The 56416-nt window shown below is 55.0% G+C and carries 56 protein-coding genes, 1 pseudogene and 1 other annotated feature (1 of these 58 cut by a window edge); of the genes and pseudogenes, 25 read left to right on the top strand and 32 right to left on the bottom strand.

The window, feature by feature from the left end; all coding sequences use genetic code 11:
- On the top strand, nt 1–104 hold the 3' end of the coding sequence (locus ETG88_RS08960) for a LacI family DNA-binding transcriptional regulator (RefSeq protein WP_129035222.1). The gene continues 907 nt to the left of window position 1, outside the view; only the last 104 of its 1011 coding nucleotides appear in the window; its start codon lies off the left edge, out of view; the stop codon is at nt 102–104.
- Between the two features lie 35 nt (nt 105–139).
- On the opposite strand, the gene ETG88_RS08955 is transcribed toward ETG88_RS08960, so the two are convergent.
- The 15 genes from ETG88_RS08955 to pspA form a co-directional block, all read right to left on the bottom strand.
- Complete coding sequence (locus ETG88_RS08955; RefSeq protein ID WP_129035221.1) at nt 140–1054, bottom strand: OmpG family monomeric porin; 915 nt, start codon at nt 1052–1054, stop codon at nt 140–142.
- A 66-nt stretch (nt 1055–1120) separates the two neighbouring features.
- Nucleotides 1121–2203, bottom strand: a complete 1083-nt coding sequence (locus ETG88_RS08950; protein WP_129035220.1) for an ABC transporter ATP-binding protein — start codon at nt 2201–2203, stop codon at nt 1121–1123.
- Nucleotides 2184–2891, bottom strand: coding sequence for a beta-phosphoglucomutase (gene pgmB / locus ETG88_RS08945; RefSeq protein ID WP_129035219.1), 708 nt, complete (start codon nt 2889–2891; stop codon nt 2184–2186). Before pgmB ends, ETG88_RS08950 begins: the two co-directional genes overlap by 20 nt.
- Nucleotides 2884–5154, bottom strand: coding sequence for a glycoside hydrolase family 65 protein (locus ETG88_RS08940; RefSeq protein WP_129035218.1), 2271 nt, complete (start codon nt 5152–5154; stop codon nt 2884–2886). The genes pgmB and ETG88_RS08940 overlap by 8 nt, the downstream gene beginning before the upstream one ends.
- A complete protein-coding gene (gene ycjS / locus ETG88_RS08935; RefSeq protein WP_129035217.1) occupies nt 5148–6206 on the bottom strand; it encodes a D-glucoside 3-dehydrogenase in 1059 nt (352 codons plus the stop codon). Before ycjS ends, ETG88_RS08940 begins: the two co-directional genes overlap by 7 nt.
- Before the next feature lie 11 nt (nt 6207–6217).
- Entirely contained in the window at nt 6218–7006 is a 789-nt protein-coding gene (gene ycjR, locus ETG88_RS08930) for a 3-dehydro-D-guloside 4-epimerase (protein ID WP_129035216.1), read from the bottom strand.
- Between the two features lie 17 nt (nt 7007–7023).
- Entirely contained in the window at nt 7024–8076 is a 1053-nt protein-coding gene (gene ycjQ, locus ETG88_RS08925; RefSeq protein WP_129035215.1) for a D-guloside 3-dehydrogenase, read from the bottom strand.
- Between the two features lie 28 nt (nt 8077–8104).
- Complete coding sequence (locus ETG88_RS08920; RefSeq protein WP_129035214.1) at nt 8105–8947, bottom strand: carbohydrate ABC transporter permease; 843 nt, start codon at nt 8945–8947, stop codon at nt 8105–8107.
- The gene (locus ETG88_RS08915) at nt 8934–9815 is read right to left on the bottom strand and encodes a carbohydrate ABC transporter permease (RefSeq protein WP_102103833.1); all 882 of its coding nucleotides are present in this window, start codon (nt 9813–9815) and stop codon (nt 8934–8936) included. Before ETG88_RS08915 ends, ETG88_RS08920 begins: the two co-directional genes overlap by 14 nt.
- A gap of 21 nt (nt 9816–9836) precedes the next feature.
- Nucleotides 9837–11129, bottom strand: coding sequence for an ABC transporter substrate-binding protein (locus ETG88_RS08910; protein WP_129035213.1), 1293 nt, complete (start codon nt 11127–11129; stop codon nt 9837–9839).
- A gap of 13 nt (nt 11130–11142) precedes the next feature.
- Nucleotides 11143–12840: a sugar phosphorylase gene (locus ETG88_RS08905; protein ID WP_129035212.1), complete on the bottom strand. Its 1698-nt coding sequence runs from the start codon at nt 12838–12840 to the stop codon at nt 11143–11145.
- A 200-nt stretch (nt 12841–13040) separates the two neighbouring features.
- The gene (pspD, locus tag ETG88_RS08900; protein ID WP_100779994.1) at nt 13041–13262 is read right to left on the bottom strand and encodes a phage shock protein PspD; all 222 of its coding nucleotides are present in this window, start codon (nt 13260–13262) and stop codon (nt 13041–13043) included.
- Nucleotides 13263–13277: 15 nt separating this feature from the next.
- A complete protein-coding gene (pspC, locus tag ETG88_RS08895; protein WP_100779993.1) occupies nt 13278–13637 on the bottom strand; it encodes an envelope stress response membrane protein PspC in 360 nt (119 codons plus the stop codon).
- On the bottom strand, nt 13637–13861 hold the full coding sequence (gene pspB, locus ETG88_RS08890) for an envelope stress response membrane protein PspB (protein ID WP_100779992.1): 225 nt from the start codon (nt 13859–13861) through the stop codon (nt 13637–13639). The genes pspC and pspB overlap by 1 nt, the downstream gene beginning before the upstream one ends.
- A 54-nt stretch (nt 13862–13915) precedes the next feature.
- Nucleotides 13916–14584: a phage shock protein PspA gene (gene pspA / locus ETG88_RS08885; protein ID WP_107703462.1), complete on the bottom strand. Its 669-nt coding sequence runs from the start codon at nt 14582–14584 to the stop codon at nt 13916–13918.
- A gap of 151 nt (nt 14585–14735) precedes the next feature.
- Between pspA and pspF the strand changes: the two genes are divergently transcribed.
- The 10 genes and pseudogenes from pspF to pdeR all read left to right on the top strand — a co-directional run bounded on the left by pspF (nt 14736) and on the right by pdeR (nt 27507).
- A complete protein-coding gene (gene pspF / locus ETG88_RS08880; RefSeq protein ID WP_164971786.1) occupies nt 14736–15728 on the top strand; it encodes a phage shock protein operon transcriptional activator in 993 nt (330 codons plus the stop codon).
- Nucleotides 15729–15816: 88 nt separating this feature from the next.
- A complete protein-coding gene (gene sapA / locus ETG88_RS08875) occupies nt 15817–17457 on the top strand; it encodes an ABC transporter substrate-binding protein SapA (RefSeq protein WP_100779989.1) in 1641 nt (546 codons plus the stop codon).
- A complete protein-coding gene (gene sapB / locus ETG88_RS08870; RefSeq protein ID WP_129035211.1) occupies nt 17454–18419 on the top strand; it encodes a putrescine export ABC transporter permease SapB in 966 nt (321 codons plus the stop codon). Before sapA ends, sapB begins: the two co-directional genes overlap by 4 nt.
- Complete coding sequence (gene sapC, locus ETG88_RS08865) at nt 18406–19296, top strand: putrescine export ABC transporter permease SapC (RefSeq protein WP_100779987.1); 891 nt, start codon at nt 18406–18408, stop codon at nt 19294–19296. The genes sapB and sapC overlap by 14 nt, the downstream gene beginning before the upstream one ends.
- Complete coding sequence (sapD, locus tag ETG88_RS08860) at nt 19296–20288, top strand: peptide ABC transporter ATP-binding protein SapD (RefSeq protein WP_102103838.1); 993 nt, start codon at nt 19296–19298, stop codon at nt 20286–20288. Before sapC ends, sapD begins: the two co-directional genes overlap by 1 nt.
- Nucleotides 20289–21095, top strand: coding sequence for a putrescine export ABC transporter ATP-binding protein SapF (gene sapF, locus ETG88_RS08855; RefSeq protein WP_100779985.1), 807 nt, complete (start codon nt 20289–20291; stop codon nt 21093–21095).
- A 124-nt stretch (nt 21096–21219) separates the two neighbouring features.
- A complete protein-coding gene (fabI, locus tag ETG88_RS08850; RefSeq protein ID WP_100779984.1) occupies nt 21220–22008 on the top strand; it encodes an enoyl-ACP reductase FabI in 789 nt (262 codons plus the stop codon).
- Nucleotides 22009–22172: 164 nt separating this feature from the next.
- Nucleotides 22173–23174 carry a CMD domain-containing protein gene (locus ETG88_RS08845; RefSeq protein ID WP_129035210.1) on the top strand — a complete coding sequence of 334 codons (1002 nt, stop codon included), beginning with the start codon at nt 22173–22175 and terminating at the stop codon, nt 23172–23174.
- An 87-nt stretch (nt 23175–23261) separates the two neighbouring features.
- Nucleotides 23262–25195 (top strand): annotated as a pseudogene (locus ETG88_RS08840) (exoribonuclease II).
- Nucleotides 25196–25515: 320 nt separating this feature from the next.
- On the top strand, nt 25516–27507 hold the full coding sequence (pdeR, locus tag ETG88_RS08835; RefSeq protein ID WP_100779981.1) for a cyclic di-GMP phosphodiesterase: 1992 nt from the start codon (nt 25516–25518) through the stop codon (nt 27505–27507).
- Here the strand turns inward: pdeR and ETG88_RS08830 are convergent.
- Nucleotides 27504–28373 carry a crotonase/enoyl-CoA hydratase family protein gene (locus tag ETG88_RS08830; RefSeq protein ID WP_129035209.1) on the bottom strand — a complete coding sequence of 290 codons (870 nt, stop codon included), beginning with the start codon at nt 28371–28373 and terminating at the stop codon, nt 27504–27506. The two genes, pdeR and ETG88_RS08830, sit on opposite strands and share 4 nt — an antisense overlap.
- A 193-nt stretch (nt 28374–28566) precedes the next feature.
- Here ETG88_RS08830 and ETG88_RS08825 point away from each other — a divergent pair, with 193 nt between their 5' ends.
- The 3 genes from ETG88_RS08825 to osmB all read left to right on the top strand — a co-directional run bounded on the left by ETG88_RS08825 (nt 28567) and on the right by osmB (nt 30052).
- Nucleotides 28567–28749, top strand: coding sequence for a YciZ family protein (locus tag ETG88_RS08825; protein ID WP_129035208.1), 183 nt, complete (start codon nt 28567–28569; stop codon nt 28747–28749).
- 66 nt (nt 28750–28815) lie between these two features.
- The gene (gene yciT, locus ETG88_RS08820; RefSeq protein WP_129035207.1) at nt 28816–29568 is read left to right on the top strand and encodes a DNA-binding transcriptional regulator YciT; all 753 of its coding nucleotides are present in this window, start codon (nt 28816–28818) and stop codon (nt 29566–29568) included.
- Between the two features lie 265 nt (nt 29569–29833).
- The gene (osmB, locus tag ETG88_RS08815; protein ID WP_100780870.1) at nt 29834–30052 is read left to right on the top strand and encodes an osmotically-inducible lipoprotein OsmB; all 219 of its coding nucleotides are present in this window, start codon (nt 29834–29836) and stop codon (nt 30050–30052) included.
- Between the two features lie 101 nt (nt 30053–30153).
- Here the strand turns inward: osmB and yciH are convergent, their stop codons facing one another.
- From yciH to pgpB, 5 genes are all read right to left on the bottom strand, one after another.
- Nucleotides 30154–30480: a stress response translation initiation inhibitor YciH gene (yciH, locus tag ETG88_RS08810; protein WP_123427728.1), complete on the bottom strand. Its 327-nt coding sequence runs from the start codon at nt 30478–30480 to the stop codon at nt 30154–30156.
- Entirely contained in the window at nt 30480–31217 is a 738-nt protein-coding gene (gene pyrF / locus ETG88_RS08805) for an orotidine-5'-phosphate decarboxylase (RefSeq protein WP_129035206.1), read from the bottom strand. The genes yciH and pyrF overlap by 1 nt, the downstream gene beginning before the upstream one ends.
- A gap of 186 nt (nt 31218–31403) precedes the next feature.
- Nucleotides 31404–32573, bottom strand: a complete 1170-nt coding sequence (lapB, locus tag ETG88_RS08800; protein WP_100779975.1) for a lipopolysaccharide assembly protein LapB — start codon at nt 32571–32573, stop codon at nt 31404–31406.
- Nucleotides 32574–32579: 6 nt separating this feature from the next.
- Nucleotides 32580–32888: a LapA family protein gene (locus ETG88_RS08795; protein ID WP_100779974.1), complete on the bottom strand. Its 309-nt coding sequence runs from the start codon at nt 32886–32888 to the stop codon at nt 32580–32582.
- 148 nt (nt 32889–33036) lie between these two features.
- A complete protein-coding gene (gene pgpB / locus ETG88_RS08790; RefSeq protein WP_100779973.1) occupies nt 33037–33804 on the bottom strand; it encodes a phosphatidylglycerophosphatase B in 768 nt (255 codons plus the stop codon).
- A 195-nt stretch (nt 33805–33999) separates the two neighbouring features.
- On the opposite strand from pgpB, the gene ribA reads away from it, so the two are divergent.
- Entirely contained in the window at nt 34000–34590 is a 591-nt protein-coding gene (gene ribA / locus ETG88_RS08785) for a GTP cyclohydrolase II (RefSeq protein ID WP_100779972.1), read from the top strand.
- A 33-nt stretch (nt 34591–34623) separates the two neighbouring features.
- Here the strand turns inward: ribA and acnA are convergent, their stop codons facing one another.
- From acnA to topA, 6 genes are all read right to left on the bottom strand, one after another.
- Complete coding sequence (gene acnA, locus ETG88_RS08780) at nt 34624–37299, bottom strand: aconitate hydratase AcnA (RefSeq protein ID WP_129035205.1); 2676 nt, start codon at nt 37297–37299, stop codon at nt 34624–34626.
- Nucleotides 37300–37463: 164 nt separating this feature from the next.
- Entirely contained in the window at nt 37464–37562 is a 99-nt protein-coding gene (ymiC, locus tag ETG88_RS22430) for a small membrane protein YmiC (protein WP_331251887.1), read from the bottom strand.
- 133 nt (nt 37563–37695) lie between these two features.
- Nucleotides 37696–37866 carry a YciX family protein gene (locus ETG88_RS22285; RefSeq protein ID WP_487607307.1) on the bottom strand — a complete coding sequence of 57 codons (171 nt, stop codon included), beginning with the start codon at nt 37864–37866 and terminating at the stop codon, nt 37696–37698.
- Between the two features lie 2 nt (nt 37867–37868).
- Complete coding sequence (locus tag ETG88_RS08775; protein WP_213015984.1) at nt 37869–38009, bottom strand: YmiA family putative membrane protein; 141 nt, start codon at nt 38007–38009, stop codon at nt 37869–37871.
- 336 nt (nt 38010–38345) lie between these two features.
- Nucleotides 38346–39320 carry an HTH-type transcriptional regulator CysB gene (cysB, locus tag ETG88_RS08770; protein ID WP_095282217.1) on the bottom strand — a complete coding sequence of 325 codons (975 nt, stop codon included), beginning with the start codon at nt 39318–39320 and terminating at the stop codon, nt 38346–38348.
- Nucleotides 39321–39504: 184 nt separating this feature from the next.
- Nucleotides 39505–42102, bottom strand: a complete 2598-nt coding sequence (gene topA, locus ETG88_RS08765) for a type I DNA topoisomerase (protein WP_100779969.1) — start codon at nt 42100–42102, stop codon at nt 39505–39507.
- Between the two features lie 399 nt (nt 42103–42501).
- Here topA and ETG88_RS08760 point away from each other — a divergent pair, with 399 nt between their 5' ends.
- Nucleotides 42502–42753 (top strand): YciN family protein, encoded by a 252-nt coding sequence (locus ETG88_RS08760; protein WP_100779968.1) that lies wholly within the window; start codon nt 42502–42504, stop codon nt 42751–42753.
- A gap of 34 nt (nt 42754–42787) precedes the next feature.
- Here the strand turns inward: ETG88_RS08760 and sohB are convergent, their stop codons facing one another.
- The gene (sohB, locus tag ETG88_RS08755; RefSeq protein ID WP_129035204.1) at nt 42788–43831 is read right to left on the bottom strand and encodes a protease SohB; all 1044 of its coding nucleotides are present in this window, start codon (nt 43829–43831) and stop codon (nt 42788–42790) included.
- Between the two features lie 254 nt (nt 43832–44085).
- Between sohB and ETG88_RS08750 the strand changes: the two genes are divergently transcribed.
- Together ETG88_RS08750 and cobO are read left to right on the top strand one after the other, a co-directional pair.
- Nucleotides 44086–44847, top strand: a complete 762-nt coding sequence (locus ETG88_RS08750) for a YciK family oxidoreductase (RefSeq protein WP_129035203.1) — start codon at nt 44086–44088, stop codon at nt 44845–44847.
- Nucleotides 44844–45434: a cob(I)yrinic acid a,c-diamide adenosyltransferase gene (gene cobO / locus ETG88_RS08745; RefSeq protein WP_129035202.1), complete on the top strand. Its 591-nt coding sequence runs from the start codon at nt 44844–44846 to the stop codon at nt 45432–45434. Before ETG88_RS08750 ends, cobO begins: the two co-directional genes overlap by 4 nt.
- A 33-nt stretch (nt 45435–45467) precedes the next feature.
- On the opposite strand, the gene rluB is transcribed toward cobO, so the two are convergent.
- From rluB to rnm, 3 genes are all read right to left on the bottom strand, one after another.
- The gene (rluB, locus tag ETG88_RS08740; protein ID WP_100779964.1) at nt 45468–46343 is read right to left on the bottom strand and encodes a 23S rRNA pseudouridine(2605) synthase RluB; all 876 of its coding nucleotides are present in this window, start codon (nt 46341–46343) and stop codon (nt 45468–45470) included.
- A 99-nt stretch (nt 46344–46442) separates the two neighbouring features.
- Nucleotides 46443–47063 (bottom strand): L-threonylcarbamoyladenylate synthase, encoded by a 621-nt coding sequence (locus tag ETG88_RS08735; protein WP_095282224.1) that lies wholly within the window; start codon nt 47061–47063, stop codon nt 46443–46445.
- On the bottom strand, nt 47060–47944 hold the full coding sequence (gene rnm, locus ETG88_RS08730) for an RNase RNM (protein WP_129035201.1): 885 nt from the start codon (nt 47942–47944) through the stop codon (nt 47060–47062). The genes ETG88_RS08735 and rnm overlap by 4 nt, the downstream gene beginning before the upstream one ends.
- A 138-nt stretch (nt 47945–48082) precedes the next feature.
- Between rnm and trpL the strand changes: the two genes are divergently transcribed.
- From trpL to trpA, 6 genes are all read left to right on the top strand, one after another.
- Nucleotides 48083–48127: a trp operon leader peptide gene (gene trpL / locus ETG88_RS22575; RefSeq protein WP_107704263.1), complete on the top strand. Its 45-nt coding sequence runs from the start codon at nt 48083–48085 to the stop codon at nt 48125–48127.
- Nucleotides 48104–48198 (top strand) — a sequence feature (Trp leader region). It overlaps the preceding gene by 24 nt.
- A 25-nt stretch (nt 48199–48223) precedes the next feature.
- On the top strand, nt 48224–49786 hold the full coding sequence (locus ETG88_RS08720) for an anthranilate synthase component 1 (RefSeq protein ID WP_129035297.1): 1563 nt from the start codon (nt 48224–48226) through the stop codon (nt 49784–49786).
- Nucleotides 49786–51381, top strand: a complete 1596-nt coding sequence (gene trpD / locus ETG88_RS08715) for a bifunctional anthranilate synthase glutamate amidotransferase component TrpG/anthranilate phosphoribosyltransferase TrpD (RefSeq protein ID WP_100779962.1) — start codon at nt 49786–49788, stop codon at nt 51379–51381. The genes ETG88_RS08720 and trpD overlap by 1 nt, the downstream gene beginning before the upstream one ends.
- A gap of 3 nt (nt 51382–51384) precedes the next feature.
- Nucleotides 51385–52743 (top strand): bifunctional indole-3-glycerol-phosphate synthase TrpC/phosphoribosylanthranilate isomerase TrpF, encoded by a 1359-nt coding sequence (gene trpCF, locus ETG88_RS08710; RefSeq protein ID WP_129035298.1) that lies wholly within the window; start codon nt 51385–51387, stop codon nt 52741–52743.
- Between the two features lie 10 nt (nt 52744–52753).
- Nucleotides 52754–53947, top strand: a complete 1194-nt coding sequence (gene trpB, locus ETG88_RS08705) for a tryptophan synthase subunit beta (RefSeq protein ID WP_100779961.1) — start codon at nt 52754–52756, stop codon at nt 53945–53947.
- Complete coding sequence (gene trpA / locus ETG88_RS08700; RefSeq protein ID WP_129035200.1) at nt 53947–54756, top strand: tryptophan synthase subunit alpha; 810 nt, start codon at nt 53947–53949, stop codon at nt 54754–54756. Before trpB ends, trpA begins: the two co-directional genes overlap by 1 nt.
- Nucleotides 54757–54788: 32 nt before the next feature.
- Here the strand turns inward: trpA and ETG88_RS08695 are convergent, their stop codons facing one another.
- On the bottom strand, nt 54789–55241 hold the full coding sequence (locus ETG88_RS08695; RefSeq protein ID WP_129035199.1) for a MarR family winged helix-turn-helix transcriptional regulator: 453 nt from the start codon (nt 55239–55241) through the stop codon (nt 54789–54791).
- A 73-nt stretch (nt 55242–55314) separates the two neighbouring features.
- On the opposite strand from ETG88_RS08695, the gene ETG88_RS08690 reads away from it, so the two are divergent.
- A complete protein-coding gene (locus ETG88_RS08690; RefSeq protein WP_129035198.1) occupies nt 55315–56262 on the top strand; it encodes a quinone oxidoreductase family protein in 948 nt (315 codons plus the stop codon).
- Nucleotides 56263–56416: the final 154 nt, after the last annotated feature.

The raw sequence follows: 56416 nt of genomic DNA, 5'->3' as shown, positions 1-56416 counted from the left end.
GCGAAAAGAGTTGCGATGTCCTGTTCAAACGTATCGCCGGAAAAGAGGCTCCACGCCAGGTCATTGTTGACACGGCACTCTCTGAAACGCCCTCTCTTCGCTGAATCCAGGGGCGTCAAAGCCCCTGGCAGTCACCCCGTCAGAATGCGTAGTTCACGCCGACGCCCGCATAGTGGAAGCGGTCGTTTTTGCCTTCGTCGTGATTTTCCCATTCGTACGCGTATTCCAGCGTCATGGACAATCCATTCGTAAAATCGTACGCGTAGAGCATACCCAGGCGGTTAAAATCATGCCCTTCGCGGTCAGGATCGTCCTGCCAGTCCCAGTTCGACCAGCGATCCAGACCAATTCGGGTATACGGCGTCAGCGTGGTGTTCCCTAACGAAATCGGTAAATAAGCTCGAATTTCCTGCGTCGAGAATTCACCGTTATTCCGGCCGCCGTCCATATTAAACCCGCGCTCTAAATAGTAGTTCGCTTTAGCCGAAATGGTTTCGTTGATGGTCCAGGTAAATCCGGTTTCGGTTTCGACACGACTGTCGGAATAACCGGTTTTTTCAAGATCGTTGGCAAACTGATACATCGCAAACCAGCCGCTAAAACGCCAGTCATCGCTAAGTTTTAGATCCCAGTCCGGCTGAATTTTATAGCGCTGCATATTGGCGGTGCCGTCTTTCGCGCCGTGTTCATCTTTAAAATGGTAGCCATAATTGCGGAAGCCACCGGTCAAACCGAGGGTGAAATCGTCGCTGCCGATAATACGATAGCGCAGCTCAAATTCCGGGCGATCAAAATAGGTCCCGCGTGTCATGCTGCTGTAATCTACCGGACCTTCCTGATACATGGCCAGTGAAATAGTCCATGCGTCCCAGGTGGCATTAAACCAGACGGAAGGTTCATATAATCCATCTTTATCTTCGCCCTGTCCTTCGACGTTTTCAATCTCATACATAGCACCTATATTAAAGTGCCATTTTTCTTGATTGTCAGCCGCCTGGGCGCACGTTACCCCTGCGCATAATAAAAGCGCAGCACTTCTGTGTAGAGTACTCATTTGTATATTCCTTTATAAAATAACGACTAAAAAAGCCGGAAAGAAAATTCCCGGCAACGAAATCTTTTATCTCAGCGCTATTTCGCTATCAGCGTCGAAGAAGTGACATTTATCCATTTCAAACTGAATGGCCAGGTTATCCCCGGCACGGTAATCGTTGACCGCGCCGGCGCGCAGAACCAACTCATGTCCCCCCACTGTGGCGTAGAGCATAAACTCTGCTCCGGTGAGTTCGGCCACGCTGACTTTGGCTGTGATGTCCATGGGGATGCCTGATGACGTGAGAATGTCTTCGGGCCGGATGCCAAAGACCACCGCCTTGCGCTGATATCCCATCGCATTCAGCACAGCGAGTTTCGTCTCGGGGATCTCAAGACGCAGCGTTTCAGTGACGAAATAACGGCCATCAATTGCCCCGCGAATAAAATTCATGGCCGGTGATCCGATAAAACCAGCAACAAACATATTGGCCGGTTCGTTATAGACCTGCTTCGGTGCGCCCACCTGCTGAATATAACCGTCCTTGAGAATCACAATTCTCGTCGCCATGGTCATGGCTTCCGTTTGATCGTGAGTCACGTAAATCATGGTGGTGTTCAGTTTCTGGTGCAGCTTGCTGATCTCTGCACGCATCTGCACACGCAGCTTGGCATCGAGGTTGGACAAGGGTTCGTCCATCAGGAAGACTCCCGCCTCGCGCACAATCGCCCTTCCGAGTGCCACACGCTGGCGCTGGCCGCCGGATAACGCCCCCGGTTTTCGCTTCAGATAATCACGCAGCCCCAAAATTTGCGCCGCCCAGCTGACCCTTTCCTCAATGACCGCTGGCGCTATTTTTTGCATCTTCAGACCAAACGCCATGTTGTCGTAGACGGTCATATGCGGATACAGGGCGTAGTTCTGGAACACCATTGCGATATCGCGCGATTTGGCCGGAACATCGTTCATCCGCACCCCGTCGATAAACAGCTCACCCGCACTGATCTCTTCCAGCCCGGCAATCATGCGCAAAGTCGTCGATTTGCCACAGCCCGACGGACCGACAAAGACGATAAACTCTTTATCTTCGATTTCGAGGCTGAAATCCTTCACCACATGAACCTGGTTGTCGTAGATTTTTTGAATATGTTTAAGCGATAGCTGAGCCATTATGCCCCCTTAAGTGATGCCCGTTCTGGCCGCGCATGGCCTGCCAGAAATCGGATAAACGCGGCCAGGACAGTTCATACGTGGAAGAAAGTGTTAAACCTGCGCCGGATAACTCGCCGCCGATCCCAACCGACAGCATGCCTGCGGCATTGATCGCCTCAATACCCGCCTGCGCATCTTCAATCCCAATCGTCTGCTCCGGTGTGACGCCTAATCCTGCGCAGGCCGCCAGGAAAATGTCAGGATGCGGTTTCGAGAGCTGAATGCGCGACGCGTCGGCGCAAAAATCGAAAGCGCTGGCGATCCCCAGAGCCTGGAGGATCGTGGGCGCATTAAGGGAGACCGACGCCAGCCCGATGCGCACCTTGTTCGCGCGGATTTCCGTCAGCAACTGCGCAATACCCGGCAGAAGTGAATCGCGGGTTAACCCCTTAAGCGATTCGACGTACAGCGCATTTTTGGCCTGCGCCAGTTGCTCGCGCTCTTTCTGACTAAACGCCTCTTCCATTCCACCGTGGCGCAAAATACGGGCGAGTGAGTCCATCCGACTAATACCCTTCAGCCCGGCATTGAACGCCTCGTCAATCGGGATGCCTATCTCTGACGCCACGCTCTGCCAGGCCAGAAAGTGCAGATGCGCCGTGTCGGTAATCACCCCGTCTAAATCGAAAATCACCGCCTTAAACATTGTTGCCGCCCTCCGTGGTAGCGGTCCCAAATTCAGGTAAATCAACAGTGCGCGTTTCATTGGCTAAAAGGTGGTGTGTTTCTCCCCAAAGCGTCACTGCAATCGGTGCGCTGGAACGCAGCGTCACTGATGCGCCCTTAACCAGAATATCGAGGCGTGCAGCGCGCCACTGAAGAGAGAATTGCAGTCGCTGCCAGTGTGCCGGCAGTTGCGGCGTCAGATGCAGTTCGCCATCAATAATCTGCATCCCGGCAAAGCCCTGAACGACACCCGACCAGATTGCACCCGTTGCGGCAGCGTGGATCCCATCGTCGCAACTGTGAGGATCGTCCCCCAGATCAATCGCCGCACCCGCTCGCCAGAAGGCATAGGCGCGCGGGGTATCACCGCAGCGAGCAGCCACAATGCCGTGAATCGACTGACTCAATGAGGAGTCGTGGATCGTGCGCGGCTCGTAGAAGGCCAGATTCGCCGCACATTGTTTGCGGTCGAACTTATCTGGCAACAGATAGTTGAGCATCACCACGTCCGCCTGCTTGAGGATCTGCATTTCATTGACCTCCGCGCGGGAGTAGTCCAGCAGAATGGTTTGCTTACCGGCCTGCGCCTTGTAACGGCGTAGATCAATCGCAGGTTTCGCCATAAAGGTGTCATCCTGCGGGATAACCCCCTGCGCATCAGTGGAAGGCAGCCACAGACGCGCCAGGAATTTCTGCGCCGCTTCTGTAAACGCATCGTCCTGCCGATTAAAGTGTTCCATCAGCGCCAGGGCATCATGGACGTTTTGCCAGGCCATATAGTTGCTAAAGGCATTGTTGTTCACATGCTCGGTATACTCGTCCGGGCCGATAACGTCGTGGATCTCAAGCCGGCCATTCACGTCTGTGGCCCGGGAGATCCAGAACGACGCGGTTTCCATGAGCAGCGCCAGCCCCTCACTGCGCATGAAGTCGCTGTCGCGCGTCGCTTGCCAGTAGGCCACGACGGCCCAGGCGATATCGGCGACGATATGGTGCTCCGCCAGCGCCGACGCCACTTTTTGTCGCAGGCCGGTGCGAATATTGATGGCGGCGTATTCAGGGGTCTCCTCCTGGCCGCTGTCTGCGCTCTCCCACGGAAACAGCGCTCCCGCCCAGCCGTTGCGCTGTGCTTTCTCACGGGCTCCGGCAAGGTTCAGCCAGCGATAACGCAGCAAGCTGCGGGCCGTTTGCGGCCGCGTAAAGAGGTGGAACGGTAACAGGAAGATCTCAGTGTCCCAGAAAACGTGGCCTTTATAGCCTTCGCCGGTCAGCCCTTTCGCCGCGATACTGCAACGCTCGTTGTGCGCAGGCGTCATGGCCGTCAAATGCCAGACCGAGTAGTCAAGGGTGAGCTGATCCTGAGGATCGTCGGATTGCACGCTAACGCGGCTGGTTTGCCAGTGCGTGTCCCAGGCAAGTGCAGACTGTTCCAGCAATGCGTCGTAGCCCTGCTCCGCGCAGCGTTTTAGCTCGGCCAGGCCTTTTTGTGCAAAGGCAGACTGCTCAAGTTCTTTATCGTGGCGATGGGTTATCCAGACGATTTTCTCCAGCGTAACTTTCTGCCCCTCTTCTGCCTCCAGTGCATGGTGGCAGTTCAGACGCCGGTTTTTGGCGGTAAAACAGTTTTCACTCGGGGTATCCAGCTGACAGCTCGCGGAGATCACGACGTCAGTCGAGCGATCCTGAGTTTCATACACGCCTTGCATGAAATGCTGATCAAATACCTGAACAGAGGTTTCATCCAGATGCTGTCGACCGCTGTTGGTTTGCGTCGCGTCGATTCCAGTCGAGAAGCTGATGCGCGCAGCGCCGTCCAGGGGAGTGACGGAAAATTGCAGCGCCACCAATGGCAGCTGATCCAGTGAGACAAAGCGGCGGCTGTCGATGCGAAAGCGTTTTCCCCTGGTTGAACGCCAGACCAGGCTGCGGCGTAGCTCGCCGTTAGAGAACGCTAACTCACGCTCCCAGCAGAGAAGCTCACCTGCCAGTAGCGAAAAATGTTCGCCGTCCAGCTGCAGTTCAATCCCCAGCACATCGGGGAGGTTCACCAGTTCCTTCGTTTCGTTGCGCCCTGCGCGGTGGTAAACCCCTGCCAGATACATGCCGCGCGTTTGCTGCGTATAGTCCTCTTCATGACTGGCGCGAATGCCCATATAGCCATTGCCACAGGCCATGATCGACGCGTACTTGTTCAGACTGTGCGGGCTGAACGTGGGTTCTGAAAGACGAGAGAGGTTCAGCATAACTCTACGCTCTCCCGTGTTTCTGCCGATTCATAGAGCGCCGCCACGAGCTGCTGGATCACCAGCCCCTGCTCAGCATCGGCAATCATCACCGGCTCGCCCAGCACATGGCGCACAAATGCTTCCATGCTGCGTAAATGGCGCTGATCGTCCGCGTCGTCGCGGCTTAAAATCGTCTGTAACTCGCCCCCCACGTCGTCATAAATATGCGCCGGGAATAATGTCGCGCCCGCTTTTTCACCGCAAAATGAGACGTTCATGATCGATTTCTCGCGGATGTTAAGGGCAAACGATGTATCGAGACGTAAGATCCCCCCGTTGCAAAACTCAATAGTGCCAAACAGCGCATCTTCAACGGTATAGTCTTTGGGGTCCCATTCACCAAACTGCCCGCAATGCTTAGTGGTGCCCAGCTTTTGAAAACTGTGTGCTGTCACGCGTTTCACCGCCGGGAACCCCAACACGTACATCGCCACATCGAGCATATGGATGCCAATATCAATCAATGGCCCACCGCCTTGTAGCGACTTATTGGTAAAAGCACCCCAGCCGGGAACACCGCAACGACGTAACGCCTGCGCGCTGGTGACATAAATCTCGCCAAAGGTGCCGTTCTGAACCGCTTCACGCAGCAGCTGCGCATCCAGCGCGAAACGATGGTGAAAATCGTAGGCCAACACTTTTCCAGCATGCCGAGCCGCCAGACGCATCTCGTCTGCCTGTGCAGGTGTCATCGCGGGTGGCTTTTCGCACATCACGTGGCAACCCGCCACCAGCGCCGCCATCACATGTTCATAGTGAAAACGATTCGGCGAGCAAACGCTCACGATGTCAGGCTTTGCCTCCTGCAACATCAACCTCGCGTCCTGATACACACCTGCGATAGCGTGGCGCTCAGCAAATGCCTGCGCCTGATCCAGGCGGCTGTCCATGACAGCCACCATCTGCAGATCGCTGCGCGTGGCGTAATACGAGGCATGCACTTTGTCTGCAACCTGCCCGGCGCCAAGGATGGCGACGCGCAGAGGCAAAGGTGTAGAAGCACTCATCACGCTCGTCATCCTCAGCAGCCACGTAAATAGTTGAGCGAAGCCTGATAGGCTTTGGCCGGGTCCTCCGCGCGCACGCGGCACTCATATACAACGTAGCCTTGATAATCATCGGCGCGGAGCTGGTCAAACAGCGCAGCAAAATCGAGCGTGCCGCTGCCAGGCTGATAACGGTGATTGTCGGCGATATGAACATGCCCGAGCCTGTCACGATTTTCGTGAAGTGCGCCGGTCAGCGAATCCTCTTCGATATTCATATGGTAGAAATCGCCGATAATCTGCACGTGCTTGAGCGCATTTTCTTCGATATAGCGACGCGCATCCGCCAGCGTGTTGATCATGTGATCCTGATAGCGGTTCAGCGGCTCAAGATAAACGAGGGTTCCGGTACGCGCCGCTACGTCATCTAACCAGCGCAAGGACGCACTGACCGCTTTGCGATCGCCCGCCAGACTGCGCGGCGAGGTCATCGGCGGCAGTCGGAAGGTAAACATCCCCCAGGCTGCAGGCACGATAATGCCCTTTCCACCCACGTCGCTCAGCGCTTCAAGAATACGTTCGATTTGCTGCAAACCATTCAGACGGCGCTCTTCGATAAAATCACCGATCCAGCCGTCGTAGCCGCCACAGGCGGTGGTTACTGGCAGCCCGGTGGCTTTTATGGCGTCTTTCACTTCCGCCAGATTATCAACCAAAAGCTTGCCGTCGATTTCATAGCCATCAAAACCCATTGCCTTGATGTACTGGAATTTTTCAAGAATATCGGTCGGGAAAAAGGCCTGATTTTGTGTTGCAATTTTCATCTTTTGTTCTCGCTTGCTTAAAAAGTCACGCCCATTTTGATGCTCAGTTCCGGATGCTTATCGACATACGTCATATAGCTTTCCGCACTGGTTTCGAAGCTCACGATCGGATCGATCAGATCGTCGCAGTTGAGGTAGCCATTCATCAGCAGCTCCCAGCAGGTTTCTTCGATGCGTTTACGGCTCCAGCGCGGGTAGTCCGGGTTCGGCTCGCTGCAGGCGCGTGAAAAGACGATCTTCGCGTTATTGAAATGCGCTTCGCGGCCCAGGTTGAATCCTTCGGCAAAGGGTTTCGCGAATGCGACATAAGAGAGGGTTCCGCCGTAAGCCAGTCCGCGCAGTGCGGATTGCAGCGCATCGGCGAAGCCGCTGGTTTCGATAATGATGTCGGCCCCCTGCTTTCCAGTGAGCTGTTTAATCTCCAGCCCAACGTCATTGCCGATCGGGTTGATGCAGAAATCCGCGCCGTGACGACGGGCGATGTCGCAGCGGTGTTCGATAGGGTCAACGCCAATGACTATGGACGCACCCGCTTTTTTTGCCAGCTGGATAGCGATCTGACCGATGGCACCTAACCCCACTACCACCACAAAATCTCCGACGCGAACGTTAGCATCACGTACCCCGCTCATGGCGAACTGTGCCGGGTCATAGCAGACGGCGTTTTTCCAGGATGCGCCTTGCGGCATTTTACGCAGCTTGTAGTTGTTGACGGCATTGACGATTACCGTCTCCTGAAGCGGCCCGTAGCAGCATACGGAATCCCCGATCTGGTAATCCGTGACCTCTGAGCCGCATTCGATGATGTCCCCGACGATCATATTGCCCAGCTGGAATTTGCCGAACTCAATACCGCGCGCAGCACCTTCAGCACGCGGTGTAAAGAGTTGCCACTCAGCATTGAACTCTTCGTCAATAAACGGGCTTGCCCCCTGGAAATCGACCACTTCTGTTCCGTGCTTTGGCGCGCCGTAACGGGCGCGGATCTTGACTTCATTTGCCGCCACAGGGCGATCTTCGTACTGGACCAGCGCGGCTACGCGCGGCGCTGTCGCAACTAATTTTTTCATGACTACTCCTTGTTAAAAACAGGCCGCCTCAGCCTTTTACGCCACCGGCGGTCAAACCACTTTTAATGAAACGTTCAGAAAGCGCATACATCACAACCACCGGCAATGCCGTCACCAGCGACGCGGCCATCATCCGGCCCCAGATATAGTCCGGTGTACTGAAGAGCGTGTTCAGCCCGACCGGCAATGTGAAGTTGCTGGCGCTTGAGAGGAAAATCGATGCAAACAGGTAGTCGTTCCAGGCCACCATGAAGCAATAGACAAACACCGAGACCAGGCCGGAGATGGCAAGCGGGACGGTGATACGGAAGATAATTTGCAGACGGTTTAGCCCGTCCATCATCGCCGCTTCTTCAATTTCGTCCGGTATGGTGTCGAAATAGCTTCTGAGCATGAAAACAGCCGTCGGTAGCGTCTGAGTCACCATCGTGATGATCAGCGCCAGTTCGGTGTCGTAAATGCCGAGCGCGGTAATAATTTTGAACAGCGGCACCACCAGTAAAATCCCGGAGAACATATAGACGCTATAGAAGCTGGCATTGATAGTGGCCCGCCCTTTAAAGCGAAGTTTCGACAGCGCGTAGGCCCCGAGCGTCCCGAGGAATACCGCAATAATCGACGAACTCAGGGAGACCAGCAAACTGTTCCTGAAATAGTTCACAAACGGGAAAATCAGCGGGTTAAAGATGTCGATGTAGTGCTGCAACGTCCATGCCTGCGGCAGGATCGTCGGATGCAGAGAAATCGCCTCTTTCGCACTTTTGAACGAGGTCATGAGCATCACGAAGAACGGAAACAGCGTGATGAGCAGAAACAGCGCCAGTCCGACGTAAAAACCGACACGACTGAGGGTGCGTTTACTTGTTGCCATTGAGGTTTACCCTTTTTCTGGTCAGCAGGATGACGGCGAAAATAATCACAAACAGCACCACTGAGATGGCGGCCGCTTTCCCCAGATCGTTAAAAGCAAACGCCGTTTTGTAGAGATAGACGCCGAGAATATCGACCTTAGTGGTGAGCAGATAAACGTCCGCGAACATGTAGAACATCCAGATGGTCCGCAGTGTCAGCACGGTTGCCAGCACCGGCATGATCGCGGGAAGAGTCACGATCCGAAAACGCTGCCAGCCGTTCGCACCATCCATCTCTGCCGCCTCGTACAGTGATTTATCGATGGTCTGCAAAATCGCCAAAAACGAGATAAATGCGTACGGGAAGTAGCGCCAGATGGCGAACAACACCACCAGCACAAAGCTGCTGCCGGGGTTGTCAAACCACAGCGGTGCCTGGTCGTACAGGTGCAGCACATCGACGCCCAGATAGTTCACGATGCCGTAGCCGTTGTTGAACATGTATTTCCATGCAAACACCAGCGAGATGGACGGTGTGACGTACGAGAGGATCACCAGTGAACGCGCCGTTTTACGCAGGCGAAACTCGCGATTGAAGAAAATCGCCACGGCCAGACCCAGGCCAGTGCTGCCAAGCACCACCAGCGCCGTATACCAGAAGGTCATCCACAATGAGTGCCAGAACGCGGAATCCCCCAGAATCCGGATATAATTATCCAGACCGACAAAGGTGGCGCTGATACGTGGATTCAGCGGCAGGCGTAAAAAACTGATTTCGATATTCGAAATCATCGGCCAGGCTACCAGGCCCCCCAGCAATATCAGGCTGGGGGCCAACAGCAGCATGGCGAAAGGCAGATCGGAACGGCCAGTAAACAACCTCTTCATAATTCCCTTCGCGGTGCGCCCCTATCGTTGTGAAATCAGATCGGCCAGACGCTTCTGGCTATCGTTTAACGTGGTGGAGAGATCTTTCTTCCCGACCGTCACGTCATGCACCATCGAACTGATCACACCCGAACCGGTGACGTCGCCCATACGCGTAAAGTTTTTGTCGCCGACAGCACCAAAGACCTGCACGTTGGGGAACTGGGCTATCAACTCATACGGAAGCTGACCAAACGCCTGTATGACGTTGTTGTTTTTCCACGACGCGGTATCCACCACCCGTTTGTTGACCGGCAGCGCCGCACCCGGCGACATCATCACCCAGTCGGCTGCGTTTTGAGCCTGCTCCATCCAGGTGACAAAGGTTTCTGCCGCTTTGGTTTCTTCCTCGGTTTGCCCGTTGGTGATGGTTAGTGATGTCACCATGCCGTAAACCGCCGAGGATTTTTCCGTCGGCACAACAAACCCGAGATCGGCCGGATTGCCATCTTTAAATACCGCAGGAAGGATATAGGTGGAGTAGATCGCCATTGGCGCGGAGCCGTTCATAAAGGCGTCTTTAATTTCCATCACATCGTTGGAGCCCGGCATGGTGGTAGCCGCCAGATCGCGATAGAACGCCAGCGCTTTCGCCATCTCCGGCGTATTGATGACCACATCCCCTTTCGCATCGAAGACGTTCGCACCACCCGACAGCGCAAACTGAGAGAATGCCTGTTCGGTCATGACACTTTCCGCCGTCGGTAAGGCGATACCGTACTGTTTTTTCTCGGGGTGATTCAGGGACTGACTGGCTTTGAGCAGTTGCTCCCAGGTCGCAGGCTCCTGAATCCCCGCAGCGGCCAGCACCGATTTGTGGTACCAGACGCCGGAAAGCCACGCGCTAACCGGAACACCTGTCCACGCCTTACCGTCTTCCGTGCGCACCACGCGCAGAATGCCGTCGTAGAACGTGTTTTCACCGACAGCGCCAATCGCGGCGCTGATGGCATCGCGGTCGAGCAGCTGTTCTTTGTCCATCACTTTGGCGTAGTCGTGACTGACTTCAATTACCTCAGGCAAAGCGCCTGTACGGGCCAATGTAATCACCTTGGTGTTATAGGCATCCTCTTCCACCGGAACCTGTTTTACCTTGATGGACGGGTTGTCTTTCTCGAAGCGTTCAATAAGTTGAGTGATTACCGCCTGGCGCTCCTGCTCCACCGACGAGTGCATGAATTCAATGGCGACTACTTTATTGTTGTCATCCCGACAGCCTGACAACAGGGCGCACGAAACCAGTGCTGATAACAGCACAATTTTAGGCATCTTCATTTTTATCGTCCTTTTAGATTTCTTTAATCCACATAACCTGCCACGGATTAAGGGTTACAGAATCTCCGTTAACAGGCGTTCCCGTAAGTAATTCCACCCCAGAGTGAATTCCCGAGGAAATAATTTGCGCATGTTCATTAAAGTTAAACAGCGCCGCGATCCGCTCACCATTATCTGCGACACGAATGATTCTAAGAACATGCTGATTCGGTGCGTCATAAAATGCTGTGCTGTCAGGATGAAATGCTTTTTGCTGACGGCGCAGTGAAAGCATATTTTTTAATGCAGTATAAATTTTGTATCTAAGACTACTATGACATTCCAGCTCGTTATCAATTTCACCCTCGTGATATTTCCGCCGATTTATCGCCCGGTTATACCCCAGCCGCTCAACGTTATCATAATCGTTACGAGAGCCAATGATGCTTTGAATATAAATTGCGGGCACGCCTGGAAAACTTAATAACACGGCATGAGCCAGAAGAAATCGGGCAATACGTTCGTCATCTGTACTGTCTTGCCGACTTAATGCATCCAGGTAAGTCACATTAATTTCATAAGGGCTGCGGCTGCCGTCCGGATTATTTTTCCAGTTTACCAGCGCGCCTTCATGCTGGAGTTTTTCGACCAGTGCCAGAATATCGCTCTCAGGAATAATCCCGCGCACCGGGTTCAGGCCGATACCGTCGTGGGAGGCGAGGAAGTTAAACCAGGTGGTCTCCGATGAAGGCAGCGTCAGTTGCTGCGCCCACTGGCAAAGGGCCTCTACGTTTTGGCTATGCACGCTGTGAAGCACCAGCGGCGGCAGTGAAAACTGATAGACCATCTGCGCTTCGTTGGTGCCATCGCCGAAGTACGAAATGTTGTCTTTATGGGGGACATTGGTTTCAGTGATGATGACCGTACCGGGCGCAACCTCTTCGGTGATCGCGCGGAACAGCTGAATCAGACGGTGAGTTTGCTCAAGATGGATACAGGTCGTTCCTGGAATTTTCCACATAAACCCGACCGCATCCAGGCGGATGTAATCGGCACCTTCAGCCAGATACTTCAGTAGCACATCGACCATGGCGATAAGGACCTGCGGGCTGGCAAAGTTGAGGTCAACCTGGTCTTCGCTGAAGGTGGTCCACAGGTGGCGCACCGTGCCCTCTGACATTGTGAACGGTGTTAACAGCGGCAGTGCGCGTGGACGGGTAACGGCTGATAAATCCGTTGCCGGGTCTACGGCGATAAAAAATTCTTCAAAGCCAGGAACCTGGTTTAAATAATTGTTGAACCACTCACTTTTGGCTGACATATGGTTGCAGACAAAATCAAACATCAGATTCGTTGATTTTTTTAACTCAGCCACATCGCCCCACTCACCTGTTTCTGGCGCCACGCGGTGATAATCGACGACCGAGAATCCATCGTCCGAAGACCACGGATAAAAAGGCAAAAGATGGACATGAGAAAATGAATCAGACAGCCAGCGATTATAAAATCGCGTGAAGACAGGCAGCGCTTTTTCGTTGCGATTTTGAAACTGATCGGCATAGGTAATTAATACCACATCCTTTTCATCCCAGTTCGCCTTACGCTGATGACTAATAACCTTCCGCGCGTTTCCTATCTTTTCCTGAAGAATACTAAAATCCTTATGAGAAAAAGAATCGCCATAAATAAGATTAATTAAATGCGTTATTTTATTGTTCACGTTGATTTCCATGGTAGCGGTCCCACGGAAAGCAATCTACTCCCCATAAAAATTTCTGTCAACGAACCTCAGGGTTCAAAAGTGCAAATAAAAAGCGGCTCTGCTCATTAATGTGAGCTAACGCAAAGAAAGGATGAAACAATGATAATGATATTCAAAACGGGGCTGATGCCCTCTCTCGCGTTGAGAGAAGGCATTAAATGAGGGAAGTGTCAGGAAAAATAACGGCGGGAAAAACGGCCTGCGACCTTCTTGAGCAGCGGCTCCAGTGCCACGGCCAGTAACATTCTGATCGGTTTCCGGGCAACAGATTTCACCGCCCAACCCGCCACACCTGCCGGGCCATAACGTAGCGCGGTCAGTAAAACGAATTTGCCTGCAATTTTAAGGCCCGGTTTCATTTTCTGACCGGCCTGCTGCCAGTTGCGATTCATATTTTTATCTCTCTGTTAAAGCTGACGAAAACGACTTCTCAGCGTGAACGTGTCGGACGTGACATAGCGTTCCATTTCGCGCAGACGCTTCTCGCCGGAGGCCAGTTCGGCATCCACCGAGTCGAGCAAATCGCTGCTGGTCGGCGCATCTTCCGATGACATGGCGCTGTCCGGCATCGGATCGAGCACGAAGGACAAAATGATGTACGCCACCAGGGTAAAGAATGCCAGACCAAAGAAGATCGACAGCACGGTGACCACACGCACCAGTTTCACTGGCACATCCAGATAGCGCGCCAGCCCGGCGCACACGCCGCGCACCATCCCCTGCTGGGGGATGCGCCACAGTTTTTTATTTAAATTCAGTCCGCCCATTAATTCTCCCTCCAGTTTGGATGTTCCGCGTCCAGAATGGATTCGAGCGCCTGGATGCGTTCACGCATTTTTTTCGCGTCATCGGTGAGCTGCAACAGCCGTTGCTGCTCGCTTTGCGAGAGCTCGCCCCGGGAAGAACGGTTGCTGTAGTGCAGCCATAACCAGATCGGCAGAACGAAAAGCACAAAAATGGTCAGGGGAATAGCCAGAAACAGCGCACTCATAGGGTCTCCTTGTCTTACGATGCGTTGCGGCACGCTGAGGTGCCGCATTCATTATTATTGGTTGTCTTGCTTCATTTTGGCTTTCAGCACCGCAAGTTGCTCGCTGATTTCGTCATCCGCTTTCAAATCGGCAAACTGCTGATCCAGCGTTTTCTGTTTGCCAAAGCTGTGGCTCTCGGCCTCGGCTTCCATATGGTCGATGCGGCGTTCAAAAGATTCGAAACGCGCCATCGCTTCATCCAGTTTACCGCTATCCAGCTGACGGCGAACGTCGCGGGATGAGCTGGCCGCCTGGTGGCGCAGCGTCAGAGCCTGCTGGCGAGCACGCGTTTCACTGAGTTTGTTTTCCAGCTCCGCGATCTCTTTTTTCATGCGGGTGAGCGTTTCATCCACCAGCGTGATTTCATGCTCCAGCGTCGCAACGATGTCGGTCAGCTTTTGTTTTTCGATCAGCGCCGAGCGGGCCAGATCGTCTTTATCTTTACGCAGCGCCAGTTCCGCTTTTTCCTGCCACTCGCTCTGTTGTGCGGTAGCCTGCTCGATACGACGTGACAGCTGTTTCTTTTCAGCCAGCGCACGCGCAGAGGTGGAACGAACTTCAACCAGCGTGTCTTCCATTTCCTGAATCATCAGACGCACCAGCTTCTGCGGGTCTTCCGCTTTCTCCAGCAGCGAGTTGATGTTGGCGTTCACGATGTCGGCAAAACGAGAAAAAATACCCATAATTCAATCCTCACATTTCTGTTATCGGGCGATGCCCTGCTAATGAGCTAATACAATTCCCGTGCCAAGTTTTTATCTTATTGATTTATATGATTGTGGTTGATTTTGCACCACGGACATCCTACTCTCACCTGGTGAATATCGCTAACGAGTGGTTAATTTCATCATGGCTGATTACAAAGACAATTTACTGGGCGAAGCGAACAGTTTTCTTGAGGTGCTGGAGCAGGTTTCGCGCCTGGCCCCGCTCAATAAGCCGGTACTGATAATCGGTGAGCGCGGCACCGGAAAGGAGCTTATCGCCAACCGTCTGCATTATCTGTCCGGGCGATGGGACGGGCCGTTTATCTCCTTAAACTGCGCGGCGCTGAACGAGAATTTGCTTGATACGGAGCTGTTCGGCCATGAGGCGGGGGCCTTTACCGGCGCGCAAAAACGCCATCCCGGGCGTTTTGAGCGTGCAGACGGCGGGACGTTGTTTCTTGATGAACTGGCCACCGCCCCGATGCTGGTGCAGGAAAAACTGCTGCGCGTGATTGAGTACGGCGAGCTGGAGCGCGTGGGCGGCAGTCAGCCGTTGCAGGTGAATGTGCGCCTGGTGTGCGCCACCAATGCCAATTTGCCGGAAATGGTGGCGGAGGAAAAATTCCGCGCGGATCTTCTCGATCGTCTGGCCTTTGACGTGGTGCAGCTCCCGCCCCTGCGCGAGCGCCGCAGCGATATCATGCTGCTGGCCGAGCAGTTCGCCATTCAGATGTGCCGCGAGCTGGGAATGCCGCTGTTCCCCGGCTTTAGCGATTATGCGCGGGAAACGCTGCTGGACTACCGCTGGCCGGGCAATATTCGTGAGCTGAAAAACGTGGTGGAACGTTCCGTGTATCGCCACGCCAGCAGTGAGACAGAGCTGGATAACATCATTATCGATCCCTTTTACCGCGCCGCGCCGACAAAGCCGGAACCGACGCCGCATGCCGATACCCCTTCTCTGCCCCTCGATTTGCGCCAGTTTCAGCACAAACAGGAACACCAGTTGCTCGAACTGAGCCTGAAAGAGGCAAAATATAACCAGAAGCAGGCAGCCGAACTGCTGGGTCTGACCTACCATCAATTAAGGGCATTGCTCAAAAAGCATCAAATGCGCTGACATTATCGGCACTTACCTGCAGACATTTTTACGAATCAGGGGTAAGTGCGATACACTTTGCAGATCGAATCTTAAAACCCTGAAAATTATGCGTCTGGTTTTATCGTCCCTGATTGCACTCGGTCTGTTTAGCCGCCTGGTCTTTGCTGCGCCCGAACAGACTGCGCTTCCTGATATTCGCGACAGTGGTTTTGTCTATTGCGTGAACGGGCAAGTCGACACCCTGAACCCACAAAAAGCAGGCAGCGGCCTGATTGTCGACACCCTCGCCGCACAGCTTTACGATCGCCTGCTCGATGTTGACCCTTATACCTACCGCCTGGTGCCGGAGCTTGCCGAGAGCTGGGAAGTGCTTGATAACGGCGCAACCTACCGTTTCCATCTGCGCGACGACGTGGCGTTTCAGTCGACGCCGTGGTTTAAACCGACCCGTAAGCTGAACGCCGATGATGTGGTGTTTACCTTCCAGCGTATTTTTAACCGCAATCACCCGTGGCATAACGTCAACGGCGGCAGTTTCCCCTATTTCGACAGCCTGCAGTTTGCCGATACGGTTAAAGACGTGCGCAAGCTGGACAGCCGGACGGTGGAGTTTCGTCTGGTGCGCCCTGACGCCTCTTTCTTATGGCACCTGGCTACCCATTATGCATCGGTCATGTCGGCCGAGTACGCCGATAAGCTGACAAAAGTGGATCATCAGGAGCTGCTCGACCGCCAGCCGGTCGGCACCGGTCCGTTCCAGATGGCAGAATACCGGGCTGGTCAATATATTCGGTTACAACGTCACGAACACTTCTGGCGCGGCACGCCGCTGATGCCGCAGGTGGTGGTCGATCTCGGCTCCGGCGGGACGGGCAGATTGTCCAAGCTGCTGACCGGCGAATGCGATGTACTCGCGTGGCCTGCCGCCAGCCAGCTGACGATACTTCGCGACGATCCGCGCCTTCGTCTGACCCTGCGCCCTGGCATGAATATCGCTTATCTGGCCTTTAATACGGACAAGCCGCCGCTGAATAACCCCGCCGTGCGTCACGCCCTCGCACTGGCGATCAATAACCAGCGTCTGATGCAGTCTATTTATTACGGTACCGCTGAAACGGCGGCGTCGATTCTGCCGCGTGCGTCCTGGGCCTATGACAACGAAGCGAAAATTACCGAATACGATCCGGCTAAAGCGCGCGAGCAGCTTAAAGCGCTGGGCGCGACCAACCTCACGTTGCAACTTTGGGTCCCGACCAGTTCGCAGGCGTGGAACCCGAGTCCATTAAAAACGGCGGAACTGATCCAGGCAGATATGGCTCAGATCGGCGTGAAAGTGGTGATCGTCCCCGTCGAAGGCCGCTTCCAGGAGGCGCGTCTGATGGACATGAATCACGATCTGACACTCTCTGGCTGGTCGACGGACAGTAACGATCCCGACAGTTTCTTCCGCCCGCTGCTGAGCTGTGCCGCTATTCGTTCGCAGACCAACTACGCTCACTGGTGTAACCGTGAATTTGATACGGTGCTGCAAAAAGCGTTGTCGTCCCAGCAACTGGCCTCGCGTATTGAGGCTTACGACGAAGCGCAAAACATCCTGGCCCGCGAACTGCCGGTGTTACCGCTGGCCTCTTCTCTGCGATTGCAGGCCTATCGCTATGATATTAAAGGTCTGGTGCTCAGCCCATTCGGCAACGCTTCGTTCGCAGGCGTGTCGCGTGAGAAACAAGATGAGGTGAAAAAACCATGATTATTTTTACCTTACGCCGTCTGTTGCTGCTGGCAGTGACGCTGTTTTTTCTGACCTTTATCGGCTTCAGCCTGAGCTATTTCACGCCCCATGCCCCGCTGCAGGGATCGTCCTTCTGGGATGCCTGGATGTTTTGGTTTAACGGCGTATTGCACTGGGACTTTGGTGTCTCCAGCATTAACGGCCAGCTGATCTCTGAGCAGTTGAAAGAGGTGTTCCCGGCGACCATGGAATTGTGCATTCTGGCCTTTAGTTTTGCCCTGCTGGTGGGCATTCCTGTGGGGATGCTGGCGGGGATCACTCGCAATAAATGGCAGGATAAGCTGATCAGCGCCCTCGCCCTGCTCGGCTTCTCGATTCCGGTGTTCTGGCTGGCGCTATTGCTGACGCTGTTCTTCTCTCTGACCCTGGGCTGGCTGCCGGTCTCAGGTCGCTTTGATCTGCTGTATACCGTCAAAACCGTCACCGGATTTGCGATTATCGACGCCTGGCTTTCTGACTCCGTCTGGCGTCACGAAATGATCATCAGTACCCTGCGCCACATGGTGCTGCCGGTGCTGACGCTGGCGGTCGCGCCAACCACGGAAGTGATTCGCCTGATGCGCACCAGCACTATCGATGTGTTTGAGCAAAACTACGTGAAAGCAGCTGCCACTCGCGGCCTCTCTCGCCTGACGGTTTTACGTCGTCACGTCCTGCATAACGCCCTTCCGCCGGTCATTCCGCGCCTGGGGCTGCAATTCTCCACCATGCTGACCCTGGCGATGATTACTGAAATGGTGTTCAGCTGGCCGGGTCTGGGCCGCTGGATGATCAACGCCATTCGTCAGCAAGACTATGCGGCGATATCTGCCGGTGTGATGGTGATCGGTTCGTTGGTGATTATCGTGAACGTGATTTCTGACATTTTGGGTGCTATGGCCAACCCGCTGAAACATAAGGAATCGTATGCCTTACGATAGCGTATACCGTGAGAAGCGCACGCCCGGCGTAGTCCGTACCGTATGGCGCAAATTCTACGGCGACACCACAGCGATGATCGGTTTGTACGGCTGTGGCGGCCTGGCGCTGCTCTGTATTTTTGGCGGCTGGTTTGCCCCTTACGGGCTTGATCAGCAGTTCCTCGGCTATCAGTTGTTACCACCGTCGTGGTCGCGCTACGGCGAAGTGTCGTTCTTCCTGGGCACGGACGATTTAGGTCGCGATGTGCTGAGTCGCCTGTTAAGTGGCGCGGCCCCGACCGTCGGCGGCGCGTTCGTCGTCACGTTCGCCGCGACCTTCTTTGGCCTGGCGCTCGGGGTGTTTGCGGGCGCCACGCACGGCCTGCGTTCGGCGGTGCTGAACCATATTCTCGATACCCTGCTGTCGATCCCGTCTCTGCTGCTGGCGATTATCGTGGTGGCGTTCGCCGGGCCGCATCTGTCCCATGCGATGTTTGCCGTCTGGCTGGCGCTGCTGCCGCGCATGGTGCGCTCGGTTTACAGCATGGTGCATGATGAGCTGGAAAAAGAGTACGTGGTGGCAGCGCGTCTTGATGGCGCCACTACGCTGAATATTTTGTGGTTCGCGGTGATGCCGAATATCGCCTCGGGGCTGGTGACCGAAATCACCCGCGCCCTGTCGATGGCGATTCTGGATATTGCCGCGCTCGGTTTTCTCGATCTCGGCGCGCAGCTGCCCTCGCCTGAATGGGGGGCAATGCTCGGCGATGCGCTCGAACTGATCTATGTCGCGCCGTGGACGGTGATGCTGCCCGGTGCTGCCATTATGGTGAGCGTGCTGCTGATCAACCTGCTGGGCGACGGTATTCGCCGCGCAATTAATGCGGGGGTGCAATAATGCCGTTACTTGATATCCGCAATCTGACCATTGAATTTAAGACCGGCGAAGGCTGGGTCAAAGCGGTCGACCGCATCAGTATTACGCTGGCCGAGGGTGAAATCCGTGGGCTGGTGGGCGAATCCGGTTCTGGTAAAAGCCTTATCGCGAAAGCGATCTGCGGCGTTGCCAAAGATAACTGGCGCGTGACCGCAGACCGTATGCGTTTTGACGATATCGATCTCCTGCGCCTGTCGCCTCGCGAACGGCGCAAGCTGGTGGGTCATAACGTGTCGATGATCTTCCAGGAGCCGCAGTCGTGTCTCGATCCGTCGGAACGCGTCGGGAAACAACTGATGCAGAATATCCCTGGCTGGACCTATAAAGGCCGCTGGTGGCAGCGTGTCGGCTGGCGTAAACGCCGCGCAATTGAGCTGCTGCACCGCGTGGGGATTAAAGACCATAAAGATGCGATGCGCAGTTTCCCCTATGAGCTGACGGACGGTGAGTGCCAGAAGGTGATGATCGCCATTGCGCTTGCCAATCAGCCGCGCCTGCTGATCGCCGATGAGCCGACCAACGCCATGGAGCCGACCACCCAGGCGCAGATTTTCCGCCTGCTGTCGCGTCTGAATCAGAACAACAACACCACCATTCTGCTCATCAGCCATGACCTGCAGATGCTGAGCAAATGGGCGGACAAGATCGACGTGATGTACTGCGGTCAGACGGTAGAAACGGCCATCAGCGAAGATCTGGTGACGACGCCGCACCATCCGTATACCCAGGCGCTGATTCGCGCGATCCCGGATTTTGGCAGCGCGATGCCGCATAAAAGCCGACTGAATACCTTGCCGGGCGCCATCCCGCTGCTGGAGTCGCTGCCCATTGGCTGCCGACTCGGCCCACGCTGCCCGTACGCCCAGCGCGAATGCATTGAAACGCCCCGCCTGACCGGCGCGAAAAACCATCTGTACGCCTGTCATTTCCCGCTGAACATGGAGAGAGAGTAAATGGTCGAAACGTTGCTGGAAGTTCGCAACCTGAGTAAGACCTTTCGCTATCGCACGGGGCTGTTTCATCGTCAAACTGTCGAAGCGGTGAAGCCTCTCAGCTTTACCCTGCGCGAGAAGCAGACGCTGGCGATTATCGGCGAAAACGGATCGGGGAAATCTACGCTCGCGAAGATGCTGGCGGGGATGGTCGAGCCGACGGCGGGTGATGTGCTGATCGACGACCATTTTCTGTCGTTTGGCGACTATTCGTTCCGCAGTCAGCGCATTCGTATGATTTTCCAGGACCCGTCGACGTCGCTCAATCCGCGTCAGCGTATCTCGCAGATTCTGGATTTCCCGCTACGCCTGAATACCGATCTGGAGCCAGAAGAGCGGCGTAAACGTATTATCGAAACGCTGCGCATGGTCGGCCTGCTGCCCGACCACGTCAGCTATTATCCGCACATGCTGGCACCGGGGCAGAAACAGCGTCTCGGGCTTGCGCGCGCGTTGATCCTGCGCCCGAAGGTGATTATCGCCGACGAAGCGCTGGCATCACTCGATATGTCGATGCGTTCACAGCTCATCAACCTGATGCTTGAATTGCAGGAGAAACAGGGTATTTCGTATATCTATGTGACCCAGCATTTAGGAATGATGAAACACATCAGCGACCAGGTGCTGGTAATGCATCAGGGTGAAGTAGTGGAGCGCGGAAGCACCGCCGATGTGCTGGCCTCCCCGCTGCACGACCTGACCAAGCGCCTGATCGCCGGGCATTTCGGTGAGGCGCTGACGGCTGATGCCTGGCGCAAGGATAAATGACACCGGCCATATAAAGTGGTCGGATTAACTCTGAACGCGACACGTGCTATTATCGCCGCGTTTTAACGACGATCGCCACGATGAGAGGGCGTTCGCCATAACAATGAATATAAGGATCTAAGCTATGGGTTTTCTTTCCGGTAAGCGCATTCTGGTGACTGGCGTTGCCAGCAAACTGTCCATCGCCTACGGCATTGCACAGGCTATGCACCGCGAAGGCGCTGAGCTTGCGTTCACCTACCAGAACGACAAGCTGAAAGGCCGCGTTGAAGAGTTCGCCGCGCAGCTGGGTTCCAGCATCATTCTGGAATGCGACGTTGCACAAGACGAAAGCATCGATGGCATGTTTGCTGAGCTTTCAAAAGTCTGGCCGAAATTCGACGGCTTCGTTCACTCAATCGGTTTTGCACCGGGCGATCAGCTGGATGGCGACTACGTGAATGCGGTAACCCGTGAAGGCTTCAAAATCGCTCACGACATCAGCTCTTACAGCTTTGTGGCGATGGCTAAATCCTGCCGCACCATGCTGAACCCAGGTTCCGCTCTGCTGACCCTGTCTTACCTGGGTGCTGAGCGCGCTATCCCTAACTACAACGTGATGGGCCTGGCGAAAGCCTCTCTGGAAGCTAACGTGCGCTACATGGCGAACGCGATGGGTCCTGAAGGCGTGCGTGTTAACGGTATCTCTGCTGGCCCAATCCGTACGCTGGCGGCATCCGGTATCAAAGATTTCCGTAAAATGCTGGCGCATTGCGAAGCGGTTACGCCGATTCGTCGTACCGTCACCATCGAAGACGTGGGTAACTCCGCAGCCTTCCTGTGCTCTGACCTCTCTGCGGGTATTTCCGGCGAAGTGGTTCACGTTGACGGCGGTTTCAACATCGCGGCAATGAACGAGCTGGAAATCAAATAAGTGTTTCACTCTCTTCCCGCACGGGAAGAGAGTGTTTCTCCCGCCAGAACCGCCCTTTTCCCCGTCGTTATTCCGTTCCGCTATTTGTTATCACCTAACAATATTTTTCGCACTGAAAGCCATGCGCCAGGATATTGATCGCCATTTGAGATCAAGGAACGCACATGGAACAACGCCGCTTTACCGGCAAAGGCCACTGGTATCACGAGACCCAGACAAATCACTGTCGGGATGATGTTTTGCCGCTGGTTCCCGAGGCCGCTCATGTCGACGATCGTTTTCTGCTCGATTTAGCCTTGCCCACAGAGATTGTGACCCCGTGCGAAAGCTGGCTGAAACCGGCGCGTGCGCTGTGCGATTTGCTGTTCCCGTTGCATATCGCGGTGAATCGCCTGCACACGCTCAGCGCCTATGACCGCCTGAGCACCGCGTTGACCGTGGCACAGGCCTGTGGTGTTCAGCGACTGTGTAACCACTATGCCGCCCTGCTCGCCCCACTTCCCGGCCCTGACTCCTCGCGTGAAAGTAACCAACGCCTCGCCCAAATCACCCAGTACGCCCGCCAGCTGGCCAGTTCGCCGGATATTATCGACGGCAAAGCGCAACTGCAGCTCGATGAGGTCGGCCTGACGACCTACGACGTTATTGTCATCAACCAGATTATTGGCTTTATCGGTTTTCAGGCCCGCGTGGTAGCGTCATTTCAGGCAATGCTGGGGCACCCTGTGCGCTGGCTGCCTGGACACCATATTCCGCCGCATGCGCTGATTCCTGATGTGGATATGAGTGCGTGGGAGCCGATTTTCCCGGGTGTAGAGTTACGCTACGCCACCGCTCAGCAGCTGGAATCGCTCTCCCGCTGGCAGGCAGAGCCGCTGTTACGTGAGCTAACGCCAGTCCTGTGCCACGAACCGGCGCTGCTCGAATGCGTGGGTGAATTCCTGCAAAGCGATATGCACACGGCAAACTCGCGCTATGGCGCGCTGGCGTCTGTGCTTGCCGCGACCGAACTGTTGAGCCGCTCTCCCGATCGCTTTAGCGCCGCGCAATTTTCCCCTCTTATTGAAGAGGGTATTCCCGCCGCCGACGCCATCCATTTACTGACCTGGAGTGCTTTTTTGGGCTGGATCAACCGCCTGAAAATCGCCTTAAGCAAGGGCCAATAACCCTGCACAATCCCTAAATGCGCTTGCTGTAGCAGTGAGATTCGCGTAAAACTGTCAGCCGCTCAATGGCCACGAAAATAGAACACTATGCTTCAGGACAACCCGCTGCTAGCGCAGCTTAAACAGCAACTGCATTCCCAGACGCCACGCGCTGAAGGGGTGGTAAAAGCCACGGAAAAGGGCTTTGGCTTCCTGGAAGTCGATGCACAGAAAAGCTATTTCATCCCGCCTCCGCAGATGAAAAAAGTGATGCACGGCGATCGTGTGACGGCAGTGATTCACACCGAAAAAGATCGTGAATCCGCCGAGCCAGAAGAATTGATCGAACCTTTCCTGACCCGTTTTGTCGGTAAAGTGCATCGCAAAGACGATCGTCTGTCTATTGTGCCGGACCATCCGCTGCTCAAAGATGCTATCCCTTGCCGCGCAGAACGCGGCGTTGAACACGATTTTAAAGAAGGTGACTGGGCCGTTGCCCAGATGCGTCGCCATCCGCTGAAAGGCGATCGCGGTTTCTACGCAGAACTGACTCATTTTATTACCTACAGCGACGATCATTTCGTGCCGTGGTGGGTAACGCTTGCCCGTCATAATCTGGAAAAAGAGGCGCCAAACGGCGTTGCGACCGAGATGATGGATGAAGGCCTGGCGCGTCGCGATCTGACCGCCCTGAACTTTGTCACTATCGACAGCGCCAGCACCCAGGATATGATGATGCGCTGTATATCGAAGAAGGCAGTGACGACAAACTGCACCTGACCGTCGCGATTGCCGATCCGACCGCCTGGATTGCTGAAGGCAGCAAGCTGGACGACTCAGCGAAAATTCGCGCGTTCACTAACTATCTGCCGGGCTTCAATATCCCGATGCTGCCGCGTGAACTTTCCGACGATCTCTGCTCTCTTCGTCCGAACGAATTCCGCCCGGTACTCGCCTGTCGCATGACCGTTGCCGCAGACGGCACGATTGAAGACGATATCGAATTCTTCGCCGCGACCATCGAATCCAAAGCGAAGCTGGCGTATGACGATGTCTCCGACTGGCTGGAGAACACCGGCAGCTGGAAGCCGGAAAGCGAAGCGATTGCTCAGCAAATTACCCTGCTGCAGCGCCTCTGCCTGAGCCGTGGCGAATGGCGTAAAACCCATGCGCTGGTGTTTAAAGATCGTCCGGATTACCGCTTTGTACTGGGTGAAAAAGGCGAAGTGCTGGATATCGTTGCTGAACCGCGTCGTATCGCCAACCGCATCGTTGAAGAGTCGATGATTGCCGCCAACATTTGTGCCGCCCGTGTGCTGCGCGACAAATTAGGCTTTGGTATTTACAACGTTCATACCGGTTTTGATCCGGCGAACACCGAAGCGCTGGCTGCCCTGCTGAAAACGCATGACGTACACGTCGATCCGCAGGAAGTGCTGACGCTGAATGGCTTCTGCAAACTGCGCCGCGAACTGGACGCACAGCCGTCTGGTTTCCTCGACAGCCGCATCCGTCGCTTCCAGTCCTTCGCCGAAATCAGCACCGAACCTGGCCCGCACTTTGGCCTCGGTCTCGAGGCTTACGCGACCTGGACCTCACCGATTCGTAAATACGGCGACATGGTGAACCACCGTCTGCTGAAAGCGATCATCAAGGGTGAAACCATCGCCCGTCCGCAGGAAGAGACAACCATCCAGATGGCAGAGCGTCGCCGCCTGAACCGCATGGCTGAACGCGATGTCGGTGACTGGCTGTACGCACGCTTCCTGAATGATAAAGCCGGAACGGAGACCCGTTTCGCGGCAGAGATCATTGACGTTAGCCGCGGCGGTATGCGCGTGCGTCTGGTGGACAATGGTGCCGTTGCCTTTATCCCTGCCCCGTTCCTGCATGCGGTCCGCGATGAGCTGACCTGCAGCCAGGAAAATGGCGCGGTGCAGATCAAAGGTGAGACGGTTTACAAGGTCACCGATGTGATTGATGTCAATATTGCAGAAGTGCGCATGGAAACCCGCAGTATTATCGCGCGCCCTGTTGCCTGATAAGCCTTAAATATGTCGGCGGTTTCTTTTTGGGAACGCCGACATTTTTCTTCCCTTGCTAAATCGTGTATTCATCACTTTTTCTTAATATATTCCTCTCGAAGCCCACAAAAACAATCACAATTATCTACAGTAAAAGAAGACCGTCATCTTTGGTTACGGGAATTTTTATCCACATGTATCCTTTTTATCACTTCTCGTTTTAATATAAGAATGTAGGGAAAAACAATAAGTTCAGCTCGGTTATGCCGCTGTGTCATTACGGAAAAGTCGAATGCAAATGCATAATTTTGCGCCATTGAGCAGGTCCGGGAGAAAACATGATTGACGATCTGGAGCATAATTTGCTGTTTCGTTACATGGGCACACACAGCCCCTGGTGGCGTCTTACAGCGGACAGTAATGCTCTCCATCTCGCCGCCAGTGAAAACTCGGACACGACGCAGGTCATCGCCTTAAGCGACGATCAAGCAGAACTGATTCGTCAGCTCACCGTTATTACCTCCAGCATCACCCTGACCCTTTCCCTGTACGGCACCGATGTTCCCGTCCATCTGGTGGGGCGCAAAATCAACAAAAAAGAGTGGGCAGGTACAGCCTCTGCCTGGAACGACACCCCTTCCGTCGCGCGCGACCTGGTACAGGGGTTATCCTTTGCCGAGCAGGTGGTTTCTGAAGCTAACTCGGTAATTGTGATCCTCGATCAGCAGGGCAATATTCAGCGCTTTAATCGTCTGAGCGAAGAATATACCGGCATGAAAGAGCAGGAAGTAATCGGGCAAAACGTCTTTAAGCTGTTCATGAGCCGCAGCGAAGCGGCAGCATCTAAACGAAATATTTCCGGTTTTTTCCGTAACGGCAGTTCTTACGAAGTCGAGCGCTGGATCAAGACCCGAAAAGGCCAACGATTGTTTCTGTTCAGAAACAAATTCGTCCACAGCGGCAGCGGGAAAAATGAAATTTTTCTTATCTGTTCCGGCACGGATATCACTGAAGAACGCCGCGCGCAGGAGCGTCTGCGCGTGCTGGCCAATACCGACACCATTACCGGCCTCCCCAACCGCAACGCCATTCATGAACTCATCAGCGACGCGATCGATACGCGCGGCGAGGCTCAAGTCGGCGTGGTGTATCTTGATCTCGATAACTTTAAAAAAGTGAACGATGCCTACGGGCATATGTTTGGCGATCAGCTACTGCAGGCGGTCGCCCTGGCGATTTTAAGCTGCCTGGAAGAGGGTCAGGTGCTGGCGCGTCTCGGCGGCGATGAGTTTATCGTGCTGGCGACCAACACCTCACAAAGCACCCTTGAGGCGATGGCTTCGCGCATCCTGACGCGTCTGCGCCAGCCCTTCCGCATCGGTCTTATCGAAATCTACACCGGCTGTTCGCTGGGGATCTCACTGGCACCGCAGCACGGCACCGATCGCGAGAGCATTATTCGCAACGCCGATACGGCGATGTACACGGCCAAAGAGAGCGGACGCGGCAAGTTCTGCGTCTTCTCGCCTGAAATGAACCAACGGGTATTCGAATACCTGTGGCTGGATACGAACCTGCGCAAAGCGCTGGATAACGATCAGCTCCTGATTCACTACCAGCCGAAAATAACCTGGCGCGGCGAAGTGCGTAGCCTCGAAGCACTGGTGCGCTGGCAGTCGCCAGAGCGCGGGCTGATTCCGCCGCTGGAGTTTATCTCCTACGCCGAAGAGTCGGGGCTGATTGTCCCCCTCGGGCGCTGGGTCATGCTCGACGTGGTGCGTCAGGTCGCGAAATGGCGTGATAAAGGTATCAACCTGCGGGTGGCGGTAAACGTCTCTGCGCGACAACTCGCGGACCAGACGATCTTCAGCGATCTCAAGCAGGCGCTGAAAGATCTTCATTTCGAATACTGCCCGATTGATGTGGAACTGACGGAAAGCTGCCTGATTGAAAACGAGGAGCTGGCGCTGTCGGTGATCCAACAATTCAGTCAGTTGGGGGCACAAATTCACCTCGATGACTTCGGCACCGGGTATTCCTCCTTGTCCCAGCTGGCCCGCTTCCCGATTGACGCCATTAAGCTCGACCAGGTGTTTGTGCGCGATATCCATAAGCAGTCGATTTCACAGTCGCTGGTGCGCGCCATTGTGGCCGTGGCTCAGGCGTTGAATTTACAGGTCATCGCGGAAGGTGTGGAGAGCGCGAAAGAAGACGCCTTTCTGACCAAGAACGGCGTCAACGAACGGCAGGGTTTTCTGTTTGCTAAGCCGATGCCCGCTGCCGCATTCGAGCGCTGGCTCAAGCGTTATCAGGCGAAGAAAATGCGTTAACTGGCTTTGCGCATGCCCGCCGCATTATGACGGTTTTGCAGCATCACCAGACGTTCCATATAAGCAATGTCTTTCGACTCCAGGCAGAACGCCGCATCCACCCAATCCTCAGTGATATCCATTAATTCACTGCGCGGCAGCCGCAGTACACGCTGACGGGCGCGAAGCATTGCCCGAACGCCGTTCAGCTTCGGCTGTAAGGTGTCGATGAACGTGCGTGTCGATACGTATCCCTGTCCCGGCTCAAACAGCACATCCACCAGACCAAACTGCTCGTGCCACTCCGCCGTGTGCGACTCGCCTCGGTAGATCAGCTCCTCGGCCAGCTTCATGCCTGCGCGGCGGGCGACCAGCGAATATCCGCCCATGCCGGGGAACAGGTTAAAAGCAATTTCCGGAAAGCCCAGACGCGCATCGCGCTGCGCCAGCACAAAATGGTGTGCCAGCGCGGCCTCAAAGCCCCCGCCGAGGGCGCTGCCCTCCACCATCGCCAGCGTGATGGCGCCTGTATTAAACCCGCGCGACGCCGCGTGAACGCAATCGACGCAGGCGCGCGCGTAAGCGCGTAACGCTTCGCGGCGTCCGTTTTGAATGCACTCCACAAAGAAGCGTAAATCCCCTCCCGTATTGTACATATCCGGAACCAGTGAGCCGGTAACCCAGAAGTCGACGGCAAAACCGGATTGCCGCACCAGCCAGGACATATTCATGATCTCCTCAATTAATGCGTGATTAAAGCAAGGACGCGGCTGGGCGCGTAGCAGCATCCACACGGTGCGCCGCTCCTCCTCGTAATAGCCTGCGAGTTGGGTAAAACGTTCAGGATCGGTGAACAGTTTGCAGGTTGCTTGGTTGATGACTGTCATAGTCTAATTCCTCATATAAAAAAGCGCCTTGCGCGCAGTTTTAGACTAATCCACCACCCAACTCGTCTGTATGCGGAGGGATAAATTTATCACTTTCATTTATGTAATTTGGTTAGTGCATTTTTTCCCTTCTCTTTTGGAAGCAATTTCTGCATCATTGAAATTATTAACTTTTCGTTCTGAGGGTGAGATGATGTCTGAAGTTGACGCGCAGAAAGTGGCACAACGTATTGATACGGTGCTGGATATTCTGGTCGCTGGCGATTACCACTCCGCGATCCGTAATCTTGAGATCCTAAAATCTGAATTACTGGCGCAGAACGGTACGGGCCATTCGCCCGATCCCGACCCGTCTAAATCCCCCTGGGAAGTGTAACGTTTACCCCTTTTTCGTTTTGTCGTACTTTCAACCCGCGGCGCTCGCCGCGTTTATATGGATGCTATGAATTCCCGACAACAAATCATTCTGCAGATGGTGATCGACAAAGGACGCGTAAGTGTCGTCGAGCTGGCCAAAACGACCGGCGTTTCAGAGGTCACTATTCGTCAGGATCTGAATCTGCTTGAAAAACAGAGTTATCTGCGCCGTGCTCACGGTTACGCCGTACCGCTGGACAGTGAAGACGTTGAAACGCGCATGATGACCAATTTCGCGCTAAAACGTGAACTGGCGGAGTTTGCTGCCTCCCTGGTCAACAACGGTGAAACCGTGTTTATCGAGAACGGCAGTAGCAACGCCCTGCTGGCCCGCACGCTCGCGGAGCAGAAAGACATCACGATCATTACCGTGAGCAGCTATATCGCCCATCTGCTGAAAGAGACGCGATGCGAGGTGATTCTGCTGGGCGGTATCTACCAGAAAAAAAGCGAAAGCATGGTCGGGCCGCTGACGCGTCAGTATGTTCAGCAGGTTCACTTCAGCAAGGCCTTTATCGGGATTGACGGTTGGCAGCCGGAAACCGGCTTTACCGGCCGCGATATGATGCGTTCCGATGTGGTAAACGCGGTTCTGGAAAAAGGCTGTGAAGCCATTGTGCTTACAGACAGCTCGAAATTTGGCGCGGTGCATCCCTACATGATGGGGCCGATCTCCCGCTTTAGCCGCGTCATCACCGATGAACGGCTGAGCGATGCGCACCGCGAGCAACTGCAGCGCGACGGCCTGACCGTCGATATCGTCAAACACTCTGTCTGACGCTCTCCTGCGCCCGTCTTTGCGGGCGCATAGCCTATTCTGGCATCTGAGATAATTCTGAACATCCCTTTAAGATTATTTACCTGTCGTTTCGATACCAAAAACTTAAAATTACTATTAGCGATATAACAGGAAGTGACTATCACCTGCGTGATTGTGTAACACCTGCGCGACCAGGTTTCACGGAATATGACGCTGAAGTATTCTTTTGACTATACTTACAGATAGCTTATTTCCGTGAATCAATAATTCAGGAGAAAGTATGATGAATTTAACCAGCAAAAAATTAGCCGCAGCTGTTTTGGCAGTAACCCTCGCAATGTCTTTGAGCGCATGTTCTAACTGGTCTAAACGTGACCGTAACACCGCGATCGGGGCAGGTGCCGGTGCTCTCGGTGGTGCAGTCTTAACCGATGGTAGCACGCTGGGTACATTAGGTGGTGCCGCCGTAGGTGGTGTTATCGGCCATCAGGTCGGTAAATAAGATATATTAAATAGCCACTGTTTGATTTGATTAATTCAGAACGCAATTTTCTGACTTACGCACCAAGAAAAAAGCCACGGTAAATACCGTGGCTTATTATTTTAGCCGCCTGCCAGTTTGACTTTCATCCCTTTGGCTTCGAGCAGTGTCTTAATTAACTCGCGGTTGTCGCCCTGAATTTCGATTACGCCGTCTTTGACCGCCCCACCGCATCCGCATCGCTTTTTCAGCTCTGCGGCCAGTTTTGCCAGCGCTGCGTCATCCTCGTCAATGCCGGTAATCAGGCAGACGCCTTTGCCCTTACGACCACTGGTCTGACGCTGGATACGCACAATGCCATCGCCCTTCGGACGCTGCACGGCCACTTTTGGCTCATCGATACGGCCACTGTCCGTCGAATAGACCAGACGGCTGTTAGAATCGCTCATTACGCCCCCTTACCCAGAGATGCATTGATTGCTTTTAAGGTTAGCGCCGGATCGGCAGACTGCGTGACCGGACGACCAATCACCATGTAGTCAACGCCTGCCGCCAGCGCTTGCTCTGGCGTCATGATACGACGCTGATCGCCCGCATCACTGCCCTGAGGACGAATGCCCGGAGTAACCAGTTTGAATGCCTGCCCCAGTTCAGCTTTGAAACGCACGGCCTCCTGAGCGGAACAGACCACGCCATCCAGCCCGCAATTTTGCGTCAGGCGCGCCAGGCGTTCAGCGTGCTCAGCCGGTGACAACGTCACGCCAAGATCCCGTAAATCGCTCGCTTCCATACTGGTGAGTACGGTAACGGCAATCAGCAGCGGTGCGTCTTTGCCAAACGGCACCAGCGCTTCGCGAGCGGCGGTCATCATTCGCGCCCCGCCTGATGCATGAACGTTCACCATCCAGACGCCCAGTTCAGCCGCAGCTGCTACCGCGTGGGCAGTGGTGTTTGGGATGTCATGGAATTTCAGGTCGAGAAATACCTCGAAGCCACGCTGTTGCAGGTCGCGCACGATTTGCGGTCCAAACAGGGTGAACATCTCTTTGCCGACTTTCAGACGGCAGTCGCGTGGGTCGATGCGATCGACAAACGCGAGTGCGCTGTCACGATTGTTATAGTCGAGTGCAACAACAACAGGAGATTCGGTAACTACGCGGGAAGAAGAGGATGCAACAAACGTCATGACCAGCCCTTTTCGTCTATGGGCGCCGCAGCGGCGCGGGATAGATAAACGGCGAGCATTCTACCTGTCGGCGCCAGAAATTGACAGAATCGATTTACCGTCCTGCATGACGGCAGACCGCACGGAGTTTAACAGGTCATAAAACGTAAATAGTATGTTGTAACTAATATGCAGTGTTTTAAAAAATTACTGCCCGTCCAGACCGCGTATCGGCTTAATGGTTGACCATGCGCGGCAGGAAGGACAATGCCAGTAGAGCGTGTAGGCGGTAAATCCGCATTTTGAGCAGCGATAGCGCGGCTTGCTGCGCACCTGTTCGCCAACCATGTCACGCAGCACCATCAGGCTCTCTTTCGCGCGCCCTTCTTCCGCATCGTTCAGATGGTAGTCCATCAGCTTGTGGAAGACGCGCATGGTCGGGTGACGCTGCAGCTGACGGGTGATATAGACCTGGGCGGTATCGTTGCCTTCGTGCTGCTCCACGACATCCGCCAGCATCAGCTCCGCCGTCGCACCGGTGTTCTCTTCGACGCAGCGACGTAAGAAGCTCACCCACTCATCCGGACGCCCAAGCTGCTGATAACAGGTTTGCAGCATTTCCAGAGTTTCACTGACCAGCTCTTTATCCTGATCGATCACCCGCAAGAGGCATTCGACGGCTTTACCAAACTCGCCTTTCGCCATGAACACGCGCCCCATCATAATGGAGATACGTGCGCTGTTACGATCGGCAGACGCGCCCTTTTTCAGCAGCGACATGGCTTTGTCCATATCATCGCTACCCATCTGCTGTAAGGCCAGCTCACAGTAGAAATGGGCGATTTCAACGCGCTGGTTGTCTTTCCCGAGCTTCACCAGACGTTCTGCGGTATCGATGGCTTTTTGCCAGTCGCTGGTTGCCTGATAAATTTGCAGGAGTTGCTGTAAAGCGCTGATGCGAAAATCGGTTTCATCCACCAGCTGGCTGAACATGTCTTCAGCGCGATCGTAAAGGCCGGCGGCCATGTAATCACGGCCCAGCTGTTGGACTGCCAGCAGACGTTGATCGTAGGTGAGAGAGGCGCTTTCCATCAATGTCTGGTGGATGCGAATGGCGCGATCGACCTCGCCACGCGAGCGGAACAGGTTTCCGAGGGTGAGATGCGCCTCAACGGTACCGGTGTCCTCTTTTAACATGTCGAGGAACAGGTCTACCGCTTTATCCTGTTGGTTGCTCAGAAGGAAGTTAACCCCCGCCACATAGTCGCGGGAAAGCCGGTTTGCCTCGTCCTGCTTATTTTGTTGCGCACTTCTGCGGCCCATATACCAGCCATAGGCTGCGGCTACAGGCAAAAGCAGAAACAACAACTCCAGCATATTCGTTTATTCCTTCACGACCGGCACACCAGTATTTACCGGCACGTCGCTCACAGGCGCAATTTGATTTTCAAGACGTTTGATTTTACGTTCGGCGCGCGCCAGAGAAACACGAACTTTCAGCCAGAACAGGCCACAAACCAGCCAGCCGATGATAAAACCCGCGGCGAATAAAACAGCAAGCAAGCTCGATACGCGATACTCGCCCTGCGCCAGCAGGTAGTTGAATGTCACCAGTTGATCGTTTTGCGCACCCAGCGTGACCGAAATAACAAAAATCGCTAACACCAGTAAGAATATGAGTAGATATTTCACATGACGTCCCGTTATGTGGTTTAAGCGAATAAAGTCTGTTCAACTCGCCGCAATCAGCCTTATAAACTACCATTTTAGCCGCAAGCGCGAAACGGAAAAAGTGATAGGGTCCAAGATGATTTGTGGGCTAAACGGCGAATTTCAACCATCAGCCCTCTTCCTGCTCTCTTTGTGCGATCTCTTTGTTCTCTTCCGGCGGTGGCGTCAGTGGTCCACAGAGCCGTTGCGCAAGCCAGGTCGCGAACGTCACCAGCAGCCATGAAATAAGCGTTGCCACCACCAAATCCCGCGGCCAGTGCATCCCCAGCAGCAGACGGCTGCCCATTACGCCCGTCGCCCAGACCAGTAAAATCGCAATGGTCACGGTACGACGACGCGGCCAGAGTAAACCCACGGCTAACAGCGCCCAACTGGCCGCAAACATGGTATGCCCGGAAGGGAACGCGAAACCGGTCTCTTTTTGCCAGTGTTTGCGTAAAAATTTCGGAATTTCCTGCGCTTCAGCCAGCTGATCTTTCACCAAATGCCCGCGCTCTTTACGCTTTAAATTGTAGAAGGTATCTACCGGAATATGATGCGTTTTTTCAAGCCAGACTACAAAGGGGCGCGGCTCCTGGACGTGATCTTTGACCCACGACTTTATTCCCTGGCCAACAACGATTGCCCCACCCAGAATGACAAACAGCATGATCGCCGGACGCAGCCGAAAACGCAGGCACCATAAAAACCACGCACAGAGGATCCCGTGCGTAATAATTCCCCACGGCTGGGTAACGGTTTCCGTCAGCCAGTACAGCGCTTTCAGCCACGCGCTGTTATGTCCCGGTTGCCAGGCCCAGCCCGAAATCCATACCGCGACGGGCATAATGAGTAAAATGGCGGCACCGGCAGCCGTGCGGCGGGCAATTGAAAGCATGTTCTCTCCTTTTTCGCTAAGCTCAACAATCATAACTGAATTTATCGCAATTCGTGAAAATGTCGGATTGTGCGTTTAACGTCCGTATAGTATGCCCTCAGCTAGGTGAACGCCGTCGGCTTGTGGCAAAATAGCGAGATACTAAAGCCGAAGGGCGACTGACACGAAACGTGTCAGCATACTCTGGAGAATCACATGCAGCTTAAACGCGTGGCAGAAGCCAATCTGCCAACCCCATGGGGCGATTTCCTGATGGTGGGTTTTGAAGAACTGGCAACCGGACAGGACCACGTAGCACTGGTGTTTGGCGACATTTCAGGGCAAACACCGGTACTGGCTCGTGTCCATTCCGAGTGTCTGACGGGTGATGCCTTGTTCAGCCTGCGCTGTGATTGCGGTTTCCAGCTCGAAGCGGCGCTTTCTCATATCGCCGAAGAAGGCCGTGGCGTGCTGCTCTACCATCGCCAGGAAGGTCGTAACATTGGTCTGTTGAATAAAATCCGCGCCTATGCGCTGCAGGATCAGGGCTACGATACCGTCGAAGCCAACCATCAGCTCGGCTTTGCCGCCGATGAACGCGATTTCACCCTGTGTGCGGATATGTTCAAACTGCTGGGCGTGGACGAAGTGCGTCTGCTGACGAACAACCCACGCAAAGTGGAGATCCTCACCGAAGCCGGGATCAATATCGTGGAACGTGTGCCGCTGATTGTGGGCCGTAACCCGAAAAATGCGCATTACCTCGATACCAAAGCCGCGAAGATGGGTCACCTTCTTAGCGAGTAAAAATATGGCCCGGCTTACGCCGGGCCAGTGCCGTTAGTTCAGCATATTACGAATCACATAGTGCAGGATGCCGTCATTCTGGTAGTAGGTCAGTTCCGTCGCCGTGTCGATACGACAGCGGCAATCGAGCACTTCCTTTTTACCATCCGCGCGTGTGAGCTGTACCGGAACGGTCGCCCCCGGTTTCAGGTTCTGCAGATCGCGAACATCAATCCGCTCTTCCCCCGTTAACCCCAGCGTTTTACGCGTCACCCCCCGCGGGAACTCCAGCGGCAGGATCCCCATTCCAATCAGATTCGAACGGTGAATACGTTCAAAGGATTCCGAAATCACCACCCGCACGCCCAGCAGACGCGGCCCTTTCGCGGCCCAGTCACGGCTTGAGCCAGAGCCATACTCTTTACCGGCAATGACCGCCAGCGGCGTGCCTTCCTGCTGATATTTCATCGCCGCATCGTAGATCGACACAACTTCGCTACCAGGAAGATGGCGCGTCATTCCGCCCTCAACACCCGGCACCATTTCGTTGCGAATACGGATGTTGGCGAACGTACCGCGCATCATCACTTCGTGGTTGCCGCGACGGGAGCCGTAGGAGTTAAAGTCGCGACGCTCAACGCCACGCCCCTGCAGGTAACGCCCTGCCGGGCTATCGGGTTTAATACTGCCCGCCGGAGAGATGTGGTCGGTGGTGACGGAGTCCCCCAGCATCGCCAGAATGCGCGCGTCCTGGATGTCGACCAGCGGTTTCGGCTGGGCTTCCATGTCATCGAAGAATGGCGACAGTCGGATATAGGTGGAGTCACTCTGCCAGCCGTAGGTGTCAGACCGTTCCACTTTGATGGTTTTCCACTCCGGCGTACCTTCAAACACCTCGGCATACTCCTTGCGGAACATCTCGGTGGAAACCTGCTCCACGGCGCGGGCAATTTCTTGCGCCGAGGGCCAGATATCTTTCAGATACACCGGATCGCCTTTCCGATCGTGGCCGAGAGGATCGCTGGCCAGATTAATGTTCATGTTGCCCGCCAGGGCGTAGGCGACCACCAGCGGCGGAGAGGCCAGCCAGTTGGTTTTCACCAGCGGATGAATACGGCCTTCAAAGTTACGGTTACCCGAAAGCACGGCACCCACCGTGAGATCGCCCTGCTTGATCGCCTGCTCGATGGGGTCCGGCAGCGGTCCTGAGTTACCGATACAGGTCGTGCATCCATATCCCACCAGGTTAAAGCCCAGCTCGTCGAGATAAGGCGTCAGTTTGGCTTTCGCCAGATAGTCCGAAACAACTTTCGACCCCGGCGCTAACGACGCTTTGACCCACGGCTGACGTTTAAGCCCAATCGTTACTGCTTTTTTCGCCAGCAGACCCGCCGCCATCAGCACACTCGGGTTGGAGGTGTTGGTACAGGAGGTAATGGCCGCAATCACCACGGCACCGTCAGGCAGCTGATACTGATGCCCGTTCATAACATAATCGACCGGGTGGCGGTCTTTTTGCGCGTTATTAAGTTCCAGTTCGTTACTGGCAGCAAAGGCTTTCGGCACGTTTTGCAGCGCGACGCGATCCTGCGGGCGTTTTGGCCCGGCGAGACTCGCCTCGACTTCATTCATATCCAGCTCAAGCGTGCTGGTAAAGACCGGCTCATCGCCCGTATTGCGCCACATCCCCTGTGCTTTGGCATAGGCCTCGACCAGCCCCACTTGCTCGTCGCTACGCCCGCTCAGGCGCATGTATTCCAGCGTCACGCCATCAATTGGGAAGAAGCCGCACGTCGCGCCATACTCAGGTGCCATGTTGGCGATGGTCGCACGATCGGCCAGCGGTAGAGAGTCCAGACCGTCGCCGTAGAATTCAACAAACTTGCCGACCACGCCATGTTTACGCAGCATCTGGGTGACGGTCAGCACCAGGTCTGTGGCGGTAATCCCTTCGCGCAACTTGCCCAGCAGCTTAAAGCCCACCACATCCGGGATCAGCATTGAGACGGGCTGTCCAAGCATCGCGGCTTCGGCTTCAATCCCGCCGACACCCCACCCCAGAACCCCGAGTCCGTTGATCATCGTGGTGTGGGAGTCGGTCCCGACCAGCGTGTCGGGATAAGCGATCCACTCTTTGTCCTGCAGCTCGCTCCACACCGCTTTGCCCAGATACTCCAGGTTTACCTGATGGCAAATCCCGGTGCCGGGCGGTACGACGCTGAAACGGCTAAAGGCCTGCTGGCCCCATTTCAAAAATACATAGCGTTCGTGGTTGCGCTCCATCTCCAGACGCACGTTCTCTTCGAAGGCGTCGTCATCGCCAAAATGGTCAACGGTGACAGAGTGGTCAATCACCAGATCGACGGGAGAAAGCGGGTTCACTTTGGCGGTATCGCCGCCGAGACGTTTAACGGCTTCGCGCATCGCCGCCAGATCCACTACCGCCGGTACGCCAGTGAAGTCCTGCATCAATACCCTCGCCGGACGATAGGCGATTTCACGGTCGGCGTGGGCGTTTTTCAACCACCCCGCCAGTGCGTGGATATCATCGGCAGTGACAGACTCGTCATCCTGCCAGCGTAAGAGATTTTCCAGTAAAACTTTCAGTGACTTGGGTAAGCGCGCGATGTCCCCAAGTGTCCTGGCGGCCAGCGGCAAGCTGTAGTAGTGATAGGTCTTATTCTCGGCTTGCAACGTGTCCTTACTGGCTTCGCGTAGGGTTAACGACATAAGCTCCTCCTTAATGACAGGGATACCCCGACAATCATCGGGGCTGTAATTAAAGATAACACAAAGATGTCGTAACGTTTTGATAACAACCCGAATTGATAAATCGGGATTATCGATGAAGAGGGATGAAAACAAAAAACCTCGCCGGAGCGAGGTTTTGCTATTTAGTTTAAGGCCAGCCAGATTAGCTGCGCCCAGAACAGGACGGATACGGTAAAAGCCCCCATCCAGGACCAGTATTTCATGTTTTGTAGGGTATTCATCATCTGACACCAGGCTTTATATTTCTGTGGTAACTTGGGGTACTCCCCGTTCTTTATTGCTGATGTGTATTTATTAAAGAGTACAAAAGTACACGGTTCTCACCTGATATTCGCAGGCTAACCGTATTATCAATTATTGTTTTTTGGGTTCGTCTTCTGCGAACGTATCAATAAAGGCTTGCTGCTGTGCGGAGAGCTTCCAGGAAGCCGGAACGACCGTTACAGGCTCTTTACGTGCTTTGTGGCCGTTGTCACCTGGCTGACACATCTTTTTAACCGGTTCAGTACGCATGTGAACTGCCATCGCTATCCCCAATATTTCCAGACCAGTAACGCTACCACCACCCAGAACAGGGCGGAGCCAAGAAATACCGCCAGCCAGGCTTTACGCTTAAGCGCTGGGTCCCTTTGCGGATCTTCACTTCCTGACGGCATTGCTAACCTCATACAATCGACTTCGCTTATCATTTCGATACCAAACAATCGGTACAAGTAATCATGAGTTGAGATAAATCCTAAAGAAACTTTAGTCGAAAAGCCAGTGAATTTACGATCGTTTCCAGGGAATTAATTAATCTTTTGACCAGAAATAAATAATTGAAACGAGGAATTTGCGTAGCGGGAATTTACTTTCTACTTTTGTCGCAAATTTGCGACAGTTTAACCCTAAACTTATAACGTTTATGCGGTTATATGCGGTAGAGAATGGGGATGATGATAATTCTAATTTAGCTTTAAGACATTATTTCGGTATCTTTCCGGAAGGAAAGATACCGGGTGTGATTATTTTTCCGGAAGCTTAATGTCCTGGAACATCGCTTCAATATCTTCATTCGACCGTAACGCTACCGCGGTATCCACCACATCACGGGTTAAGTGTGGCGCGAAGCGTTGAATGAAATCATACATATAGCTGCGCAGGAAGGTGCTGCGACGGAAACCGATTTTGGTGGTGCTGTGGCTAAAGACATCATGGGCGTCAAGGCGTACCAGATCCGGGTCAGAGACCGGGTCTACGGCCATACTCGCAATCACTCCCACGCCTAATCCCAGACGCACATAAGTCTTGATAACGTCGGCGTCGGTGGCGGTGAAGACGATGCGCGGCGTCAGCCCTGCACGATTAAACGCGGTGTCGAGCTCAGAACGTCCGGTAAAGCCAAAGGTGTAAGTCACCAGCGGGTACTGTGCCAGCTCTTCAATGGTGACCGATCCCTTTCCTGCCAGCGGATGTTCCGGCGTCACTACAATCGAACGATTCCAGTGGTAGCAAGGCAACATCACCAGATCGTCATAGAGGTGCAGCGCTTCGGTTGCAATCGCAAAGTCGGCATTACCTTTTGAGACCGCTTCCGCGATTTGCGTCGGCGAACCCTGATGCATATGCAGCGAGACGCGCGGGTAACGCTCGATAAAGCCCTTAATCACCCCTGGCAGCGCGTAGCGTGCCTGCGTATGAGTGGTGGCGATATAAAGCGAGCCTTTATCGGGCCAGGTGTGTTCCCCGGCAACGGATTTAATTGCATCAACCTTTGACAGCACTTCGCGGGCGATACGAATAATCTCCTGACCGGCCGGAGTGACCTGCGTCAGATGCTTACCGCTGCGGGCAAAAATCTGAATACCCAGTTCATCTTCCAGCATACGCACCTGCTTACTGATGCCGGGCTGAGACGTATAAAGACCTTCTGCGGTCGAAGAGACGTTAAGGTTGTGATTGACCACCTCAACGATATAACGAAGCTGTTGTAGTTTCATGCCTGACCATCCGATTTAGCGCACAGGGATAATCGCTTAAGACGATTTAATAATAAGAAAGGGGTTAACTATAACCACTATATCATTTATAGCCCGAGTGTATAGTACGGAACAAAAAATAATAACGACCAATAAAAAAGGGCCGGAAGTCCGGCCCTTTCAGGTAAGTCACAGGAAGAAAAGATTATTTCTTGCCTTCAACCCATTTACCATCCACGAAGAATGCAGACCAGCCGGTCGCTTTACCCTCTTTCTCGGCAGCGACGTACTGCTGCTTTGTTTTACGGCTAAAGCGGACAACGGTCTTATTGCCTTCCGGATCCTGCTGCGGCGCATCGGCCAGATAACGCAGTTTCTCTGGCAGACGGTCGCGGAAGCGGTACAGCTCTTCCACCAGCGGAGCACGAGTTTCACGCGATTTCGGGAAGGTGTTGGCGGCGAGGAACACGCCCGCAGCACCGTCACGCAGCACGAAGTATGCGTCAGACTTTTCACACGGCAGTTCTGGCAACGGAACCGGATCTTCCTTAGGAGGAGCCACTTCGCCGTTACGCAAAATCTTACGCGTGTTCTTACATTCGTCGTTGGTACACGCCATGTACTTACCGAAACGCCCCATTTTCAGGTGCATTTCAGAACCACACTTCTCGCACTCCACAATCGGGCCGTCGTAGCCTTTGATGCGGAACTCGCCCTCTTCGATTTCGTAGCCATCGCAGGTCGGGTTGTTACCGCAGACATGCAATTTACGCTTCGGATCGATCAGGTAGCTGTCCATCGCCGTACCGCATTTCTGGCAACGGCGTTTCGCACGCAGCGCGTTGGTTTCTGCATCGTCACCTTCCAGCACGTTGAGAACTTCGTTCTCTGGCACCAGGTTGATGGTGGTTTTGCAGCGCTCTTTCGGCGTTAAGGCATAGCCAGAACAGCCGAGGAACACGCCGGTAGTCGCAGTACGGATACCCATTTGGCGGCTACAGGTCGGGCATTCGATGCTGGTCAGGACCATCTGGTTCGGCTGCATTCCGCCCTCTTCTGGCGCTTTTTCAGCTTTCTCCAGTTGTTGGGTGAAATCGCCGAAGAAGCTGTCGAGCACCTTCTTCCATTCAGCCTGATGGTTTGCCACCTGGTCGAGGCGGTCTTCCATCTGCGCGGTGAAATCGTAGTTCATCAGCTCGCGGAAGTTATCTTCCAGACGATCTGTCACGATCTCACCCATTTTTTCAGCGTAGAAACGACGGTTCTCAGCGCGAACGTAGCCACGATCCTGAATGGTCGAGATGATCGACGCATAGGTGGACGGGCGGCCGATACCGCGTTTTTCCAGCTCTTTCACCAGTGACGCTTCGCTGAAACGCGCAGGCGGCTTGGTGAAGTGCTGGGCCGGGATCAGTTCCGTCAGCGAAAGCTCATCGCCCTTGTTCACGGCTGGCAGCGTACGATCTTCGTCACCTTTACGCAGTGCTGGCATGACTTTCGTCCAGCCGTCAAAGCGCAGGATACGGCCGCGCGCTTTCAGACGGAAATCGCCTGCGCCTACGGTCAGTGTTGTAGAGTCGTATTTCGCCGGGTTCATCTGGCAGGCCACGAACTGACGCCAGATCAGCTGATACAGCTTCTGGGCATCGGTTTCCATGTCTTTCAGGGCTTCGGACTCGACAGCCACATCGGACGGACGGATCGCTTCGTGCGCTTCCTGAGAGTTTTCTTTGCTCGCATACTGGATAGCGCTTTCCGGCAGATATTTCTTGCCGAAATTATCGCTAATGTAGTCGCGCACCATGCTTACGGCGTCCTGGCTCAGGTTCGTTGAGTCGGTACGCATATAAGTGATGTAACCCGCTTCATACAAGCGCTGCGCCATCATCATGGTTTTCTTCACGCCAAAGCCCAGACGCGTACTGGCCGCCTGCTGGAGCGTGGAGGTAATGAAAGGCGCGCCCGGTTTGCTGCTCGTCGGTTTGTCTTCACGATCCAGCACCTGATAACGGGCTTTTTCCAGCAGCGCAACCGCCGCCATGGTTTGATCGCGATTAACCGGACGGAACGGTTTGTCTTTTTCGTGGGTCACCTGCAGCGGCAGTGCATCGCCGCCTGGCGTTGCGACATTCGCGTCGATTTCCCAGAACTCTTCTGGCACAAACGCTTTGATTTCGCGCTCACGCTCGACGACCAGACGCACCGCTACGGACTGAACACGTCCAGCGGAAAGGCCACGCGCGATTTTCTTCCACAGCAGTGGCGAAACCATATAGCCCACCACGCGGTCCATAAAACGACGCGCCTGTTGAGCGTTTACACGATCGATATTCAGTTCGCCCGGCTTTTCAAACGCCTGACGAATCGCATTCTTTGTAATCTCGTTAAACACGACACGGCTGTATCGTGATTCATCACCACCAATGATTTCCCGCAGGTGCCATGCAATGGCTTCCCCTTCGCGGTCAAGGTCGGTTGCGAGATAGATGTGGTCAGCTTTTTCGGCGAGCTGCTTCAGCTCATTAACGACTTTCTCTTTGCCGGGCAGCACTTCGTACTGTGCTTCCCACTCGTGCCAGGGATCGACACCCATACGGTTGACGAGCGCGCTACGTTCATCCTTTTTAGGCTTCTTAGCCCCTTTGGTGGAGGTAGAGTCTGCGCTCTTTTTACTGGCTGAGCCACTGGTCGGCAAATCGCGGATGTGACCAACACTGGATTTAACCACATAGTCATTACCCAGATACTTATTGATCGTTTTGGCTTTTGCCGGGGACTCAACGATGACGAGAGCTTTACCCATATTCACCTTTACCTAATTTAATTCTTCCAGGAATACGCCGCATGTTGATTTCCCTTCCGCTGGCGACGCGTTGTTGATATTGCGACGACGCCAGGGGATATCAACCCCTTTCTTCCTACCGGACAACAGCAGAACCTGTCCAGGTGATTGAGTTATCGGGCATTTCACTCTTATCAAAATGACTATGCGACGAGCTTTCGGTCGAATGTCAAGCAATTCTGTTGCCAGAATGACGAAAGCGCACACTCTACCTGATAAAATCTGTTACGCAACTTTATTAGCATGCAAAAGCAAATCGTGCCAGCTTTGCACCAGGCACGTAGCCCCGCGAAAAACAGGGAAAATTTGCCCAGGGTGCGCGTCCGGCGTAGACTATTGCCACTGTTTAAGGAGTGGAATATGCAGCAAAATACCCAACCTATCGATCGTGAGACTTTGCTTGTCGAAGCCAACAAACTGATTCGTGAGCACGAAGATACCCTGGCCGGTATCGAAGCCACCGGCGTTGAGCAACGTAACGGCGTGCTGGTGTTCAGCGGCGAATACTATCTCGATGAGCAAGGGTTACCCACCCCTAAGAGCACGGCGGTATTTAACATGTTTAAATACCTGGCCCATGCGCTCTCAGAGAAATATCACCTGGTCGATTAACGCGAAACGCGAGGCAAATGCCTCGCGTTTTTGTTTACAGCAGCGGTTTTTGTCCGCGTTGTAGCCAACGCAACAGCAAGCGGTCCGCGCTCTCGGCGGCGCTGTTTGTGAAGCGGTCGAGCATTCTCTTACGTTGAGTATAGCGTACGCCCACCAGCTCACGCCCCTCCATCAGGCTCAACAGCAGGTCATCGCTGGTACCCACTTCATCTACCAGCCCTTTTTCCTGTGCCTGAAGGCCATACCAGTGTTCACCGGTCGCTACCTGCTCGATGTCCAGCGACGGACGCATCCGTTTAACGAAGTCCTTAAACAGATGATGCGTTTCGTTGAGATCTTCACGGAATTTCTGTCGGCCCTCTTCCGTGTTCTCGCCCAGCAGGGTCAGAGTGCGCTTATACTGCCCGGCGGTGTGCAGCTCGATGTCGATCTCTTTATTTTTTAGAAAACGATTGAAGTTAGGGATCTGCGCCACCACCCCGATCGAGCCGAGAATGGCAAAGGGCGCGGCTACGATCTTATCGGCAACACAGGCCATCATATAGCCACCGCTGGCTGCGACTTTATCCACTGCAACCGTCAGCGGAATCTGTTTTTCACGCAGGCGCTGGAGCTGAGAGGCGGCCAGACCGTAACCATGCACCACTCCACCCGGGCTTTCGAGGCGCAGAACGACCTGGTCCTGAGGTTTTGCGACCGCCAGTACCGCCGTGACCTCTTCACGAAGTGAAGTAACTTCATGGGCATCCATACTGCCTTTAAAATCCAGCACATAGACCCGTGGTTTCGTTGTTTCCTGATGATCCTGTTTCGCCTTCACTTTTGCCGCTTTGGCTTCAAGCTTTAGCTTTTTCTTTTGCGCCTTATGCCACTGTTTCTGCTGATGTCCATCCAGCAGCGCCACCGACATGTCTTCCTGCATCTCCTTATACTGCTCGCTTAAGCGGGTAATGCGCAGTTCACCACGCTGACGCTTACGCTGCGTCAGGTTCACGATCAGCACTGCAATCACCGCTATAGCGATCACCACCGTCGCGATTTTGGCCAAAAACAGACCGTACTCAGAAAGTAATTCCACGTGTTCCACCTTGATTTAACCACGAATCTTTCACGACCAGTGTACAACAGCCTTTGCCAGGCGTCTCGCATACGACAATACCGCTGCGAGGCGCTTTCCAGAATGTCTTCTTGTGGCTGAAATCGTTGCAAATTGTTAATTCAGAAGCCTTCTCTCCTGTAGACTTATTGAAATCACCCGCCGTTTCGGGCATAAAGCCAAAAAGTGAAAGAAAAGCATGCGCCGCAGGCCCGTCATGCGCCACAGGAGTATTCGTGCACTATCAACCACAAAAAGATCTACTGCAAAACCGCATCATCCTGGTGACCGGTGCCAGCGACGGCATTGGCCGCGAAGCGGCACTCACCTATTCTCGCCACGGCGCGCAGGTGGTGCTACTCGGTCGGAATGAAGAAAAGCTGCGCCGCGTGGCGCAAGAGATTAATGACGCCAGCGGAAAGACGCCGCGCTGGTATATCCTCGATTTACTGACCTGTACGCCGGACTCCTGCGCGGAGCTTGCACAGCGTATCGCCGCGCACTACCCGCGCCTGGACGGTGTGCTGCACAATGCCGGTTTGCTCGGAGAAGTGCGTCCGATGGATGAGCAGGATCCGCAGATCTGGCAGCAGGTGATGCAGGTTAACGTTAACGGCACCTTTTTCCTCACCCAGGCGCTGCTTCCTTTATTACTCAAATCTGAATCCGGATCGCTGGTATTCACCTCGTCGAGCGTCGGGCGTCAGGGGCGAGCCAACTGGGGCGCTTACGCCGCGTCGAAGTTTGCCACCGAAGGGATGATGCAGGTGCTGGCCGAGGAGTATCAGACCCGCCATCTGCGCGTCAACTGCATTAATCCAGGCGGCACGCGCACGGGCATGCGCGCCAGCGCGTTTCCGACGGAAGATCCGCAAAAGCTCAAAACCCCCGCCGAGATTATGCCGCTCTATCTGTGGCTGATGGGCGACGACAGCCGCCGTAAAACCGGTATGACATTTGATGCCCAGCCGGGCCGTAAGCCAGGGATTTCGCAATGAGTGAAGAACGCCATCAGCAGCGCCAGCAGCGTCTGAAAGAACAGGTCGATGCCCGAGTCGCCGCCGCGCAGGAAGAACGCGGCATTGTTATCGTGTTTACCGGCAACGGAAAAGGCAAAACCACGGCAGCCTTTGGCACCGCCACGCGCGCTGTCGGCCACGGTCAGAAAGTGGGTGTGATTCAGTTCATCAAAGGCGAATGGCCAAACGGTGAGCGTAATCTGCTGGAGCCGCACGGCGTGGAATTTCAGGTGATGGCGACCGGTTTTACCTGGGACACGCAAAACCGTGAAAGCGATACCGCCGCCTGCCTCGCCGTGTGGGAACACGCAAAACGGATGCTGGCCGATCCGACGCTGAATATGGTCCTGCTGGATGAAATTACCTACATGGTGGCGTATGACTATTTGCCCCTGGAAGAGGTGCTGGACGCGTTGAAAAATCGCCCTGTCCATCAGACGGTCATTGTGACCGGACGCGGCTGTCATCGGGATATTCTGGAGCTGGCCGATACGATCAGTGAACTGCGCCCGGTCAAACATGCGTTTGACGCCGGAATAAAAGCGCAAATTGGTATCGACTACTAGAAAAGAAAAACCCGGCAGCCGCCGGGTTTATTTTTAGCCGTTATTGTTACGGCTGCCAGAGCGGCGAGAGGTGCTCACCTGGCTGTGGCGTTTCACCGCGCGACGAATCTGATTCGCTTTCACGCGACGACGGTCTTTTTCAACCGCCACTTTGGTCGTGGTTTCTGGCTGCAGTTCCACCAGTTCACGCAGGTAGTTAGTCTGGGTCAAATCCAGCTCGGTGTAACCACCGCGCGGAATCCCCTTCGGCAGCAGAATGTCACCGTAGCGCACGCGAATCAGACGACTCACCTGCACGCCAACCGCTTCCCACAGACGACGAACCTCACGGTTACGACCTTCCGTCAGCGTGACGTTATACCACTGGTTGATCCCTTCACCACCGGTGAATTTAATGGTTTTGAACGCCGCAGGACCATCTTCAAGCTGAACGCCGCGCGACAGGTCACGCAGTTTATTTTCATCAACCTGGCCGAAAACACGCACAGCGTATTCACGTTCCACTTCACGGCTTGGGTGCATCAGGCGGTTCGCCAGTTCACCGTCGGTGGTGAACAGCAGCAGACCGCAGGTGTTCACATCCAGACGGCCTACCGCAATCCAGCGCGCGCCGCGCAGTTTTGGCAGACGGTCAAAGACGGTTGGGCGGCCTTCCGGGTCGTTACGTGTACACAGCTCGCCTTCCGGCTTGTAGTAAGCCAGCACGCGGCAAATCTGTTCAGCAGACTCCTTCACGGAGATCACATGACCGTCGAGACGGATCTTCATCCCCGGAACGACTTCAACGCGGTCACCCAGCTTGGCAATTTTGCCGTCAACGCTGACGCGACCCGCTTCGATAATCGTTTCGATTTCACGGCGTGAACCGTGGCCAGCACGCGCCAGCACTTTCTGTAATTTTTCGCTCATTGAGCATCCTTCAGGTGTCGCCTTCACAGGCGTCGAATTAGGGTCAAAATAGCGGTCTACCGCTGTTTTGATGGCCGCGTAGTATAGCCGCTTATACCTTTACAAGAAAGGCTTTACGTCACCCACGCCTTCACGAATCACTTCTGGTGCATCTTCCGTCAAATCGACGACCGTCGTCGGCTGCTGGCCGAGGTAGCCACCGTGAATAATCAGGTCTACCTGTTTCTCCAGTCGGTCTTTGATCTCCTCCGGGTCGGACTCGGTGAAATCGCTGCCCGGCAGCATCAGAGAGGTCGACAGCATCGGTTCGCCGAGGGTCTCAAGCAGCATTTGCGCAATCGGGTTCGACGGCACGCGCATCCCGATCGTTTTGCGTTTTTCCTGCAACAGACGGCGCGGTACTTCCTTGGTCCCTTTCAGAATGAAAGTATAGTTGCCCGGCGTGTTATTTTTGATTAAACGGAAGGCGACGTTGTCCACGTAGGCGTAGGTCGAGATTTCCGAAAGATCGCGGCACATCAGGGTAAAGTTATGCCCGTCCGGCAGATGGCGGATGCGGCAAATGCGCTCCATTGCCCCTTTGTCTTCGATTTTGCAGCCCAGCGCATAGCCGGAATCGGTCGGGTAGACAATCACACCGCCCTTGCGAACGATCTCAACCGCCTGATTGATCAGGCGCGCCTGCGGGTTATCCGGGTGAATATAGAAAAATTGACTCATGCTTCCCTCTCTTCAATATGTTGCTGCGACTGCTCCCAAAGTGCCCAGACGGGTTCCACGCCTGCGGGTAACCAGAGCTTACGCCCCAGCTCAATCCATGCACAAGGCTGATGAAAATCCGAGCCTTGCGACGCAAGCAGACCATACTGACGCGCATAGGTCGCCAGCTGACTACGCTCATTGGGTGCCTGCTGGCACTGGGAAACTTCCATCGCTTCTCCACCCTGTTCGGCGAAGTGCGCCAGCAGTCTTTTCAGCCACTTAGCCGAAAGGTTATACCGACCTGGATGGGCCAGCACCGCCTTGCCGCCAGAATGATGAATGACATCAATAGCTTGTTTTATTGTACACCACTGTGGCGGAACGTAACCGGTTTTACCGCGTGCCAGATATTTTTTGAAGACATCGGCAAAGTTATTCGCTTTACCCGCTTCGACCAGAAAACGGGCGAAGTGGCCGCGCGTCACAGCGCCGCCGTTAGCAAGGCGTTGTGCCCCTTCCAGCGCGCCGGGAATCTGCGCTTTCTCCAGCCGCTCGCCAATCAGTTCCGCGCGTTGATTGCGGCGCGCTTTCTGCTCTTCGAGGAACGCACACAGGGCCGGGTGTTCGATATCAATATTCAGGCCGACAATATGAATTTCGTGATTTTCCCAGACCGTGGAAATTTCTACGCCGGATACCAGCGTCAAGGGCAGCGCGCTGCGGGCAATCTCCGCGCGTGCCGCCGGAATGGCATCCGTGGTGTCGTGATCGGTTATTGCCAGCGTACCTACACGCATTTCTACCGCGCGGTGAACCAGCGCTTCGGGCGTCAGCAGGCCATCAGAGGCCTGAGTGTGGCTGTGTAAATCATAAATCACGGCGTATTTTGTCTCGCTCAAAGCGGTTTCCATCACAGGTTTGTCGTATAACAGAGGGCTATGATAACGGCTTAAGCGCAAATTCTGAAATCAGGGGTTGACAATACGCCATCGAACTAGTTAACTAGTACGCAAGTTCACTCAAGAAGGTATCTGAAAATGAAAGCACATTTCTCTCTGCACGGCTGGTGGCGCACTTCCTGATCCTCGGGCAGTGTCACTCGTCTGCAAATTGCAAACAGATACCAGGCCCGCCACGATGCGGGCTTTTTTATGAACAGAATTAATGAGAACAACAATATGCAAACCGCCAAAACACACCTTGAGTTGCTGACCTGCGAAGCCGTGTATCGCCACAACCCTACCGCCTTATTCCACCAGGTGTGCGGTGCACGCCCGGCCACCCTGCTGCTCGAGTCTGCTGACATCGACAGCAAAGACGATCTGAAAAGCCTGCTGCTGGTCGATAGCGCACTGCACATTACCGCATTAGGTGACACTGTCACTATTAAAGCACTGTCTGAGAACGGTGCTGCCCTGCTCCCGCTGCTTGATGCGGCGCTGCCTGCGGGTATCGAAAACGAACAGCGCCCGGAAACACGCATTTTGCATTTCCCGCCGGTCAGCCAACTGCTGGACGAAGACGCGCGTCTCTGCTCCCTCTCTGTGTTTGACGCCTTCCGCCTGCTGCAAAACCTGGTCGACGTGCCAGAGAATGAGCGCGAAGCGATGTTCTTCGGCGGGCTGTTTGCCTATGACCTGGTGGCCGGTTTTGAAGACCTGCCTGAAACCGAACAAGGCAACCGTTGCCCGGATTACTGCTTCTATCTGGCGGAAACGCTGATGGTGATTGACCATCAGAAGAAGTACACCCGCATTCAGGCGAGCCTGTTCACCCCTTCGGTTTCGGAAAAACAGCGTCTGGCGCAGCGTATCGAACAGCTTCAGCAGCAGATGACCGAAGAGCCGACGGCGCTGCCGGTCCAGCGTATCGATCATATGCAGTGTGAAACGAATCAGACAGATGACCAGTACGGTGCCGTTGTACGTCAGATGCAGAAAGCGATTCGCGCCGGTGAGATTTTCCAGGTAGTGCCATCGCGCCGCTTCTCGCTGCCGTGCCCGTCTCCGCTGGCCGCGTATGACGTGCTGAAGAAGAGCAACCCAAGCCCGTACATGTTCTTTATGCAGGACAACGATTTCACCCTGTTCGGAGCGTCGCCAGAAAGCTCGCTGAAATATGACGCGCCAAGCCGCCAGATTGAAATTTATCCGATTGCCGGTACACGTCCGCGCGGTCGCCGTGCGGATGGCTCCTTAGATCGCGATCTCGACAGCCGCATTGAGCTTGAGATGCGTACGGATCATAAAGAGTTATCCGAACACCTGATGCTGGTCGACCTGGCGCGTAACGATCTGGCGCGCATTTGTACGCCAGGCACTCGTTATGTCGCGGATCTGACTAAAGTCGACCGTTACTCCTTCGTGATGCACCTGGTGTCCCGTGTGGTGGGCGAGCTGCGCCATGACCTCGACGCGCTGCACGCCTATCGTGCCTGCATGAATATGGGCACCCTGAGCGGCGCGCCGAAAGTCCGTGCGATGCAGCTGATTGCCGGGGCCGAAGGCCGTCGTCGCGGCAGCTACGGCGGTGCCGTGGGGTACTTCACCGCACACGGCGATCTGGACACCTGTATCGTCATCCGCTCCGCCTACGTGGAAGATGGCATTGCCACCGTCCAGGCTGGCGCAGGCATTGTTCTCGATTCTGTTCCGCAGTCTGAAGCTGACGAAACTCGCAGTAAAGCTCGCGCGGTATTGCGCGCCATTGCCACCGCACACCACGCACAGGAGATTTTCTGATGGCTGACATTCTGCTGCTCGATAATATCGACTCCTTTACTTACAACCTGGCAGACCAGCTGCGTGCAAACGGGCATAACGTGGTGATTTACCGCAATCATGTTCCGGCGCAAACCCTGATTGAGCGTCTGGAAACCATGCAAAACCCGGTGCTGATGCTCTCTCCAGGCCCGGGGGCGCCGAGCGAAGCGGGCTGTATGCCTGAGCTGCTGACCCGTATGCGCGGCAAACTGCCGATTATCGGCATCTGCCTTGGGCATCAGGCGATTGTGGAAGCATACGGCGGATACGTCGGCCAGGCGGGTGAAATTCTGCACGGTAAAGCCTCCAGCATTGAACATGACGGCCAGGCGATGTTTGCCGGGCTGCCAAACCCGCTGCCGGTCGCGCGTTATCACTCGCTGGTCGGCAGCAATATTCCGGCTGGGCTGACGATCAACGCCTCTTTTGAAGGAATGGTAATGGCCGTGCGTCACGACGCCGATCGCGTCTGCGGCCTGCAGTTCCACCCGGAATCGATTCTGACCTCTAACGGCGCACGCCTGCTGGAGCAGACCCTCAACTGGGCACTGCAGAAGCTGGAGCAAACCAACACGCTGCAGCCGATTCTGGAAAAACTCTATCAGGCCCAGACGATGACCCAGCAGGAGAGCCACCAGCTTTTCTCTGCGGTGGTTCGCGGTGAGCTGAAGCCAGAACAGCTGGCCGCCGCGCTGGTCAGCATGAAAGTGCGCGGTGAGCAGCCACAGGAAATTGCCGGTGCGGCGACCGCCCTGCTGGAAAACGCCGCCCCGTTCCCGCGTCCGGATTATGCGTTCGCGGATATCGTCGGCACCGGCGGTGACGGCAGCAACAGCATTAATATCTCTACCGCCAGCGCCTTCGTGGCGGCGGCCTGCGGCATGAAAGTGGCGAAACACGGTAACCGCAGCGTCTCCAGCCGCTCAGGCTCTTCCGATCTGCTGGCCGCGTTCGGGATTAACCTCGACATGAACGCTGAACGCTCCCGTGAAGCGCTGGACGATCTGGGTGTCTGCTTCCTGTTCGCGCCGAAATATCACACCGGTTTCCGCCATGCGATGCCGGTCCGTCAGCAGCTGAAAACCCGCACCCTGTTTAACGTACTGGGGCCGTTGATCAACCCGGCGCATCCGCCGCTGGCTTTGATTGGCGTCTACAGCCCGGAACTGGTACTGCCGATTGCGGAAACCCTGCGCGTGCTGGGCTATCAGCGTGCGGCCGTGGTCCACAGCGGCGGAATGGATGAAGTGTCGCTCCATGCGCCAACGCTGGTTGCCGAGCTGCGCGACGGCGAAATTCAGAGCTATCAGCTGGACGCTGCCGACTTTGGCCTGACGCCCTATCATCAGGAACAGCTGGCAGGCGGCACCCCGGAAGAAAACCGTGACATTCTGACACGCTTGCTACAAGGTAAAGGTGAAGCCGCCCATGAGGCCGCTGTCGCCGCCAACGTTGCGATGTTGATGCGTTTGCACGGCGAAGAAGACTTACAGGCTAACGCACAAAAAGTCATGGCCGTATTGCGCTCCGGCGCAGCTTACGACCGCGTTACCGCACTTGCGGCAAGAGGGTAAATGATGCAGACCGTTTTAGCGAAAATCGTCGCCGATAAGGCCATCTGGTTAGAAGCGCGCAAAGAGCAGCAGCCACTGGCCAGTTTCCAGAATGACGTGGTTCCCAGCCAGCGCCGTTTTTATGATGCCCTGCAGGGCGCGCGCACCGCGTTTATCCTGGAGTGCAAAAAGGCCTCGCCCTCGAAAGGCGTGATCCGCGACGACTTCGATCCCGCGCGTATTGCCGGGGTCTACAAACACCATGCGTCAGCCATTTCGGTGCTGACGGATGAGAAATATTTCCAGGGCAGTTTTGATTTTCTGCCGATTGTCAGCCAGATCGCCCCGCAGCCGATTCTGTGCAAAGACTTCATTATTGATGCGTACCAAATCTGGCTCGCGCGTTTTTATCAGGCGGATGCCTGCCTGCTGATGCTCTCCGTGCTGGATGACGAGCAGTATCGCCAGCTGGCCGCCGTCGCCCACAGCCTGAATATGGGTGTGCTGACGGAAGTGAGCAACGAAGAGGAGCTGGAACGCGCCATTGCGCTGAAAGCCAAAGTCGTCGGCATCAATAACCGCGACCTGCGCGATCTCTCCATTGACCTGAACCGCACGCGCCAGCTGGCACCACGTCTCGGGGCTGGGGTCACCGTTATCAGCGAATCGGGCATTAATACTTATGCCCAGGTTCGCGAGCTGAGCCATTTCGCAAACGGCTTTTTGATTGGCTCGGCGCTGATGTCTCACGACGATTTGAATGCCGCCGTCCGCCGCGTGCTGTTGGGTGAGAACAAAGTCTGTGGGCTGACGCGCCCTCAGGACGCCGCCGCCGCCCTCGAGGCGGGTGCCGTCTACGGCGGGCTGATTTTTGTCGACTCGTCTGCGCGAGTAGTAACGGAAGATCAGGCCCGCGACGTGATTGCCGCTGCACCGCTGAGCTATGTTGGCGTGTTCCGCGATGCGCCAGTTTCGGAGGTCGCCGCCAAAGCTGAAAACTTATCGCTGGCTGCCGTGCAGCTGCACGGAAACGAAGATCAGGCGTACATCAATGAACTTCGCCAGGCACTGGCACCGCAGGTGCAAATCTGGAAAGCGCAAAGCGTGAGCGACACGCTGCCTCCACGCGATCTCCAGCATGTCGATAAATATGTGCTGGATAACGGCCAGGGCGGAACCGGTGTTCGCTTCGACTGGTCCCTGCTGAACGGTGAGAAGCTGGACAACGTCCTGCTGGCAGGTGGATTAAGCCCTGATAACTGCGTAGAAGCCGCGAAAGCAGGCTGTGCAGGTCTCGATTTCAATTCTGGCGTGGAGTCTCAGCCGGGTATCAAAGATGCCAGTAAGCTGGCCTCGGTATTCAAGACGCTGCGTGCATATTAAGGAAGAGCAAATGACAACTTTATTAAATCCCTATTTTGGTGAGTTTGGTGGCATGTATGTGCCGCAGATTTTGATGCCTGCCCTGCGCCAGCTTGAAGAAGCGTTTGTCAGCGCGCAGAAAGATCCGGCCTTCCAGGCGGAATTTACCGATCTGCTGAAAAACTACGCGGGCCGCCCGACGGCGCTGACCAAATGCCGTAACCTGACCGAAGGCACAAAAACCACCCTGTACCTCAAACGTGAAGATCTGCTCCACGGCGGCGCGCACAAAACCAACCAGGTGCTGGGCCAGGCGCTGCTTGCCAAGCGGATGGGCAAAACCGAAATCATCGCCGAGACCGGTGCAGGTCAGCACGGCGTGGCATCAGCGCTCGCCAGCGCCCTGCTCGGCCTGAAATGCCGTATTTATATGGGTGCGAAGGATGTAGAACGTCAGTCGCCGAACGTGTTCCGTATGCGTCTGATGGGTGCCGAAGTGATCCCGGTACACAGCGGCTCTGCCACCCTGAAAGATGCCTGTAACGAAGCGCTGCGCGACTGGTCTGGCAGCTACGATACCGCACACTACATGCTTGGTACCGCTGCGGGTCCACATCCGTTCCCGACCATCGTGCGTGAATTCCAGCGCATGATCGGGGAAGAGACCAAAGCGCAGATCCTCGAAAAAGAGGGGCGTCTGCCGGATGCGGTTATCGCCTGCGTCGGCGGTGGTTCCAACGCCATCGGCATGTTTGCTGATTTTATTGATGACGAAAGTGTGGGCCTGATCGGTGTCGAACCTGCGGGTCACGGCATTGAAACCGGCGAGCACGGTGCGCCGCTGAAACATGGCCGCGTGGGTATTTACTTCGGCATGAAGTCGCCGATGATGCAAACCGACGAAGGCCAGATTGAGGAGTCTTACTCCATCTCCGCCGGGCTGGATTTCCCGTCCGTCGGGCCGCAGCACGCGCATCTGAACAGCATCGGCCGCGCGGATTATGTCTCGATTACCGATGACGAAGCGCTGGAAGCGTTCAAAACCCTGTGCCGCAACGAAGGGATTATCCCGGCGCTGGAGTCTTCTCACGCGCTGGCTCATGCGCTGAAGATGATTAAAGAAAACCCGGAAAAAGAGCAACTGCTGGTGGTTAACCTTTCCGGTCGCGGTGATAAAGATATCTTCACCGTTCACGATATTCTGAAAGCACGAGGGGAAATCTGATGGAACGCTACGATAACGCATTTGCTGAACTGAAAGCCCGCAAGGAAGGCGCGTTTGTTCCCTTCGTCACGCTGGGCGATCCAGGCCCGGAGCAGTCGCTGAAAATTATCGACACCTTAATTGCTGCGGGTGCCGATGCGCTGGAGCTGGGGATCCCGTTCTCCGATCCGCTGGCGGATGGCCCGACCATTCAGAACGCCACCCTGCGCGCCTTTGCCGCAGGCGTGACCCCAACCCAGTGCTTTGAGATGCTGGCGGCAATCCGCCAGAAGCATCCAACCATTCCGATTGGCCTGCTGATGTATGCCAACCTGGTCTTCAGCAAAGGTATCGATAATTTCTACGCCGAATGTGCACGCGTGGGCGTTGATTCGGTGCTGGTCGCCGATGTGCCGGTAGAAGAGTCTGCACCGTTCCGTCAGGCGGCGATGCGTCACAACGTCGCGCCGATCTTCATCTGCCCGCCAAACGCCGATGATGAACTGCTGCGCCAGATTGCCTCTTACGGTCGCGGGTATACCTATCTGCTGTCGCGCGCGGGCGTTACCGGTGCGGAAAACAAAGCGGCGCTTCCCCTGCATCATCTGGTGGAAAAACTGGCCGAGTATCACGCTGCCGCTCCGCTGCAGGGCTTCGGAATTTCATCGCCAGAGCAGGTCACCGCAGCGATTGATGCCAATGCCGCAGGCGCTATCTCCGGATCGGCGATTGTGAAAATTATCGAGCGCAACGTCGATAAGCCAGAGCAGATGCTGACTGAACTGCGCGACTTCGTCACCGCGATGAAAGCGGCGACGCGCAAGGGCTGAGTGTTCTGACCGTCTGGTGACCCGCCAGACGGTTATTCCCCTTTAATACTGTCCGCGTATTTACGCACCAGCCGAAACAGACTCCCCACATCTTCTTCCTGCCAGTCGCTGAAAATCTGGTTCATCAGCGTCATACGCGCCTGTGCGATTTTCATCGTTAACGCTTTTCCTTGCGCCGAGGTGGATACTTCGGAAACCCGTTTATCCGTCGCGCCTGGCTTTTTCTGCACCAGCGCTTGTGCCTCCAGCCGTTTAACCTGGCGACTGACAGTGGTGTAATCGCGCCCCAGCCTGTCGGCAAGCTCGACCACGCCCAGCGGGCCGTAGCGGTCAATGGTGATGAGCAACGGGAACAAAATTTGATCCAGCGAAACGCCCGCCTCTGACAGCAGGGTGTTGTCGCGTTGCGGCTGATTCATCACGCCCATGATATCCAGCAGCGCGCCGTGAAAATCCGTGACATCGTATTTATGTGCATATTGCATATATTTTCCTGGCGAGTATAGTGCTCTAAAAGATATGTGCATTTTACACATATTCCACAACAGGAGAAAGTGTATGAAAGCAGCCGTTGTTTATGATCCGCTCGCTGGGCCGGTTTACTCCGATTTTGTAACGCCCCACATTGAGCCAGGCCAGCACCTCGTTCGCGTTACCGCCTCGGCAATCAGCCATGTGGTGAAAAGCCGGGCCTCCGGTAAGCACTACAGTTTTGACGGTATACTGCCCTTTATCGCCGGGATCGACGGAACGGGCGTCACCGAAGCAGGTCAGCGCATCTATTTTGCATTTCCGCCGTCCCCCTGGGGCAGCATGGCGGAGTTTGCCCCAGTCGATGTGAATCTCTGTATTCCCTTACCTGAGGCGCTGGACGACGCTACCGCCGCCGCGATGGCGAATCCGGGGATGTCGGCGTGGGCCGCACTGGTGACGCGCGCGCAGTTTCAGCCAGGTGAGACCGTACTTATCAACGGGGCCACGGGCAGTGCCGGGCAGCTTGCGGTGCAAATTGCCCGCTACCGTGGCGCCGGGAAAATCATCGTCACGGGACGCAATCCGCAGGCACTGTCCCGCCTCAATGCGGATGCGAGCATACTGCTGAATGACGATAACGCACACATCGCACAGGCGTTTGCTGAACAGGCGGGTCAGCAGATTGATGTGGTGATCGACTATCTGTGGGGGCAAAGCGCACTCGCCATCCTCAACGCCCTGGCAAAACATACGCCAGGGCTGACGCCGGTGCGTTTTGTTCAGGTCGGCTCACTTTCCGGCGCGGAGATTGCGCTGCCGAGCGTAGTGCTGCGCGCCTCTCCGATTCAGTTAATGGGGAGCGGGATTGGCAGCCTGTCGCTGGCACAGCTCATTCAGGCCACGGGTGAGATGTTTCAGGCGGCAGTTCCGGGTGGATTCACGATTGCCACCACCAGGGCACGGCTGAAAGATGTCGCTCAGGCGTGGTCACAGGATGACAGCAAAAAACGCACGGTGTTTGTGATGAACTGATGGCAAACGGCAGAGCCTCTACGACTTAAGGGTGAGGACAAAATTGATCGGGTCGAGCTTTTGGGTGGACGACACTTTTCAAATTGGATCGTAAGAGTATGATCCCCCTTCTTTTCGGCACTCTGCCGTTTTAAATCCTTCTGAGTTCAAAGGC

It is taken from the genome of Lelliottia nimipressuralis (genome assembly GCF_004115925.1).
GTDB classification, from domain to species: Bacteria; Pseudomonadota; Gammaproteobacteria; order Enterobacterales; family Enterobacteriaceae; genus Enterobacter; species Enterobacter nimipressuralis.
The sequence above is the reverse complement of the archived record's forward strand: the minus strand, read 5'-3'. Positions and strand labels throughout refer to the sequence as shown.

What these genes read in the sequence shown, in the direction of transcription:
- ETG88_RS08695 (WP_129035199.1), bottom strand. Translation starts at nt 55,241, where the DNA reads ATGCAATATGCACATAAATACGATGTCACGGATTTTCACGGCGCGCTG.
- yciH (WP_123427728.1), bottom strand. Translation starts at nt 30,480, where the DNA reads ATGAGCGATTCTAACAGCCGTCTGGTCTATTCGACGGACAGTGGCCGT.
- trpCF (WP_129035298.1), top strand. Translation starts at nt 51,385, where the DNA reads ATGCAGACCGTTTTAGCGAAAATCGTCGCCGATAAGGCCATCTGGTTA.
- trpB (WP_100779961.1), top strand. Translation starts at nt 52,754, where the DNA reads ATGACAACTTTATTAAATCCCTATTTTGGTGAGTTTGGTGGCATGTAT.
- ETG88_RS08760 (WP_100779968.1), top strand. Translation starts at nt 42,502, where the DNA reads ATGCAGCAAAATACCCAACCTATCGATCGTGAGACTTTGCTTGTCGAA.
- pyrF (WP_129035206.1), bottom strand. Translation starts at nt 31,217, where the DNA reads ATGACGTTTGTTGCATCCTCTTCTTCCCGCGTAGTTACCGAATCTCCT.
- pgmB (WP_129035219.1), bottom strand. Translation starts at nt 2,891, where the DNA reads ATGTTTAAGGCGGTGATTTTCGATTTAGACGGGGTGATTACCGACACG.
- sapD (WP_102103838.1), top strand. Translation starts at nt 19,296, where the DNA reads ATGCCGTTACTTGATATCCGCAATCTGACCATTGAATTTAAGACCGGC.
- ycjR (WP_129035216.1), bottom strand. Translation starts at nt 7,006, where the DNA reads ATGAAAATTGCAACACAAAATCAGGCCTTTTTCCCGACCGATATTCTT.
- ETG88_RS08735 (WP_095282224.1), bottom strand. Translation starts at nt 47,063, where the DNA reads ATGAGTCAATTTTTCTATATTCACCCGGATAACCCGCAGGCGCGCCTG.
- ETG88_RS22285 (WP_487607307.1), bottom strand. Translation starts at nt 37,866, where the DNA reads ATGGCAGTTCACATGCGTACTGAACCGGTTAAAAAGATGTGTCAGCCA.
- pdeR (WP_100779981.1), top strand. Translation starts at nt 25,516, where the DNA reads ATGATTGACGATCTGGAGCATAATTTGCTGTTTCGTTACATGGGCACA.
- ETG88_RS08940 (WP_129035218.1), bottom strand. Translation starts at nt 5,154, where the DNA reads ATGCTGAACCTCTCTCGTCTTTCAGAACCCACGTTCAGCCCGCACAGT.
- trpD (WP_100779962.1), top strand. Translation starts at nt 49,786, where the DNA reads ATGGCTGACATTCTGCTGCTCGATAATATCGACTCCTTTACTTACAAC.
- ETG88_RS08915 (WP_102103833.1), bottom strand. Translation starts at nt 9,815, where the DNA reads ATGAAGAGGTTGTTTACTGGCCGTTCCGATCTGCCTTTCGCCATGCTG.
- ETG88_RS08845 (WP_129035210.1), top strand. Translation starts at nt 22,173, where the DNA reads ATGGAACAACGCCGCTTTACCGGCAAAGGCCACTGGTATCACGAGACC.
- ymiC (WP_331251887.1), bottom strand. Translation starts at nt 37,562, where the DNA reads ATGAATACCCTACAAAACATGAAATACTGGTCCTGGATGGGGGCTTTT.
- ETG88_RS08775 (WP_213015984.1), bottom strand. Translation starts at nt 38,009, where the DNA reads ATGAGGTTAGCAATGCCGTCAGGAAGTGAAGATCCGCAAAGGGACCCA.
- ETG88_RS08720 (WP_129035297.1), top strand. Translation starts at nt 48,224, where the DNA reads ATGCAAACCGCCAAAACACACCTTGAGTTGCTGACCTGCGAAGCCGTG.
- acnA (WP_129035205.1), bottom strand. Translation starts at nt 37,299, where the DNA reads ATGTCGTTAACCCTACGCGAAGCCAGTAAGGACACGTTGCAAGCCGAG.
- rluB (WP_100779964.1), bottom strand. Translation starts at nt 46,343, where the DNA reads ATGAGCGAAAAATTACAGAAAGTGCTGGCGCGTGCTGGCCACGGTTCA.
- pspC (WP_100779993.1), bottom strand. Translation starts at nt 13,637, where the DNA reads ATGGGCGGACTGAATTTAAATAAAAAACTGTGGCGCATCCCCCAGCAG.
- pspD (WP_100779994.1), bottom strand. Translation starts at nt 13,262, where the DNA reads ATGAATCGCAACTGGCAGCAGGCCGGTCAGAAAATGAAACCGGGCCTT.
- ETG88_RS08690 (WP_129035198.1), top strand. Translation starts at nt 55,315, where the DNA reads ATGAAAGCAGCCGTTGTTTATGATCCGCTCGCTGGGCCGGTTTACTCC.
- lapB (WP_100779975.1), bottom strand. Translation starts at nt 32,573, where the DNA reads ATGCTGGAGTTGTTGTTTCTGCTTTTGCCTGTAGCCGCAGCCTATGGC.
- sapB (WP_129035211.1), top strand. Translation starts at nt 17,454, where the DNA reads ATGATTATTTTTACCTTACGCCGTCTGTTGCTGCTGGCAGTGACGCTG.
- cysB (WP_095282217.1), bottom strand. Translation starts at nt 39,320, where the DNA reads ATGAAACTACAACAGCTTCGTTATATCGTTGAGGTGGTCAATCACAAC.
- trpA (WP_129035200.1), top strand. Translation starts at nt 53,947, where the DNA reads ATGGAACGCTACGATAACGCATTTGCTGAACTGAAAGCCCGCAAGGAA.
- osmB (WP_100780870.1), top strand. Translation starts at nt 29,834, where the DNA reads ATGAATTTAACCAGCAAAAAATTAGCCGCAGCTGTTTTGGCAGTAACC.
- sapF (WP_100779985.1), top strand. Translation starts at nt 20,289, where the DNA reads ATGGTCGAAACGTTGCTGGAAGTTCGCAACCTGAGTAAGACCTTTCGC.
- yciT (WP_129035207.1), top strand. Translation starts at nt 28,816, where the DNA reads ATGAATTCCCGACAACAAATCATTCTGCAGATGGTGATCGACAAAGGA.
- pspB (WP_100779992.1), bottom strand. Translation starts at nt 13,861, where the DNA reads ATGAGTGCGCTGTTTCTGGCTATTCCCCTGACCATTTTTGTGCTTTTC.
- ETG88_RS08910 (WP_129035213.1), bottom strand. Translation starts at nt 11,129, where the DNA reads ATGAAGATGCCTAAAATTGTGCTGTTATCAGCACTGGTTTCGTGCGCC.
- pspA (WP_107703462.1), bottom strand. Translation starts at nt 14,584, where the DNA reads ATGGGTATTTTTTCTCGTTTTGCCGACATCGTGAACGCCAACATCAAC.
- cobO (WP_129035202.1), top strand. Translation starts at nt 44,844, where the DNA reads ATGAGTGAAGAACGCCATCAGCAGCGCCAGCAGCGTCTGAAAGAACAG.
- sapC (WP_100779987.1), top strand. Translation starts at nt 18,406, where the DNA reads ATGCCTTACGATAGCGTATACCGTGAGAAGCGCACGCCCGGCGTAGTC.
- pgpB (WP_100779973.1), bottom strand. Translation starts at nt 33,804, where the DNA reads ATGCTTTCAATTGCCCGCCGCACGGCTGCCGGTGCCGCCATTTTACTC.
- ETG88_RS08905 (WP_129035212.1), bottom strand. Translation starts at nt 12,840, where the DNA reads ATGGAAATCAACGTGAACAATAAAATAACGCATTTAATTAATCTTATT.
- sapA (WP_100779989.1), top strand. Translation starts at nt 15,817, where the DNA reads ATGCGTCTGGTTTTATCGTCCCTGATTGCACTCGGTCTGTTTAGCCGC.
- ETG88_RS08825 (WP_129035208.1), top strand. Translation starts at nt 28,567, where the DNA reads ATGTCTGAAGTTGACGCGCAGAAAGTGGCACAACGTATTGATACGGTG.
- ycjQ (WP_129035215.1), bottom strand. Translation starts at nt 8,076, where the DNA reads ATGAAAAAATTAGTTGCGACAGCGCCGCGCGTAGCCGCGCTGGTCCAG.
- ETG88_RS08955 (WP_129035221.1), bottom strand. Translation starts at nt 1,054, where the DNA reads ATGAGTACTCTACACAGAAGTGCTGCGCTTTTATTATGCGCAGGGGTA.
- fabI (WP_100779984.1), top strand. Translation starts at nt 21,220, where the DNA reads ATGGGTTTTCTTTCCGGTAAGCGCATTCTGGTGACTGGCGTTGCCAGC.
- topA (WP_100779969.1), bottom strand. Translation starts at nt 42,102, where the DNA reads ATGGGTAAAGCTCTCGTCATCGTTGAGTCCCCGGCAAAAGCCAAAACG.
- ribA (WP_100779972.1), top strand. Translation starts at nt 34,000, where the DNA reads ATGCAGCTTAAACGCGTGGCAGAAGCCAATCTGCCAACCCCATGGGGC.
- ETG88_RS08830 (WP_129035209.1), bottom strand. Translation starts at nt 28,373, where the DNA reads ATGACAGTCATCAACCAAGCAACCTGCAAACTGTTCACCGATCCTGAA.
- ETG88_RS08950 (WP_129035220.1), bottom strand. Translation starts at nt 2,203, where the DNA reads ATGGCTCAGCTATCGCTTAAACATATTCAAAAAATCTACGACAACCAG.
- ETG88_RS08920 (WP_129035214.1), bottom strand. Translation starts at nt 8,947, where the DNA reads ATGGCAACAAGTAAACGCACCCTCAGTCGTGTCGGTTTTTACGTCGGA.